The sequence below is a fragment of the Actinophytocola xinjiangensis genome (assembly GCF_001921215.1).
GTDB classification, from domain to species: Bacteria; Actinomycetota; Actinomycetes; order Mycobacteriales; family Pseudonocardiaceae; genus Actinophytocola; species Actinophytocola xinjiangensis.
Genome location: NZ_MSIF01000002.1, coordinates 402390 through 460060, shown reverse-complemented (window position 1 = coordinate 460060; position 57671 = coordinate 402390). Strand labels below are relative to the sequence as shown.

The following is a 57671-nucleotide window of genomic DNA, read 5'->3' as shown; positions in this document are numbered from 1 at the left end:
GTCGATGCCCCAGATCAGCAACGAGTTCGGCGCGTCGCTGGGCATCGCGACGCTCGGTGTGGTCGGCACGCTGATCTACCGCGCGCAGGTCGAACTGCCGGCCGCGGTTCCCGCCGAGGCCGCGGTGGCCGCCGGCGACAGCCTCGTCGGCGCGCTGACCGTGGCCGGCACCCTGCCGCCCGAGGTCGCCGGGCCGCTGGTCGGCGCGGCGTTCCAGGCGTTCAACAGCGGTTTGCAGACCGTGGCCACGACCGCCGCGATCATCCTGGCGGGGCTCGCGGTGCTGGTGGTGGTCAAGCTGCGCCACATCCCGCCGCTGGCCAGGCAGGACGCGGCCCCCGAGCCGGAGTCCACAGAGGACAGCGGAACCGGCGCCGGTCTCGCCGCCGCTGCCTGAGGTTGCGACGAGAAAGTACCGGCGACCGATTCGGTCGCCGGTACTTTCCGTTGTGGACGGTGTCAGCCGTTGAGCAGGTTGTTGCGCTGGGCACGCAGGTCGTCGAAGGAGGACAGGTCGGGGACCGTCCAGCCGTCGAGGTCGTACTCGTCGAGGCACTGCTCGACGAACGCCTTGTAGTCACCGACCTGGCCGGTGGCGATCTGCGCGTTGAGCAGCTCCACCCGGGTGTTCTCGTGATTGCCGGCGTAGTTGCGTTCGTAGAGCTCGTGCCGGCCGCCGAACTCGGTGCCCACCGCGTCCCACAGCAGCTTCATCACCTTGACCCGCTCGACCGAGTCGACCCCGTTCGAGCCGCGCACGTACTTGTCCAGGTACGGGCGCACGTCGGGGTTCTTGAAGTCCTCGGCGCTGGAGTTCAGGTAGATCAGGCCGGAGGCGATGTCCTGCTCGATGATCTCCTTGACCCTCGGGTAGCCGATCTGCATGAACCACCGGTAGGCGAACACGTACTGCGGGTTGGGCAGCACCGCGCCGTTGGTCCACGGCACCGGGTTGCGCGCCGCCGCGTCCGACAGGCCCCAGAACAGGTTGCGCCAGGCCAGGACCTCACCGAGCCGGCTCTGGACGCCCCGGAAGTCGGCGGTACCGGTGATCTCCAGCGCCTTGGCCAGCAGGCCGGCGATGAACTCCAGCTTCACCGCCAGGCGCGTGCAGCCGTGGAAGGTGAACCGCTCTGGGAAGCCGGAGCGGCCGGTGAACAGCTGCACCTTGCCGAGGTGGCCGTAGATGAACACGTTTTCCCACGGCACCAGCACCTTGTCCAGCACCAGGATCGTGTCGTTCTCGTCCAGCCGGGAGGACAGCGGGTAGTCGAACGGGCTGCCCATGACCGCGGCGGTCGCGCTGTAGGAGGGCCGGCAGATCAGCTTCATGCCCGGGGCGTTCATCGGGATGGTGGCGACCAGGGCGAACTTGCGGTCCTTGATCGGCAGCCCGTAGTGGGCGATGAAGTTGTAGTGGGTCAGCGCGGACCCGGTGGCGACCACCTTGGCGCCGCTGACGATCAGCCCCGAGTCGGTCTCCTTCTCGACGTGCACGAACACGTCGCCGACCTTGTCCGGCGGCAGGTTGCGGTCCACCGGCGGGTGCACGATCGCGTGGTTCCAGTACAGGACCTTCTCCTGCGACTCGCGGTACCAGCGCCGGGCGTTGTCCGAGTACGGCTCGTAGAACTCCGCGTTCGCGCCCAGCGTGCCGAGGAACGCGGCCTTGTAGTCGGGGCTGCGGCCCATCCAGCCGTAGCTCATCCGCGACCACGCGGCGATGGCCTGCTGGTCGGCGACGAGGTCCTCAGCGCTGTGCGGGGTGGTGAAGAACCGGTGGGTGTAGCCGTCGCCACCGGAGTCGGTCGGGGCGGTGAGCACGTCGCGGTGCGCGGGATCGTGCAGCGCGTCGTAGAGCCGGGCGACCATCCTGGCGGGGTTGTGGAACGCCGGATGGGCCGTGACGTCCTTGACCCGCTCGCCGTAGAGGAAGATCTCGCGGTCGTCGCGCAGACTCTCGATGTACTCCGCGCCCGTCAGCGGACGGGTGCGTGGCCGCGCGCCGGGCGCGCGGTCAGGGACGTCCCGATGCTCGGTCATCGGATTCTCTCTTCTCTTCGCTTTCGCCGGGCGGATGCCTGTGACTCTCTCTGGAGCGGATCAATCGTCTCACCGGGAACGCGGCGGCGGGTTATCCGCCGTTGCCCAGTATTCGCACGTCACGAGATGCCCTCGGCCTGATCACGGTGCCAGAGTTGAGAAATCTCTCCGGCGCGTTTTCCCGTCCAGCTATTTTCTATGGAGGACATGGTGACCGAGACCGTCATTCCGACGCGGGAGGAACTCGTCGGCCGCGCGGCGAAGCTGGTGCCGCTGCTGGCCAAGCACGCGGCCTGGTCGGAGGAGAACCGCCGGCTGCACGACGACGTCGTCGACGCGCTCGGCGAGGCCGGTGTCTACAAGCTGCGCCGCCCCAAGCGCTACGGCGGCTACGAGGCCGACACCCGCACCCTGACCGAGGTCGCCGCCGAACTGGGTCGCGGCGACGGCTCGGCGGCGTGGGTCGCCTCGGTGTACTGGATCCCCGGCTGGATGGCCTGCCAGTTCCCCGACCACGTCCAGGACGAGGTGTTCTCGACCCCCGACACCCGCATCTGCGGCACCCTGAGCCCCACCGCGATGGCCTCCCAGGTCGACGGTGGCATCAAGGTCACCGGCCGCTGGCAGTTCATCAGCGGCGCGCACCACGCGCACTGGCAGGAGATCATCTCCATCCTGGTGCCCTCCGAGGGCGACCCGTACCCGGTGATGGCCCTGGTCCCGATGTCGGACCTGCTGGTCGTCGACGACTGGCAGACCTCGGGCCTCAAGGGCACCGGCAGCGTCACCACGGTCGCCAAGGACCTGTTCATCCCCCAGGAGCGGGTGCTGCCGCTGCCGGTGGTGCTCAGTGGACAGACCGCGTCGCGGGCCAACGCGGACTCGCCGATCTACCGGCTGCCGCTGCTGCCGGTGGCGGCCGCGTCATCGGTGGGCACCGTGCTGGGCCTCACCCGAGGCGCGCGGGACGCGTTCCTCAAGCGCCTGCCCGACCGCAAGATCACCTACACCGGCTACGAGAGCCAGCGCGAGGCGCCGATCACCCACTTCCAGGTCGCCGAGGCGGTCACCAAGATCGACCAGGCGGAGTTCCACGCCCAGCGCCTGGCGAACCTGGTCGACACCAAGGGCATCGAGGGCTCGGAGTGGAAACTGGAGGAGCGCGCGCGGACCAGGGTCGACCTGGGCACCGTGGTGGGCCTTGGCAAGGAGGCCATCGACATCCTGGCCGGCGCCAGCGGCGGCTCGTCGATCTACCTGGGCGTCCCGATCCAGCGCTTCGCCCGCGACATCCAGGCCATCAACCTGCACGCGCTGATGAACCCGAACACCAACGCCGAGCTGTACGGCCGGGTGCTGTGCGGACTGGAGCCCAACACCCTCTACATCTGACCACCGCACGGGAACGGGCCCTCCGCGAGAAGGGCCCGTTCCCGTGTGCCGCCGGTTGACCTCGCGACGTGCGCACGCCCTGGCACGGACGATGTCGGTGGGTGAGGGCACACTGACGGCATGAGCGCCTCGTCATCCACCCCAGCCGATGCGTCCCCTGCCTCCCCTGTTTGGGTGCAGTCGATGGGCGGACCTCTGATCGTCATCCCCGTCTCCGCGCTGGCCGCATGGCGCGGGTGCACCGAGACCGGGGTCATGGCGGGAGACGCCACTGCTCCGGACGACTACGACCGGGCCTGTGCGCTGGACGATCTGGCAGGTGTGATCCCCGTGGGCGAGAACGGAGCGCGGGCTGTGGTGCTGGCGGACGAGCCGGCCACCAGCTGCTACCTGTCCGAGCACGGCACCTTCCTGCGGTGGCTCACCGCCGACTCCGAGGCCGAGCTGAAGGCCGCGGCAGAGGCTGGCCTCGCGGACCCGGCCACCGAATGGGAGGAGTGCGGCACCTGGGTGTCGGACGGTCCGGCCGTGCTCATGGACTCCGCCGTAGCGGGCTCCGACCTGAACACCGAGTATCCCGGCGGCGGGATGCCCGCCCAGGCGCCGGTCCCGCTGCCTGCCGGGCGCTGGAGGGTTCGAGCCACCGACATCAAGGCAGATGCGGGAAACCGAGTCGGCCTGGTCCAACTCCTGCCCATCGAATTGTCGGCGTCACCGTTCGTCGTCTGACAGCGAAGCCGGAGGCCCGGAGCTGAGTTCGGGCGACCGGCACGCCGAACACAGCAGCGGCCGCGAAGGAACTGTCCCTTCGCGGCCGTGCGGGCTCAGGAGCGGACGACGGCCAGTAGCATGCCGGTCTCCATCATCGGGTTCATCATGTGTTCCAGTACGCCGACGGCCTCGTCGCCGAAGCGGCCGACCAGGTCGTCGTAGTTCTCCTTGGCCGATTCGGCCATGGCGGTGCCGGTGCGGTGGGTGTGCGGGGTGATGTCGGCCAGTTCGAGCAGGGTCAGGCCGGACGCGGACACCAGGTCGCGGTAGCTGTCCAGGGTGTTGATGGGGGTCAGTGCCATGGCCTCCAGGATCTTGGCCAGCTCGGCCTGTTCGGCCGCCGCCAGTTCCTCTCGCTGGAGCAGGTCGGAGATGACGATCGCCCCGCCGGGGCGTACGACCCTGGCGATCTCCCGCAGGGCCGGCACCCGGTCCATGTGGATCAGTGACTCGATGGCGACGGCGGCGTCGAACGAGTCGTCCGGGTAGGGCAGGGCGAGCGCGTCGGCGTGTTCGAACTCGACCTGGCCGGTGAGGCCCTGTTCGGCGGCCCGCCGGTTGGACAGTTCGACCTCGCCGGGGTCGATGGTGATCCCCAGGACCTGCGCGCCGGTGGTCCTCGCGAGCCGGAACGCCGGGGTGCCGATGCCGCAGCCGACGTCGAGCACCCGGCTGCCGGCCGACACCCCGAGCCGCCCGAACAGCTCGTCCTCCATGCGTTCGACGGCCTGCTGGTTGGGGGTGTCGTCATCGTCGTCGTGCCAGTAGCCGACGTGGAAGCTCTCGCTCCAGATGGTCATCAGGACCTGGGTGCCGACGTCGTAGAAACCGGAGACATCCGCCGCGCTGGGCTGGGTGTTGTCCGTGGTCATGTGACCCTCCAAGAAAAGTGGTTACGCGCCCGCGACGGCCGGTACGACCTTGTCGCCGATGATCTCCAGCTGCCGGACGGGGTTCTGGCCGGACACGATGCCGATGGCGGTGTCCACGCCGGCCGCCGACCATTCGAGCAGCTGCTCGGTCAGCTCTCCGGCTCCGGTGCCGTCGTCCTCGACGGCGAACGGGAAGACACAGGTCTTCTCGATCGTGTCGTAGTCGCGGCCCTCCTCGGCGCAGAACTCGCGCAGCAGCGCCAGTTTGTCCGCCAGGTCCGGTCCTGGGTAGACGTTGCAGGCGTCGCCGTGGCGGGCCACCAGGCGCAGCGTCTTGCGGCCGTCGCCGCCGAGCAGGATCGGCGGGTGCGGGCGGGTCAGGCTCTGCGGCACGTTCAGCGGGCGCTCCAGGCGGTAGTGCCGTCCCTCGTAGGGGCGCTCGTCGCCGGCCCACAGCCGCAGGCACACCTGGAGGGTCTCCTCGACCATCTCGAAGCGCCGCGCCAGCGACGGGAACGGGAAGCCCATGCCGGTGGCCTCGTCGGCGTACCAGCCGGCGCCCAGGCCCAGCATGGCCCGGCCGCCGGAGAGCACGTCGAGCGTGGTGACGATCTTGGCCAGCAGCGCGGGCGCCCGGAAGTGCACGCCGGCCACGACCGGGGCGAGCCGGCAGCGCGTGGTCAGGCCGGCGAGCATCCCGAGGGTGGTGAAGCACTCCAGCTCCGGGGCCTGCGGGCCGCCGGCGTGCGGGCCCTGCCAGACGTGGTCGCCGACGCCGATCAGGTCGTAGCCGGCGTCCTCGGCGATCGCGGCGACGTCGGCGACGGTGCGGCCCATGGCGGCCGGCCCACCGTCCCAGACGAACGTTCCGAGCTCGAATCCCACCTTCATGGCGGTTCTCCTATCGGGGTCAGCCGAAGACTCAGCCGAAGACCTCGTCGAGGGCGTCGCCGAGCACCAGGCACAGCTCGTCGGCGTCGGCCTCGGTGGTCACGTAGGCCGGGGCCATGGCCAGGTAGTCGTCGTCGCCGCGGATGATCACGCCACGGCGCAGGCAGGCCTGGGCCACCAGCGCGCCGACGCCCCGGTTGTCCGGGTCGGGGAACTTCGCGCCGATCAGCAGGCCGGTGGTGTGCACGGTGCCCCGGTCGCCGACCAGCTCGCGCACCCTCGGGTGCAGCACGGCGGCCAGGTCGTTGATCTTGCGCTGGAACCCGCCCTCGCGGAAGTGGGTGACCGCGGCCAGGCCGGCGGCGGAGGTCAGCGGGTTGGCGGCATAGGTGTGGCTGGGCGCGAAGGCCCGCGATCCCTTGTGCCCCTGGAGAAGCTCGGAGATGTGCTCGGTGATCAGCAGCGCGGCCATCGGCGAGTAGCCGCCGGACAGGCCCTTGCCGACGCACAGCAGGTCCGGGGTGACGTCGTAGGTCTGGGCGGCGAAGGCGTTGCCGGTGCGGCCGAAACCGGTGACGATCTCGTCGAAGATCAGCAGCACGTTGTGCTTGTCGCAGACCTCGCGCAGGCGGGCCAGGTAGCCGGGCGGCGGCGGGGCCATGGCGTGCAGGTAGCTCAGCGGCTCGACGATCAGCGCGGCGACCGAGTCCGGGCCGGCGGCCTGGATCGTCTGGTCCATCAGCGTCGCGGCCATCTCGGCCGACTCCGACGCCGGGATGCCCATGTCGGCCTCGAGGGCGCCGGGGGTCCAGCTGTGCAGCATGCCGGGGATGCCGGCGCCGAACACGTTCATGCCGGGGTGGCCGCTGACCGACATCGCGCCGAAGGTCGGGCCGTGGTAGCTGACGTGGTGGCTGATGACCCGCTGCTTGCTGGGCGCACCCTTGATGAAGTGGTAGAGCCGGGCGAGCCGGATGGCGGCCTCGATGGCCTCCGAGCCGCCGCTGACCAGCTTGACCGACTTGACGCCATCGGGCGCCAGGTCGACCAGCGCGTCGGCCAGGGCGTAGGCGTTGCGGTTGGTGCCGTGCAGCGGCGGGTTGAACTGGAGCTTGCGCAGCTGCGCGGTCATCGCGTCGATGATCGGCTGGCAGTCGTAGCCGAAGCAGCTGACGAACACGCCGGACATGGCGTCGAGGTAGCTGCGGCCGGCCGCGTCGAACAGCCGCACCCCCTTGCCCGACTCGAACAGGATCGACTCGTCCGAGAGCGGCATTTCCAGGCAGAGCGCCGAGAGATCGGCCGGCCAGGGCGAGTTGGCGTGGGATTGGTCAACCATGGGACCTGTCTCCTCGGTTGTCGCTGCTGTTGGCACTGGCGGGCGGACACCCTGGGTCCCCGCGGGCACACCGAACTCGATGGTGGCACCGGCGCGCGCGGGCGGTCTTCTCCCTGCGTGCGCTGCGCGGAGGGCTTCGCACAGCCGGAGATGTCCTGGCCGGAGAACCGCTCAAGAATTCCAGCCAGGAACAACCGGTCGTGGTCGTGAACTCCTCCGCCGCCCGACTCGCGCCAACGAGCCCGCCGACGGCAGCCACGTGATCGAGGTGGGCGGCCGGGCCCGCCTCCGACAGAGAGGATCGGGGATGACCGCCCAAGCAGCCAGTGCCGGGAAGCGGGAGTGGACCGGCCTGGCGGTCCTGGCCCTGACCGCGATGCTGATCTCGTTCGACCTGTTCGCGTTGCTGTTGGCCCTGCCGCACCTGAGCGCGGACCTCGGCGCGGACGGCATCGAACAGCTGTGGATCATGGACATCTACGGCTTCCTGGTCGGCGGTTTCCTGATCACCATGGGTGGCCTGGGTGACCGGATCGGCCGGCGGCGGCTGCTGCTGGTCGGCGCCGCCGGTTTCGGGGCGGCGTCGGTGCTCGCGGCGTACTCGACGAGCCCGGAGATGCTGATCGCCGCCAGGGCCCTGCTCGGCCTGGCCGGCGCCACGCTGGCCCCCTCGACGCTCGCCCTGATCAGCAACATGTTCCACGACGCGCGCCAACGCGGCCTGGCGATCGGCATCTGGGGCGGGTTCTTCACCGTCGGCGCGATCCTCGGCCCGATCGCCGGCGGCTTCATGCTGACCCACTTCTGGTGGGGTTCGGTGTTCCTGCTGGCGGTGCCGGTGATGGTGGCGCTGCTGGCGTTCGGCCCGACGCTGCTGCCGGAGTACCGCAACCCCGACGCCGGGCGGCTGGACCTGATCAGCGCGGTGATGTCGCTGGCGGCGATCCTGCCGTTGATCTACGGGGTGAAGGAGCTGGCCAAGGTCGGGGTCGAGCCGCTGCCGGTGGTGGCGCTGGCGGTCGGGGTGCTGTTCGCGGTGCTGTTCCTGCGCCGCCAGCGCCGGTTGGCCGACCCGCTGCTTGACCTGACCCTGTTCCGGATCCTGGAGTTCCGGATCGGCCTGCTGAGTCTGCTGTCCTACAGCCTGTTCACCGGCGCGGTGATGCTGTTGATGGCCCAGTGGTACCAGTCGGTCGCCGACCTGACGCCCGTCCAGGCCGGTCTCGCGCTGGTGCCCGGCATGGCGGCGTCCTCCCTCAGTTCGACCGTCGCCCCGATCCTGGCCCGCCGCTTCCGCCCCGCGATGATCATCGGTGTCGGTCTGCTGGTCACGACCGGTGCCCTGGTCTGGTTCACCACCGTCGGGCCGGGGACCTCGCCGGTGGTCCCGATGATCGCCTTCGCCCTGTGGGCGGCCGGTGGCGCGCCGCTCACGGCGCTGGGCATGGGCCTGGTCATCGGCGCCACCCCGCCGGAGAAGGCCGGCTCGGCGTCGGCGATGCCCCAGGTCAGCAATGAGATCGGCGCCGCACTGGGCTTCGCCGTGTTGGGCACGGTGGCCACCGCCGTCTACCGGTCCCAGATGGCCGACACCGTGCCGGCCGGCCTGCCGGCCTCGGCGGTCGAGGCGGCCAACGACAGCGTCGCCGGCGCCGCCGGCCTGGGCGGGGCGTTGCTCGACCCGGCGCGGGCCGCGTTCAGCACCGGCCTTGGCGTGGTGGCCTGGATCGCCGCCGTGGTCATGGCCGGCACCGCGATCATGATCATGGTCAAGCTCCGGGCCGTGCCCCCGCTGGGCGCGGGCGGCACCGAACCGGCCGATTCGCAGGACGAGACACCGGTGACGGACCAGGCCCGCGAGGCCGCCTGACCGGTACGACCCAGTGGAGGTTAGGCATGAGCGAGGTCCAGAGCACCGACTCGATGTTCGAGTTGGCCGAGTCGTCCCAACTCGAGGCGATCATGTCCGAACTGGAGTCGCTGACCAGTCGGAGCTACGGCCAGTACTGCGGCCTGGCCCGCGCGTTGGAGGTCGTCGGCGAGCGCTGGGCCCTGCTGGTGGTCCGTGATCTGCTGGTGCGGTCCCAGACCTACGCCGAGCTCCAACGCGGCCTGCCGAGGCTGCCGGTGGACATCCTGTCGACCCGGCTGCGCGAGCTGGAGTCGGCCGGCGTCGTCAGCCACACCGAGTCCCCCGACGGCCTCGTGTACGCCCTGACCCCCCTTGGCCTGGAGCTCGACGACATCCTGGTCCGCCTGGGCCGCTGGGGCGCGACGCTGCTGGGCGCCCCGTCGGGCGAGGAGATCGTCACCCCGTCCTCCCTGGTGATGGCCCTGCGCACCACCTTCCACCAGGAGATCGCCGCCGGGCTCCACGTCAGCTACGAGATCCACGTCGGCGACATCGTCCTCAACGCCCGGATCGACGACGGCGACCTGGCCGTCGGCACCGGCCCGCTGCCGGACGCGGACCTCGTCATCGAGGCCGGGCTGTCCCTGCGGGCCCTGATGGCCGCGGACATCACCCCCGAGGCGGCCCTGGCGGAGCAACTGGTGACGGTCACCGGAAACAGGGAACTGCTCACCACCTTCGTGGACCTGTTCCGCATCGGCGCCTGAAACCGGACCGAGGGGCAGGGCCAACGCCCTGCCCCTCGGTACCAACGCTCACGCGGCCCGCCGGGCCCCCACCACCACCGGCAGGGTCCGCAACCCACGGATCACCCAGCGATCCCGATACCCGGCGACCCCACCCAGGGCGATCCCCGGGAACCGCCGAACCAGCAACGGCAACGCGGTCCGAACCTCCAACCGCGCCAACGCCGCCCCCAGACAGAAATGCACTCCCCCACCGAAACTCAACGGCTGCCCCTCGGCCCGTTCGGGGTCGAACACGTTGGGAGAACCGAACTGCCCAGGATCCCGATTCCCGGCCGCCAACACCACCACCACCCGGGCACCGGCCGGAACGTCCACCCCGGCGATGGTGACATCTCTGGCCGCCCACCGGCTGGTCACGTGAACCGGCGGCTCGAACCGGGCCACCTCCTCCACGTACCCGTCCACGAAGGACTCGTCGTCGGCCAGGCGCCGCGCGTACTCGGGGCGGGACAGGGCCAGCAGCGCCCCGTCCCCCACCAGGAACGCCGTCGTCTCGAACCCGGCGGTGAGCAGCAACATCATGTTGCCCAGCAGCTCGTCGTAGCTCAGCTCCTCGGGCGAGGTGTCGTGCAGCCCCACCAGGCCGCTGACCAGGTCCCCCGCCGGACAGCCCCGCTTGCGCGAGACCAGGTCGACGAAGTACCCGGCCAGCTCGTCCATCGCCGCGTCCGCCTCGGCCAGCCCCGGCGGGTTGGTGAACCCGTCGGTCGCCACCGCGATCGACGTGGCCAGGTCACGGAACCAGGTGACCCGGTCCCCGTCGAACCCCAGCAGCGCGCTGACCACGGCGATCGGCAGCCGGGTGGCGAACTCGGCCATCAGGTCCACGGGGGACCCGTCACGCCCGAGTTCGGCGACCCGGTCGAACAGCGACGAGATCGTCTCGACGATCACCGGGGTCAGCCGGGCCACCTGCTGGGGCGTGAACTCGGTGTTCATCGTCCCCCGCTGCCGGCCGTGCCGGGGCGGGTTGGTGTAGAGCATCGAGTTGGTGAACGCCCGCACCGACGAGTGTTCCCGCCACCGCGGGTACACCCGGTCGAACGCGGTCCCGTCCTGCACCTGGAGCCGGGGATCGCGCAGGACCTGGGCACACTCGCGGTAGCCGACGGCGACGAACGTGCCGTCCTTCACCGGCACCAGGTTGCCGTGCCCACGCAACGCCTCGTAGTACGGGTACGGGTTGGCCCGTCCCTCGGGCGTGGCCAGCGCCTGGAAGGCCGCGAGCGCGTCCATGTCACGCCGCCCGTAACTCGATGATCGCCGACGGCCCGGCCTCGTACACCGCCGTGCGGCGCAGGCCGGCGCGTTCGGCGAGCGCGGTGAAGTCGGTGACCCCGCGTTCCCTGGCCGCGTAGAGGCACAGCATCCGCAGGTCCATGCCGGTGTGGGTGACCTCGCCGTCGCCGATGGACTCGATGACCAGGACCCGGCCGTCGGGGCCGGCGGCCTCGCCGCAGCGGCGCAGGATCGCCACCGACTCCTCGTCGGGCCAGTCGTGCAGGATCAGCGACAGCAGGTAGGCGTCGGCGCCGGCGGGCAGCGGGTCGAAGAAGCTGCCGGTGACGGCGTCGGCGCGGTCGTCGATGCCGGCCTCGGCGAAGGTCTCCTTGGCGGCGGCCGTCGCGTCGGCCAGGTCGACGACGGTGCCGCGCAGCCCAGGGGTGGCCGTCAGGATCGCGGTGATCAGCGAGCCGTCGCCGCCGCCGATGTCGGTGACGTGCCCCAGCGACGCCCAGTCGAACGCCGTGACGATGTGCGGTGAGCGGCCGGCCATGTCGGCGCCGTGCAGGTCGTGGAAGGACGCGGTGCGCACCGGGGAGGTCGCCATGTCGTCCCAGTAGGGCTGGCCGTAGCGCACCGGGAACGCGGCCTCACCGGTGCGCACGGTGTGCAGCAGTTCCACGAACGACAGCTCGCCCCAGCCCATGCCGTCGATGTCGAACCAGGCCCGCACCCGCGCCGGGTGGTCCTCGCGCAGCGGCTGGCTCAGCGGGGTGAGGTCGTAGCCGCCGTCCTCGGCGCGGGCGAACACGCCGCGTACGGCCAGGTAGCGCAGCAGCCGCTCCAGGGTGCCCTCGTGCGCGTCGCAGACCGGCGCCAGCTCGGCGGCGGTCCGCTTGCCGTCGGCGATGTGGTCGGCCACCCGTAAGGTCGCCGCGACCCGGATCGCCATCGGTGTGCCGAGCCCGGCCATCGACCACAACTTGGCAGCGCTTCCGTCCTCGTCGAAGTACATCGGACCTCCTGGGGTCTGGGAGTGTTGGGGACTGCCGGTCTCAGGCGGCGTCGTCGTGGACGACGCGTTCCTCGGTCCTGGGCGTGAGCTCGTGCACCTCGGAACTGACGTGCCGGGACCGCACCGGCACGAGCACCACCGCCACCGCACCCAGCAGGGCGACCGCGGCGAAGATCTGGAAGTTCACCGCGAAGCCGATGCCCGCCTGGGCGAGGTAGCCGCCGACCAGTGGGCCGGCCATGCCGCCGAGCCGGCCGAACCCGGAGGTCAGGCCGATCGACGTCGCCCTGATGTTCGGCGCGAAGTGCGTCGCGATGTGTCCGAACAGGACGATCTGGGTGCCGATCGTCGCGGCACCGGCGATGAAGATCACCACGTACAGCACGACGATCGGCAGTTTCACGCTGAGCAGGAAGATCGACGCGGTGGCCACCAGGAACGCCGCGGGCGTGACGAACCGTGGCCCGAGCCGGTCCGACAGCGCCGAGCCGACGACCGCGCCGACCACCGCACCGAGGTTGAGCACGAGCAGGAACACCAGCGCCGGGCCCAGCGCGTAGCCGGCCGAGCGCATCAGCTGCGGCAGCCAGGTGTTCAGCCCGTAGGACAGCAGCAGGCCGGCGAAGTTGGCGACCGCGAACAGTGCGAGCGCCACCGCCGCCCGACCGCGCATCGACCGGCCAAGCGCGGCCAGCCGACGCCTGGCCGCCTCGGTCCGGTCGGTGCGCACGAACGCCGGGGACTCCGGCAGCAGCCACAGGGCCAACGGCACCAGGGTCACCAGCGGCAGCGCACCGATGGCGAACATGAACCGGAAACCCAGTGGCTCCAGGAAGATCAGCGCCAGCACGGCGGCGGTCATGCCGCCGACGGCGTAGCCGGAGGTCACCAGCGCGTTGTTCAGGTTGCGCCGGCCGGCCGGGGCGGACTCGATGGTCAGCGCGATCACCGTCGGGGCGATCCCGCCGAGCCCGGCCCCGGCGATGAACCGGAACACGCCGAACAGCTCGGGGTTGGGCGCCACGGCACAGGCGAGCATGGCCGCCGAGAACAGCGTCAGGCAGCCGATGACCGTGCGCCGCCGGCCGACCAGGTCGGTGATCGTGCCGACCACGACGCCACCGATCAGCATGCCCAGCAGCGCGTAGCTGCCGATCAGTCCGATCTCGGCCGGGGTGAGCGCCCATTCGCTGTAGGCGAGCAACTCCGGCACGACCGACCCGTAGACGATGAGGTCGTAACCGTCGAACAGGATGATGAAGAAACACAGTCCCACCACGAGTAACGGACTGCGACCTCTGTCTGAGGTGGATCGGTCGGCCATCGTCGCTCCTCCGCGTCAGGCGGTCCTACGCTCCGAGGTGACGGTGCGCTCCAGCACCAGAACGGGAATCCGCCTGGTGGTCTTGGACTCGTACCGGCCGAGCAACTTGTTGGACGCGACCAGGTCGGCCCACAGCCGAGTACGTTCCTCACCCTCGAGCTCGGTCGCCCGAGCCTCGTAGCGCTCACCGAGGACCTCGACGGTGAGCACCGGGTTGGCCTGGAGGTTGTTGAACCACTGCGGGTGGTAGTCCAGGCCGGCGTTCGTCGCGGCGATCACGACACGGTCGCCGTCGTTGATGTAGGACACCGGGCTGACCCGGTCCTTGCCGGACTTGGCGCCCTTGGTGGTGATCAGTGCGAGCGGCTTGCCCTCGTAGTCCCCGCCGACAACGCCGTTGTTGGCGCGGAACTCCTCGATGATCGGCTTGTTGTACGCAAGGAAGTCGATCTTTCCCATTCGTTACCACCCGGTCCAGGTTGTACGGTCAGTGGATCTTGATCGGATCCACAGACTGGTACATCTGGCCGTACGTCACATCTTCGTCATTGCGTTCCTCACTCGACCGCTCGCAGAGCGTTGCGATCGATCTTCCCCGTCGGGGTCTCGGGAAGCGTGTCCACGAACCGGAACTCCTTGGGACACTTGCGCGCCGAGAGCCTGGCCTTCACGAACTGCCGCAGCTCGTCGCCGTCGACCCCGTTCCTGGCCACGACGAACGCGACCGTCGCCATGAGACCGTCGGCTGATGGCCGGCCGACGACCGCGGCGCTGACCACGTCCGGGTGGGTCGCCAGGCAGTTCTCGATCTCCGACGGCGCGACGTAGAGCCCGCTGACCTTCAACAGGTCGTCGGCCCGGCCACGGTAGTAGAAGTAGCCGTCGGCGTCCCGGGTGAACAGGTCGCTGGTCCGCAGCGTCCCGCGCTCCGGAAAGGACTGTGCGGTCTTCTCCGGCGCCTTCCAGTAGTCGATGGCCACCGGGGCGCCGGTGATCCGCAGGACGCCGACCTCGCCGTCGGGCAGCGGGTGGCCGTTGTCGTCGGTCACCGTGGCCTCGTAGTGCGGGATGACCCGGCCGAGGCTGCCGACCCGGACCTCGCCCGGCCGGTTGCAGATGACCGCGTTGAACGACTCGGTCGACCCGACGCAGTCCAGCAGCTCGACACCGAAGGTGTCCTGCCACCGGCGGTGCAGCTCGGGCGGCAGCTGTTCGCCGGCGGACAGGCACATCCGCACCGAGCTGAGGTCCACTGAGGACGCGTCCGGGTGGGCGAGCATCGCCTTGATCATCGTCGGCACGTTGACCAGCACGGTCGGTCGGTGCCGCTCGGTCAGCTCGAAGATCCGCTCCGGGGTGCTACGCTCGGGGAACAGGATGCCGGAGGCGCCGGCGCCCATCGCGTAGAGCGCGACCACGTCGCGGGCCCAGCCGGAGAACAACTTGGGCACCGGCAGGACGACGTCGTCCGGACCGAGGTCGAGCACGTCCCTGGCGTACCACAGGTAGCTCAGCCACGGGCTGCGGGCGGCGTGCCGGCACGCCTTGGGCTTGCCGGTGCTGCCGGTGGTGAGCTTCCACATCACCACGTCGTCGGCGTTGGTCGGGCTGGGCTCCAGCTCCGTCGACCGACCGTCCACCAGCGCGGCGAAGTCGTGCTCGCCGGAACGCAGCGGCGTGACGGGATCCAGAACGACCATTGTGGACGCTCCGGCCTCGCGCATCGTCGTGACCAGGCTGCCGTCCACGACCACGATGGACGGTTCCAGGTAGTTCACGTGGTAGCGGTGTTCGGCCGGCGTGAGAAAGTTGTACACGTCGACGGTGATCGCGCCGATCCGCTGGGCGGCGTACCAGGTCGCGACGTACTCGATGCCGTCGCGCACCGCGAGCAGCACCCGGTCCCCCCGACCGACCCCCAGTCCGCGCAACGCGTTGCCGACCTGGTTGACCAGCGCGCGCAGCTCCGCGTAGCTGGTCGCCCCGTCCGCGGTGAGCAGCGCGGTGCGCTCACCGGGAATCGGGTCGAGGAACCGCCGCGACAGGTTGTAGTCCGAGTCCTCGAACCACTCGGGTAACTCGACCTGGTCATCTGTTATGACTGACACTGGACACTCCCTTCTCTTCCCCCTCGTCGAGCCAGCGATGGCTGTACATCTCGAACTCCATCGCCTGCCCGTCCATGGCGACGTGCACCTCGGCGACCGCGGCCCGTGCCGCGGCGCGCACCGAGGGCACCGCACAGTTCTCGGCCAGCTCGTGCAGCGTCGCGTAGCACTCGCGCAACTGCCGCTGCTCCCGGCCGGTCAGCTCACCGCTCGTCATGGAAACGCACCGCCTTCGCCTCGAAACGGGGAAGCGCGCCGGCCGCCACCAGCTCGACGCGCGGTTGCAGACCGATCGACTGCTTGATCTCGGCGCCGATGCGCTGGGCCAGGTCGGCCCGCGCGGTGGCCAGGTCCCACGGCTCGACCCGCAGCACCATCACGTCCAGTCCCCGGTCGGCGCGCAGCACGGTCTGGAACTCCCGCACCTCGGCGAAGCCGCGTACCACGTCCTCGACCATCACCGGCGTCACCGAGATGCCGCGGATCTTGCGCATGTCGTCGGCGCGGCCGATGATGCCGCCCTCGTAGAGGTCCCAGGTGCGCCCGCACGGGCACTCGTGCCACGGCCGCCGCACCACGATGTCCTCGGTCCAGTACCGGAAGATCTGCCAGCCCTCCCGGCCGAGGCCGGTCATCACCCGCACGCCGCGTTCCCCGTAACCGACCGGTTGTCTGGTCTCGGGGTGCAGCACCTCCTCGATGGCGGCCGGCTCGATGATGTGGAAGTTGTTCCGGTTGGCCGGGCACTCGAAGGTGAACACGGTCGCCAGTTCGGTCATCCCGGCCACGTCGTACACCCGTGCGCCGAAACCTTCCTCGATCGCCCGGACCGTCGCCTGTGGACGCGGCTCGGCGCCGGTGACCACGACCCGCAGGTTGCCCTCGGTGGCCAGGTCGATGCCCATGTCCTTGGCGGTCTCCAGCAGCCGCAGGGCGTAGGTCGGGGTGCAGCCCATGACCTCGATCTGGTAGTCCACGAGCACCCGCACGCGCGCGGCGGAGTCCATCGACCCGGTCGGCAGGACCGTGCAGCCCAGGCGCATCATGGCGTCCTGAAGCCCCCAGAACCCGATGAACAGGCCGTAGCCGAAGGCGGCGATGCCGCGCATGCCCGAGCGGACGCCGTAGGCGTGCAGCAGGGTGCACCACTGGTCGACCGCCCAGGTCCAGTCGCGGAGCGTGTCGAAGGTCCGCAGTGGAGTGTTGCCGCTGGTACCGCTGGTCTGGTGGAAGCGGATGCCGGCGGCCGGGTCGATCGAGGGCAGCAGGCCGAACGGCGGCGACACCTCCTCGGCGGCCACCAGGTCCTTCTTGGTCACCAACGGAACCCGGGCGGTGTAGTCCTCGAACGAGGAGATGTCCTCGGGTATGCGGTCTGACCAGAACTTCGAGTTTCGCGCCTGCGCCAGGGCCACCTGGAGCTTTCGCCATTGCCAGGCCGAAAGTTCCTCGCGGGGCATGGTCTCGGTTCGCGGGTTCCAGTACGGCTGGCCGCTGGGCAGGTTGCTCATTCACGCCTCCCGGACGGTGGATAAGTTCAGGTCGAAGCGCAGGACACACAGGTCGGTCCGGCCGGCCGCGATCGCGGTGTCCGCGGCGTCGAGCGTGCGCAGCGCGTCGTCGACGATCACGGTGAGGCCGGTCTCGTTGCGCACGGCGTCGGCGGCCTGCAGGACCTGCCCTGGCCGGGGTGGGTCCCCGGCCGTGGGTCGCAACAGCACGACGTCGGTCTCGGACAGTTGCAGGGTCCTCGCCAGCTCGACGAGGGCCTCGGTCGCGGCGACGGTGTCGCAGCCGGCGGACAGGCCGAGCACGGTGCCCACCGGCAGCTCGGCCGGCCAGTGCGCGCGCAGCACGGCCAGCTCACCGGCCGGCGGCAGCGCCAGCAGCGCGCCGACCGGACGGGCCGACAGGTCCAGCAGCGCCAGGTGGTGGCCGGCGGCCCGCGCGGCCGCGAGGCCGGGCTCCAGGCCGGTGGCGGCCACGACCGTTGCGCTGGGCCGGCCGGGGGCCGGCGGCACGTCGAGCAGCAGGCCGACGCCCTCGGTCGGCTCGGTCGCCACGACCCGGTTGGCCAGCTCCAGCCCGCCGATCCTGGCCGGGGCGAACACCGGCGACGGGGCGATGGCGGTCGGCGTGCCGGTGGCCCGGCCGTGGAACCAGGCGTTGAACCGGCGGATGAAGTCCGGGTCGCGCCGGGCGATGTCGGCGAAGGTGATGCGCCACGAGCGGGCGGTCAGCTGGTAGGCGAACTGGATCGGCTCGTAGTCCAGGTAGCGGCCGACGTTGTCGAAGTACCGCTCGGAGAGCAGGGCGGCGTCCTGGAACTGCTCGACCCGGTCCCGGCGGACCTTCTCGTACCTGGCCAGGGCGTCGGGCACGTCGTCGCGCTGGTCGCGCAGCTGGGCGGCCAGGGCGATGGCGTCCTCGATGGCCAGGCGGGTGCCGGAGCCGATCGACCAGTGCGCGGTGTGCGCGGCGTCGCCGATGAGCACGGTGTCGTCGGTGTGCCAGCTGGCGCAGCGCAGGTGGCGGAAGCGGCTCCAGGCCGGGCCACGGCGCATGATCGGCCGGCCGTCGAGGTGGTCGGCGAACACCCGCTCGCAGAACCGCATCGTCTCCTCGACGTCCATCGTGGACATTCCGGAGCTCTGCCAGGTCTCCTCGGAGACGTAGAAGATCAGCGAGCTCCACGACTGGCCGGACGGGTAGACGTAGGCCTGGAACAGGCCCCACTCGGTGTCGACGAAGATGTAGGCGAAGGTCGGCGCGGTGACCTCGACACCGAACCAGCCGTACCAGAACGAGCCCTGCTCGATCGCCGGGCCGAAGTCCTGCTCGTGCGCCGCGCGCACCGTGGAGTTGAGCCCGTCGGCGCCGACGACCAGGTCGGCGCCGGTGTGGTCGGCCGACTCCTGACCGTAGCGCAGTGACACCCCGAGTTCCTCGGCCCGTTCGCGCAGCACGGTGAGCAGCGCGTCCCGGCCGATGCCGTGGAACCGGTTGCCCTCCACCAGGTAGCGCGAGCCCCGGCAGCGGATCTCCACCTTGGTCCAGCTCGTGCCGACCCGCTCGATCCCGGCGAACACCTTAGGATCCACTGAGGACAGTTGGTCGAGTGAGCCCTCGGGGAACACCACAGCCCAGCCCGCGCTCGCGTCCGGCAGATCACGCTCGTACACGCGCACGTCGTCGGCGACCTCATCGTCGCGCAGGCGCGAGGCGAGGAAGAGACCAGCGGGGCCACCACCAACGATGTCGACGCGCATGCCAGCTCCTCGGCGTGAGTTCCAACAGGACTGTCGCGACCAGGGCCGCTTCAGTGCACTGGGATCCTCACACCAGGGTGGCGGGTCGGCATCTTCGGTCGTGCCCTTGTTGGTGACCCCTACCGCCCCCGAACGCACCTCAGGGCCGGCTCAGCACGCTGAGCCGACCCTGAGGGTGGGAAACCGTCGTGTCAGTCGGTGAAGTACTCCTGCAACACCGGCGCGATCGCGTCCACCGCGACCTCGTGGGTCTGGTCGGCCAGACCACGAACCTCGGCCGTGGACAGCAGCTCGCCCAGCGCGGCGGCACCGTTGTGCACCCACTGCTCGCTCGCCCCGCCGTAGAGCACCAGCGTCGGCGCGGACAGCGAGGTCCACCGGTCGGTGGGCAGCGGGTTGCCCGACATCAGGCCGTCCATGATCTCGCCGTCGTAGGGCATGGTGTTGCCGATGGCCTCCATGCCGGCGAAGAACGGCTCGTTGCGCATCTCCTGGACCATCTCGGCCGGCAGGAACACCGTCTCGGTCAGCGCGTAGGCGACCGCGTCACCCTTGCCACCGTCGGCCAGGATCCGCTTCACCTCGGCGAGGTAGTTGTCCGGGCGCGGCGGGTGCGTGTCGTCGACGATGAACGGCGGCTCGTAGATCGCCAGCTTCTTGATCGGCAGCCCGGCGGCGGCCGCGTCCAGCGACAGCACCCCGCCCGAGGACAGACCCAGGACGTAGGCCGAACCGCCGGCCTCCTCGATCACCGCCGCGAGATCCTCGATCTCGCGCTCCTTGGCGTAGGTGTCGCTGTCGCCGCTGCCACCCCGGCCACGGCGCTCGTAGGTGTAGACGGTGTGGTTGCCGGCCAGCTTGCTGCCCAGCTCGACCGACCACGGGTCGATGGCCCGGTAGACGAACAGCCCGTCCACCACGACCAGCGGCGGACCCTGGCCCACCTTCTCGAACGCGATCGTCGTGCCGTCCTTCGACGTCACAGTGCTCATGTGCTGATGGCCCTTCTCAGTTGTCGCCGGACGGCGGGATGTTGTTGTTGACGCGGAACAGGTTGCCGGGGTCGTAGGTCTGCTTGACCGACCGCAGCCGCGCCCAGGTCTGCTCGGAGTACGCCTCCCCGATCCTGGCGGCGCTGTCGTCCTCCAGGAAGTTCACGTACACCCCCGGCACGCCCTTCTGCAGCGTGACGGTGAAGTCGTCGACCCACGCGGCGTGCGTGTCGGCGTTCTCCAGATCCGAGTAGATGGACGCCAGGTTGAGCATGAAGTTGCGGCCACGGTGGCCGTAGGCGGTGGCGTCCTCGGCGACGTCGGCCGCGACCCCGCCACCGAGCGGACGGATCTGCACGGCCGCCATGTCGGCGGTCGAGGCGGCCAGCCGCTCCAGCATGATCTCGGCGTCGGCGAGATCGATGTCGTCCATGAACAGGTTGCGGGCGGCCGCGATCGGCAGCCAGTCGTCCTCTTCCTCCTCGTAGATGTTGGGGAAGGGGATCTGTTCGATCATGTCGGCGTAGGGCTCGGCCAGGTTGCGGAACGGCGCCAGCGCCTGTTCGGCGGCCTCGCCCTCGCCGGCGTAGACGAACATGGTCAGCATGACCGGCGTGCCGACCTTGTCCTCGGGGATGAACGGCATCTCCGGCGCCGCGAACATGTTCACGATGCTGGTCAGCGCGCGCGGCGCCTCCAGCGACAGCTTGGAGTAGCCGGCGATGGTCTCGGGCGTGGCCGGCAGCACCAGCAGTCCCGCGTAGACGGTGCTCAGCTCGTGCAGCCGGTACTTCATCCTGGTCAGCACGCCGAAGTTGCCGCCGCCGCCCCGGATCGCCCAGAACAGGTCGGGATCGTTGTCGGCGTCGACGACGCGCACCTGCCCGTCGGCGGTGACGATCTCGGCCGCCAGCAGGTGGTCGATGGTCAGGCCGTCCCTGCGGTACAGGTAGCCCACGCCGCCGCCGACGGTGATGCCGCCGAGGCCGACGCTGGGCGTGTCGCCGAAGCCCAGGGCCAGGCCGTGCTCGTGGGCGGCCTTGGTGAACTCGCCCGCGGTCAGGCCGGCCCCGGCCCACGCGGTCCGAGACTCCGGGTCGATGTCCAGCTCACGCAGCGACGCCAGGTGCAGCACGATGCCGCCGTTGGTCAACGCCCACGGGCTGTGCCCGCCGCTCTTGACGCCGAACGGCACGCCGCTGTCCCTGGCGATGGCCACGACCCGCGCCACGTCGGCCGCGTCGGCCGGCTGGACGACGACGTCGGGGCGCTGGTCCATCCCACCGAGGTAGACCTTGCACGCCTGCTCGAAGTCAGCGTCTCCCGGCACGAGCACCCGGCCCTCGACCGAGGCGCGCAGCCGGTCGACCGGCGTCGTGCCCTGGTTGTTCTCCGCCATGAAAGATCACCTCTAAGTCGTGATGGCAGCTGTCTGGCAAGGGCGGTCCTCGCCCCCTCACCTACGCGTCGCCCAGACCGGCGGCGAATCGACACCCTCGGCGGAAGTTTCTTCCTTCTCCCCCGCGACGAACGCGAGCCGGATCGTGACACTCGAGCGCGTCCATTCTGTCCCCGGCTGACCGTGGACGCTTCTCCGAACGTGCGCTGACCGGACGCGGCCCGCACCGCCGAAGATGCATTGCCGCAGGCCACGATGCGATTCTGCTCCTGGCCCGGTCTGCCTGTTCCCGTACTTGGGAGGTATCCCGAAAATGAGTTACTCCGCAGCCGACTCCGATGTCGCCGGCCTGGTTCGTTCGTTCACCGCGGCCACCGACGACACCCTGGACGCGGCATATCAGCGGCTTGTCGGCGCGGTGTGGAGCGACGGGAAGCTGACCGATCTCGCGCTCGACGCCGTCCCGGCGGTGATCTCCGCGCTGGACGACGCCGGCCAGGACCGCCAGGGCCACCTCGTCGTCCTCCTCGGCCTGCTCGCCGAGGCGGAGTACCCTCGACTCGACGGCCCGGTGGCCGCCGCGGTGCGCGCCGGCCTCGACCGCTACCTGGACATCGCGCGTGGCGGTGTCAGCGGTCAGCCGCTCACGCTGGCGGTGCTCTACCTGCTGGCCCACTTCCCCGCCGACCAGGACCGGATCCTGGCGGTCACCGACGAGCTGACGCTGTCCCCCGAGGAGCGGACCCGCCTGGTGCGCGGTCTGGCCGAGCTGGACCCGCAGCGCCCCGACCTGGGCAAGGTGTGGCCGGCCCCGTCGGCGTGGAACCTCGACGAGGAGGCCAACGCGCACGCCGAGGCCGCGCTGCGCAGCCTCAGCGCCGAGCAGATCCGGACGAACTGGGAGAACGACACCCGCACCGTCTGGGCCTACGCCGGACACATCGCCTACTGGGCGGTCAACAACGGCCCGCCGGCGGTCGTGCCGACGCCCGAGGACCCCGACTGGACGATCCCGCAGGTGCCGGCGCGTCCGCTGGACTCGGCGTTCGGTGACCGGGCCGGGCTGCTGCGCTGCCCGACCTGCCACGGCCCGATCGAGGTGCACGCCGAGAGCGCCCGCTGTGTCCCGTGCGCGACGACCTACCTGAGCGCCAACGGCATCCTCGACCTGTCGGCCGGGGTGCGCGACGGCCAGGAGGACGACGCGGCGACCGCCGACCTGCTGCAGAAGCTGGCCGAGATGCCCAAGATGGGCCTGTACTACGAGACGTTCCTGCGGCCGAACTACCTGCGTCTGGCCGGCACGAACATCGGCCACGAGATCACCCCGGAGATCGAGGACGCCTACATCGTCGAGCACCTGCGCGACACCGAGGGCCCGGTCGTCGACCTGGCGGCGGGTGCCGGCCGGTGGACCGAGGTCGTCGCCGGTGCCGTTGGCCCCGAGCGCCTGACCGCGGTGGACATGCTGGTGCCGATGCTCAACGTGCTGCGCGGGCGGCTGCCCGAGGTGCCGGCCGTGATGGGCACCGCGCTGAACCTGCCGTTCGCGGACGCGTCGGTGGGCGCGATCAACCTGTGGAACGCCCTGCAGGCCTTCCCGGACGACGCGGCGCAGGCCATCGCCGAGATCGGCCGCTGTCTGCGGCCAGGTGGCGTGCTGACGATGATGACGTTCCGGTGGAGCGACGACCCGGTCGCCCGGTACTTCCAGGCGTCGCACTTCTTCCCGAGCCGGCCGGCGGGTCACCTGCTGTTCGAGATGGAGCAGCTGCACCAGTGGCTGGCCGACGCCGGTCTGGTGGTGCGTGACCTGCGAGCCGACACCGGGACGTTCGTGTTCGTCACCGCGCAACGCTCGAGCTGATCTCCGCCACGACCACGAAGGAGCCACCGTTGAGCACCGACTCCGGCGCGCCGACATCGTCTGACACCGACGAGTTCTACCGGCTCAGCCACAAGGTGATGCTGGACCTGTGGGGGGAGAACTTCCACCAGGGCTACTGGGAGGACGAGGACGACCGGACCCCGATCAAGGAGGCCACCGAGCGGCTGACCGAGCTGATCATCGAGAAGTCCGGTCTGGAGCGGGGTGGCCGGCTGCTCGACATCGGGTGCGGTGTCGGTCTGCCGGCATTCAAGGCCGCGGCGGCCCACCCGGTGGAGATCGTGGGGATCTCGAACAACCAGGACCAGATCGACGACGCCAACCAGCGTTCGGCGGCCCGTGGCCTGGCCGACCGGGTGCGTTTCGAACACGCCGACGCCGCGAGCCTGCCGTTCGCCGACGGCGAGTTCGACGTGGTGTGGATCTTCGAGTCGCTGATGCACATGGACCGCCTCCACGTGCTGCGCGAGTGCCTGCGGGTCCTGCGTCCCGGTGGCCGGATCGTGGTCACCGACCAGTTGCAACTGGGTCCGATGACCGAGGAGAACGAGCGTCTGCTGCGCGCCCACCTCGACGCGATGCACGCCAGCGAGCTGCTCGACGAGCCGGCCTACCGGTCGCTGATCGACGAGTCGGGAATCGAACTGGTGGAGTTCCTGGACCTCAGCCCGCACACCGGCCTCACCGGCATCCGCGTCCTGGAAACGGTCGACGAGCGCACCGACGAGCTGGTGGCGTCCTACGGCGAGGCGGTGCTGCCGATCCTGGACGTGTTCCGCGACCCGGCGGGCCTGGTGCCGGAGCTGGGGTACCTGCTGTTCGTCGGTCAACGTCCCCGCTGAGGGTGACGCGCGTCAGGCCGTGACCTCGTCGGATGGACGCGGCCTGATCGCGCGCTCGACCGAACTGGCATGGATTGTTCTGATCAGGTTGAATGCTCAGACGAACCTGGCTTGCCAAAATCGTGAGGAGCCTTCACCTGATGCGACAGATCTCCGCGTGGCTGTTCTACTCGCTCGATGGCGCGGTGGATTCGCCGGACCAATGGCAATTCGACTACGACGACGAGATGAGCGCGGACCTGAACGCGGGGCAGGAACGCCAGGACGCCATCCTGCTCGGCCGGGGAACCTACGCGGAGTGGGCCGACTACTGGCCGACCGCGCCCCAGGAAATCGGGTTCACGAACTTCATCAACAACACCCCGAAATACGTCGTGTCAACAACTCTCGACACCGTCGACTGGCAGAACACGACCCTGATCAAGGGTGACCTCTCCGAGGTGGCCGCCCTCAAGGAGGGCGACGGCGGCGAGATCGGCGTGTACGGCAGCCCGACGCTGACCCGCTCCCTGCTGACCGAGGGCCTGCTCGACGAGCTGACCCTGCTCGTCCACCCGGTCCTCGCCGGTTCCGGCCACAACCGCCTGTTCCCCCAGGACGCCGAGATGGTCCGCCTGGACCTCACGAGCTCCGTCCAGGGCAACAAGGGAACGATGGTCCTCAAGTACCGGCCCCGCACGCCCTGACACCATGGCCTGACACCATGGCCTGACACCATGGCCTACGTCGACCTGACCACCCGCGCCGGTGGTCAGGTCGACATGCGTCTCACTCCGCTGCGGCCGGACTGGCCGCCCCCACCCACGAGCTGATCCGCCGGGCCGCCGCGAGGCTCGCCCACGACACCAGCTCCATCAGGACCTCGTCCCCGGGGGCCGTGGCCCGGAACGCCTCGACCAGGCCCTCGTCCACCTGGTACGACGACATCGCCACCACCAACGCGAGCCGCCCGGCCGGCTGGTCGGCCGGCGCCAGGCCGGCGACCGCGTCCTGCACCCAGGCACGGCTCAACCCGGGCGCCTGACCGTCCCAACTGGACAGACGATCGGCGACCAGCTCACGGACCGACCTGGGGACCGACCGTGCGCCGGCGTTGTCCACCGCCGCGTAGGCGCGGCCGAACGCGCCGGCGATCGCCTCGTTCTCCCCGGCCCAGGCCAGGTCCGAGGGCCGGGCGACGGCCGGGAGCAGGTCCAGCGATCCGCCCGGTGGCGGACCACCGTCGGCCGGGGGACGCAGTGCGCGGCCGAGTACCTTGCGTGCCTTGGGTTTCGCCGACTCCGGGACGTGGGCCGGGAACGGCGAGTCCCTCAGGAAAACGTTGACGACGCGGTTGTAGTACTGGAACGCCACCGCCACCCCGACCAGTTCCGGCAGCTGCGAGGCCGGGAACGGCGGCGCCACGACACCGGCCGCGGTCGCGCTTCCCCGTGCCCAGGCCACCAGTTCGTCGGTCGGGCCAACGTCGGGGATGGCGTCCAGCGTCATCCCGTGGACATCCGCGCAGTAGGGGCAGCTGTTGGCCAGCGAAACGCCGGTGGCCACCGCCTCCTTCGCCGGCCGGGGAGCCACGCCCTTGGCGACCAGCGTCTCCCGCAGGATCATCCAGGACGCGGCCAACGTGTCCGGGGCCACCGAGTGCATCGCGGTGGGCGGGGCCAGGGTGCCGAACTCGTCCTCCACCTGGCGGTAGACCTCGGCGACCAGACCCCGGGCCCGCCGGGGGCGGACGACCTCGACGTACCGGGTGTCGTGGGTCAGCGACCGGCGTACGGCGAACCGGACCAGTGGGCGGATCATCCACGCTCCTTCGCTCGGGCCACGACCGCGCCGACGACGAAGTCCGGGTACTGCTCGGCGATGGCGTCCACGTCCGGCAGCACGGTGACGTCGTCCAGGCCCGTGGCCTCGAACGTGGCGCGCCAGGCGGCGGGGGTCAGGAAGCCGTGCGTCGGGCGCTTCACCGGGTCGGTCATCACGTCGGTGAAGCTGTCCAGGAAGTCGAAGATGATCTCGGCGTGGATCGGCCGCGCCAGCTTGGTCGGCCGCACGCACTCCGACACCACGACCGCCCCGCCCGGGCGCAGCGCCTTCGCCGCCTCGTTGACCACGAAGTCGAGGTCCGGCGCGACGTGGAAGCAGTTGACCGAGTACACCGCGTCGAAGGTGCCGGGCTCCACACCCTGCGCCTCCCACGACGTCGTCATGTCCAGCCTGGCCGACTCGACCACTGTGGACGGTGAGGCCGCCGCGGTGGCCGCGCGCTCACCGTGCCGGGCGAAGGTCTCGGCGACCTCGGTGAACCGGTAGCGGGTCACCGCCGGCCCCAGCTTGCGCAGCGCCTGGTCGGCCGCACTGCCACAGCCCCCGCCGATCTCCAGGATCTCGAACCGGCCGCCGCCCTCGGGCACCAGCCTCGACAGTGCCTCGGCGCCGACCGCGTTGTTGATCGCGTACAGCAGGTTGTCGTTGGAGAAGTACTTCAGCCACAGCGGTAGCTTCTGCGGCGAGAACAGGATCTCGTCGCCGGTCGCCTTGCCGCTGAAGAACGTCTGGGCCTCGTCGACCAGGGTGCGCAGGATCTCCACGGCCACCGCAGCGCCCGGCTCGCGCGCCTTCAGCTCCTCGGCGACCGCCTCGAACTCCTCGACCGCCGCCGGGCCGGGGAAGTAGCGGCCATCGCCCCGGCTGAAGATCCCGGAGTCGGCGAGGCGCTCGTAGAGGAACTTCAGCGGGACCGTGCGGCGCCACGGGATCGACAGCTCCTTCTTCGCCCGCGCCACGCTCGCCCCGGTCGGCGTGGGCAGCGCGTCGATCGAGTCGAGGATCCGGTACGCGGTGGCGTCGACCAGGCGCGCGAACGCCTCGTTGGCCGCCAGGAACCGGTAGGGGAACAGCTCGCGCACCCGCTCGTCGGCGATGGCGGCCCGCAGCGTGTCGAACTCCGCCACCTTGGGATGCCGCGCCGGTTCGCCGTACAGGTCTTCCGCGAGGTTGCTCATGGTGTTCACCGACTTTCCGTGACGTTGAGCTGGTCAGGCCGCGGAGCGGCCGGCGGCCGCCGGCCAGGCGTGGACGTGCATGGGTAGTCCGCCGCCCAGGCGCAGCGACATCATCGGTTCCGGCTTCACCTGGAAACCGGGCACCGGGTCCAGCCGCAGGTCGCGCATCAGCGTGGAGATGATGAACGTCGCCTCCATCATCCCGAGGTGGTTGCCGACACAGAACCTCGGGCCGGCGCCGAAGGGCAGGTGCGCGTACCTCGGCCGGTCGGTCTGCACGTCCGGGTCGAACCGCTGCGGATCGAACCGGTCGGGCTCCGGCCAGTACCGGGGGTGGCGGTGCAGGGTGTACGGCGAGATCAGCACCTCGGCGCCGGCCGGCACGTGGTAGCCGCCGACCTCGTCGGCGGCCTGCGCCCGCCGGGGCAGGATCCACACCGGAGGGTAGAGGCGCATCGCCTCCTGCAGCACCATGTTCGTGTATCGCAGCTTCGTCAGGTCCTCATAGGACGGACGACGGTCGCCGTAGACGGCCAGCGCCTCCTCGTGCAGCCGCTGGCGCACCTCGGGGTGCTGGCCGACGGCGTGCAGCGTCCAGCCGACGGTGCTCGCCGTGGTCTCGTGACCGGCCAGCAGCAGCGTCACCAGCTCGTCGCGCATCCGCCGGTCGGCGACCCGCTTGTCGGTCTCCTTCGCGGTGGAGGCGATCAGCCGGGTCAGCACGTCGTCGCCGGCCTCGATCGGCTCGGCCTGGCGCTGGGCGACCAGGATCTCCACGATCCGCTCCAGGTCCGCGCGCGCCGCCCGGAAGGCCCGCTGGCCCTTGAGCGGCAGCCACTGCGGGACCATGCCGAGGGTCTCCATCTCGAACATGGCCTGGTCCTGCACGGCCTCGAACGAGTGGCCGACCGACTCGAACGCGCCGAGGTCGGCGTCGAGCAGGGTCGCGCCGAGCACCCCGAGGGTGAGCGCGGTGACCTCGTCGAGCACGTCGACCCGCCGGCCGGTGTGCGCGCGCAGCCGGTCGACCAGGCCAAGGGCCTCGTCGATGATCACGTCGGCCTGGGCGGCGATCCGCTTGTGCTGGAACACCGGCTGCACGGTGCGCCGCTGTTCCTTCCACAGCGCGCCCTCACTGGTCAGCAGGCCGTCGCCGAGGGCGCGCTTGGCCTCGGTGTAGCCGATTCCCTTGTGGTAGTTGGCCGCGTTGTCCGCCAGGACGTGCTTGGCGTGGTCGGGGTGGTTGAAGATGTAGAGCTTCTTCGGGCCGATCGCCACCCGGACCGCGTCGCCGTACTCGCGGACCGCCCCGCTCATCAGGCCGAGGCGGTCCGCGCGTAGCTGGCGGAGGATCCCCGGGGCCGCCCAGGCGGGCGGTCCCGGGGGAACCCTGCGGCTGGTCTCGGTCACGCCGCGGCCGGGCGGGCCGCCGGCCCACCGGTCTCGGAGCCACCGTCGCCGATCACCGCGACCGGCGGTGTCGCCTTCTCCGCCTCGGCCTTCGCCTGCTGTTCCGCGGCGAACTGGGCGCGGGACTTGTCGACGAAGTGCAGGCCCCACAGGAACATGCCGCGGATCAGACAGACGATCGCCGTGGCGAAGAACAGGCCGTAGGCGATGTGCGCGACCATGAAGATCCCGTAGAAGGTCGCCACGCCCGCGCCGAACAGGAACTGTGCCCACGGCTTGGACGGGGTGGTTCCCGGGTCGGTCACCATGTAGTTGGTGTACAGGATGAACGCGACACCGGTCATCACGCCCAGGGCACCCGGGATCGACGTGCCGAACAGCCAGCCCCGGACGAACGCCTGGAGCACGAAGAAGCTCAGCCAGCCGAAGATCAGCCACATCCGGCCGGTCAGCTTGGCGTTGAGCATCGTTCCGGTCGTGATGATGATCGCGACGATGAGCCAGTCCACCACGTCGTTGACGTGCTCGGTGAAGTGGTACGGCGGTGCGATGCTGCCCCACGGGAACAGGATCAGCACCATCAGGATCCCGAGGTTGGACGGGTTCATGTAGTGGCGCAGGTTGCCGCGCACCGGGGCGCGCAGGATCCACTTGGCGGCCACGGCCAGGGTGACGGCGAACATCATCACCCAGATGCGGTCGTTGACGTAGATCAGCATGTTCAGCGCGAGGCTGGTGATGTGCGCCGGGAACAGGAACTCCATGACGCCCTTGAACCCGTTGCCCGCGTAGCGGGGGTCGCGCCCCTCGACCCGCGCGCCGATCTTCTCCAGGACCAGCTCGACGGTGTAGCCGGTGGCCACCGCGACGAAAGGCCAGATCCAGGGCTGCTCGAACCCGAGGACGATGTACCCGACGATGTTGAAGATGGTGATCGAGATGGCGAACCTGCGTAGCGCTTTGACCACCTTGGGGTTCTTCGGCGGCCCACCGGCGGGCGGTTTGCCACCGCCGGTCTTCGCTTCCTGGACAACCATTTCCCTACTCACCTCTCCCTGACCTGGTCGCCAAGCACGAGCGAGTGCCGGCCCTGGCTGAGCTTGAGCTTCTCCTCGTGCACCTGGCCGTCACGGTCGCGCCAGCACACCATGACCTCGACGGGTCCCTGTGCGTCACCGAGGCCGATGTTCACCTCGCTGCTGCGCCGCCCGGCGTGGCCGCTGCCACCGTCGACGCGCTGGATGTAGGTCTTGCCGTCCGAGGTGGTCACCTTGACCTGGGCGCCGGTGACCGGCGAGCCGGGGGCCGGCGCACTGCCGACGATCCCGTCCTGCTCGTGGGTCAGGGTCAGGTTCAGGTGGCCGCCCGGGTCGGGCGCCTCGTTGCTGTAGAAGATCGGCTCGCCGTACTGGCGGGCCACCGCCATGTCGATCAGGCCGTCGCCGTCGGCGTCACCGGTGGCGATACCGCGCGTGGGGATCGGCACGGCCAGACCCAGCTCGGGGGCGAGGTCGGTGTAGCGGCCGTCGGGACCCTTGACGTAGAAGCGCATGGTCTCGCTGCCGGCGATGTCGTCACCGGCGTTGGCGTTGGGCCAGAAGAAGGGGCTGGCGACCAGGCCGTCGTTGGCCATGGCCAGTTCCTGCAGCTGGGGCCAGCGGTTGGTGGCGCCCCGGATGAACCCGTTGGTCTGGGCGATCTGCTGCTCGCCGGTGTTGGCGAAGTCGGCGATCTTGAGGTCCCAGGCCCAGCCGGACCACGCGGTGCCGTTGGCCCCGCTCTGGTCCTTGAACGGCGCCTCGCCGTCCTGGAGCTGGTTGCGCAGGTCCTTCTGGTCCTCGGCGACGTTGGTGTAGAAGAAGTTGCTCTCGACGATGCCCCACGAGACGGTCAGGTTCGACACGAACGCGTCGTAGAGGCCGTCGTGGTTGAAGTCACCGAAGTCGACACCCATGCCCTTGAAGGAGTCGGCACCGATCCGCTTGGACTTCGGCGTGCCGGGGGTGCGGGTGGTGGTGACGTTCTCGAACTGGATCGCCCCGGGCGTGGACTTGTTGTACAGCAACCGGTCCGGGCCGAAGTCGTTGGCGATGTACAGCTCGGGCAGCAGGTCGCCGTCGAGGTCGTTGGCGCTCACGCCCAGTGCCCAGCCGCCACGGGCCTCCTCGGGGAGGGCTTCCTTGGGCTGGAGCTTGAAGGTGGCCTCCGGGTCGTTGCCGGCCTTGGCGCCGGCGCACAGCAGGATGTGACCGCCGCCGCCGTTCTGGGCGTTGGACAGCGAGTGGTTCATCGTCACGCCGCCGTCGAGCGAGGCGTCGAGGATGGGGCTGTCCGGGAAGTAGTTGCCGATGAAGATGTCGTCGTGACCGTCGCCGTCGAAGTCACCGACGGTGGCCGCGTTGCTGTTCCACTGCGGTCCGTTGTAGACACCCTGGGCGTCGGAGTGCGTGCCGGGCACCGCCTCGACCGCCTTGTAGGCCGCCGGGGACAGCGTGCCGTGGTCGGCCCTGGCCAGGTAGATGACCGGGGTACGGCCCCACATGTAGACCAGCAGGTCCATCCGGCCGTCCTCGTTGAGGTCGGCCGGCACGCAGCCCATCGGCGCCATCACGTCGTTGACCGGCAGCGGGTCCGGGGTCAGCTCGAAGGGCTTGTACCGGTGGTCGTTCTTGCCGGGCGTCGGCGTGATGATCAGCTGGTCGGTCCGGGGATCGACCAGGCACAGGTCGTTGGGCAGGCCGTCGCCGTCCAGGTCGTTCATCGCGACCGAGGCGCCGACCGAGGAGATCCAGGCGTCGATGTGCTTGTAGGCCTGGTTCACCTCCCGGATCGACTGCTGTTTGTCCGACGCCGGCAGCGCCACGCTGTGGCCGACGAACGAGTACTCGCTCGCCAGGTCGTTCTTCTCCTCGGCCGAGGTCTCGGGCAGCGCGACCGCGAAATAGAAACCGACGACGACCACGAGCGCGATGACACCGGTCAGCTGCCTGCGCAGCAAGCCACGTACCGCGTTCATGTGTTGACACCTCCATGGGAAAACTCGTTGGCGAGTCGTTGCCGCCAGATCTCGTAGGCCGGCTGGTCGCCCTCGACCCGGTTGTCCGGCCGGTTCTCACCGGTGACCCTGGCCAGTTCCTCCGGAGTCGTTCCACAGAGGAGCTTGGCGGCCAGTGCCGAATGGGGGGGCACGATGCCCGCGCGTACCCTGGCGAACGCGGCGAACGCGCTGCCCTGCGCCAGGTTGCCCCGGTGTTCGCCCGCCCGCCGCCGGATCGCCAGCAGCTCGGACTCCTCGACCCCGCCCGCGTAGGTCGCGGCCAGGCCGGCGCCGGCGTAGAGGTCGCCGCGGCGCTCGGGGGCGAAGCCGTCGATCAGGTCGGCGACCCGCTCGGGGTCGGTGCCGGCGATGAACCACATCGCGCGGCCGATGCCCTGGTCGATGGCGTTGTTGGCGAAGTGCCCGTGCCGCCCGCCCGGCCAGGGGAACCCGGGGTCCCGGTACTGGGCCTCGACGTAGCGCGCGGTGTGGAAGTAGGCCTGGTGGAACCCGTAGCCGTCGAGCACCAGCGGTACCAGGACCTGGTCGTCCAACCGGGCCGGCTTGGGCCAGCGGAACCGGGGCAGGCGGGCCATGGCCCAGCCGATCCCCACGTAGATCAGCTCGCGGTAGGTGTCGCCGACCGGGGTCGCCAGGAGGCGGGCGACGTTGTCCGAGCGGCCGAAGGGCAGACCGTCGAGGATCGCCAGGCCCATTCCGGCGCCCTCGTAGGCGAATCCACGCAGCCAGTCGGGGACCTCGTCGAGTCGGCGCTCCAGATCATCCGGACCGCGTGACTCCACCGCCTGACCGTAGCCCTCGACGAACGTCTTTCCGACCGTCTCCAGCCTTTCCTTGGCCGCTGGCGACTTCTTGTGGAATCCGCGCTTGGCGAGACTCGTCTCGGCGACGTCGGGTGTCAGTATACGGCGCCGTAGTGCGCGCCAGGAAATGGTCAACTCAATCCCCGTCCGCTCTTTGAAACGGCTTTCATGTTTCCTCGAAATGGTCACACAATGCCCAGGCCGCGCACGACTCCACGCTTGCCGGATTCCGCCCGCTCGAAATGCGATCGAATTCTGCCGCGCCACAGTTCGTAGAGCGGGACGTCGCCGTCGGCCGGCGCGGTGGCGTCGGCCTCGGTGCGGTCGGCGATGGCCACCGCCTCGTCCACCGACAGGCCGGCGAGCACCTCGGTGGCCAGCGCCGAGTGCGCCGGTACGTGCCCGGCGAAGGTGCGCGCCTTGATCGCGAAGACCACGCCGACGCCCAGCTGGGGGCGGTGTTCACCGGCGTCGGCCCGCACTCGGGCCAGGCCCTCGGCGCTGGCGCCGCCGGCGAAGGTCGCGGCCAGGCCCACCCCGCTCCACAGGTCGGGGCGACGCCCTTCGGGGAAGCGGTTGACCGCCTCGGTGACCTCGGCGGCGTTGGCGCCGTGGATGAACCACAGTGCCCGCCCGATGCCCTGGTCGACCGCACGCGGGAAGTACTCCGGCGAGCCCTCCCAGGGATAGGGTGCTGGCACGCGCTGCTCGTCGACGTAGCGGCGGGTGTTGAAGTAGGCCAGGTCGAAGCCGTACCCGTCGACGGCGAGCCAGGTCATCGTCGGGTAGTACGGCGAGCCGGACAGGTCCGGGATGATCGAGCGCCACAGCGGCCGGGGCAGTCGCGCCATGGCGAAGCCGATGCCGATGTAGGTGAGGAACACGTGCGGTGCGCCGGGGCCCAGCAGCAGCTCACGGGTGCGTTTGCCGCTGCCGCCGGCCATCGAGTCGCGCACGGCGAAGGCCATCGCGGCGCCCTCGTAGGCGAACCCGCGCTGCTCGGGAACCACCAGGTCCAGCCGCCGGCGCACGTCCCACAGGTCGCGCGCGGCGATCCCCCACTCGAAGCCGCAGATGACCGACTGGGGGATGGCCTCCAGGTGCTCGGCCGAGGGCGAGGACGCCCCGGGGAACCCGCGCTCGGCGAACGTGACCGAGGAGAGTTTGGGCGCCAGAACGTACTGGCGCAGTGATCCGATAAGAGATGGCATCCGTTCCTCCACCGCCGTGGGACAAATGCCAGAGTCCGGTCAGTCGAGGTCACGGCGCATCTCTGCGAGTGCGCCCGCCGGTAGGCGACAACCCGTTTACCGCTCGACCGCACGGTCGGAGAAGCGAAGCAGCGGACGGCACACTAGAAGAACTGGTTCGCCGCAACTCTGGTGCACAGTTGGGTGGTTAGCCATAAGCGCATGTCGCGGACTGTCCCAGTTCTCCGAAAGTAGGCGGTTAGATTGAGCACCGAGCGGATCGCGATTGTTGGTTTGGGGTTGCGTTATCCCGACGCTACGGGTTCTGAGGATTTGTGGGAGAATGTTCTGGCAGGGCGACGTGCGTTCAGGCGGTTGCCCGATGTGCGGATGAACCGGGATGACTACTGGTCCGCCGACCCCGCCGCGCCGGACCGGTTCTACTCCGGTATGGCGGCTGTGTTGCGTGACTGGGAGTTCGACCGCGCCAAGTTCCGGATCGCCGGATCCACCTTCCGCGGCACCGACCTCACCCACTGGCTGGCACTGGACGTCGCGGCGACCGCCCTGGAGGACGCCGGTTTCCCCGGCGGCGAGGGCCTGCCCCGCAAGGGTGTCGGCGTCGTGCTGGGCAACAGCCTCACCGGTGAGTTCTCCCGGGCGAACCTGATGCGCCTGCGCTGGCCCTACGTCCGCCGCACCGTCGGCGCCGCCCTGCTGGGCAAGGGCTGGTCGGACTCGGAGGTCGAGGGGTTCCTGCGCGACCTCGAACCGGTCTACAAGGCCCCGTTCCCCGCCATCGACGAGGACACCCTGGCCGGTGGCCTGGCGAACACGATCGCCGGGCGGATCTGCAACCACTTCGACTTCGGCGGCGGCGGGTTCACCGTCGACGGCGCCTGCTCCTCCTCGCTGCTGGCCATCGTGACCGGCGCCAAGGCCCTGGTCGACGGTGACCTCGACGTCGCCGTCGCCGGCGGTGTCGACCTGTCGATCGACCCGTTCGAGGTCATCGGCTTCGCCAAGACCGGCGCGCTGGCCACCGGCGAGATGAAGATCTACGACGCCGACTCCAACGGCTTCTGGCCCGGCGAGGGCTCGGGGGTCGTGGTGCTCATGCGCGAGGAGGACGCGATCGCGCGCAACCTGCGCATCTACGCCACCATCACCGGCTGGGGCATGTCCTCGGACGGCAAGGGCGGCATCACCCGCCCCGAGTCCGAGGGCCACCAGCTGGCGATCAGCCGCGCCTACGACCGCGCCGGCTACGGCGTGGACACCGTGTCCTACTTCGAGGGCCACGGCACCGGCACCGCCGTCGGTGACGCCACCGAGATCCACGCCATCGGCACCGCCCGGCACAACGCCGACCCCACCGCCCGCCCGGCCGCGCTGTCGAGCATCAAGGGCAACATCGGCCACACCAAGGCCGCGGCCGGTATCGCCGGACTGATCAAGGCCACGCTGGCCATCCACCACCAGATCATCCCGCCGGCCACCGGGCACCACACCGCGCACCCGACGCTGTCGGAAGTCCCGCTCTACATCCCGGACACCGCCGGGCTGTGGCCGGCCGACATGCCGGTGCGCGCCGGTGTGTCGGCCATGGGCTTCGGGGGCATCAACACCCACATCGCCCTGGAGCAGCCGCCGAACACCCCGCGGGCCACGACGCTGCCGGCCAGCGCCACCAGCCTGGTCACCACCCGCCAGGACACCGAGCTGCTGCTGTTCACCACCGCCACCCCCGAGGACCTGCGCGACAAGCTCACCCAGCTGGTCACCCTGACCCCGCAGCTGTCCTACGCGGAGATCGCCGACCTGGCCACCACCCTGGCCCAGGAGCGGCCCACCGGTGCGCCCGGCTGGACCAGGGCGGCGATCGTGACCTCCAGCCCGGAGGACGCCACCGCCAAGATCGAGCGCCTGCTCGCGGCGCTGGAGACCGGCGAGAACCTGTTCAGCCCCGGCGCCTACCTGAACGTGCCGCGGCCGGACGCCCCCGCACCCAAGATCGCCTTCCTGTTCCCTGGCCAGGGCACCAGCACCAACCCGCGCACCGGCGGCGCGCTGCGCCAGCGTTTTCCCGCGACCGACGCGATCTACACCCAGGCCGGCTTCCCGGCCGTCACCGACGGCACCACCGACACCCGCGACTTCACCGCCACCGAGGTCGCCCAGCCGCGGATCGTCGCCGGCTCGCTGGCCGCGCTGCACGTGCTGGACCAGCTGGGGATCCGCGCCTCGGCCGCGATCGGGCACAGCCTCGGCGAGATCTCGGCGCTGGCCTGGGCCGGTGCGCTGACCCCCGAGCAGGCCGTCACGCTGGCCACCACCCGGGGCGCGACCATGGCCAACGCCAGCCACACCGGCGGTGCCATGGCGAGCCTGACCACCACCCCGGAGATCGCCCAGCAGCTGATCGACGCCACCACGACCGACGGCAGCGTCGTCATCGCCGCCTACAACGGCCCGCACAACACGATCATCGCCGGGCCGACGGCCACCGTGGACGCGATCGCCACCGACGCCCGTGACCAGGGGGTCACCACGACGCGGCTGAACACCAGCCACGCCTTCCACTCGCCCCAGGTCGAGCCGGCGGCCACGCACCTGCGTGAGCACCTGGCCGCCGACAACCCGTTCGGCACGCCAACCGGGACGGTCATCTCCACGGTCACCGGCCAGGTGCTGGACGCGGGTACCGACCTGACCGAGCACCTCACCACCCAGGTCACCCACCCGGTCCGGTACCACCAGGCCGCCACCCAGCTGGCCGACGACGTGGTCCTGGCGATCGAGCTTGGCCCCGGCGCGACGCTGACCGGGCTCACCCACCACACCAACCCGAACCTGCACACCCTGCCCACCGACACCGACAACCCCACGCTCACCCCGCTGCTCAACGCCGTCGCCGCCGCGCACACCGTCGGCGCCGACGTGGACACCAAGGCGCTGTTGGCCGACCGTCCGCAGCGGACGCTGGACATCAGCGTGGCGCCCAACTTCCTCACCAACCCGTGTGAGACCGCGCCGGAGCTGGACATCGAGCAGCTGGCCGCGCTGACCGAGTCCACGACGGACGCCTCGGCGGGCACCGAGACCGGTGGCGAGGAGGAGAGCGACCGTCCGTCCACACTGGACCTTCTGCGCAAGTTGGCCGCCGAGCGGGTCGAGCTGCCGCTGGACACGGTCACGGCCAACACCCACCCGCTGGACGACCTGCACCTGAGCTCGATCACCGTCGGCCAGATCGTCAACGACGTCACCCGCGAGCTGGGCCTGCCGACCCTGGAGCTGACGACCAGCTTCGCCACCGTCACCCTCGGCGAGCTGGCCGAGATCATCGACGAGGCGGCCGAGTCCGAGCAGGGCGGCGGCAGCCGGGGAACGGCCGAGGCCACCGGTGTCGCCCCGTGGGTGCGGCCGTTCTCGGTGGACTACGTGCCGGCACGCGAGCCGAGGGTCACCATCGGCGCCGGGCCGGAGGGCTCGTGGGAGGTCCACGCCTCCCCCGGTCACCCGCTGGCCGAGCGGCTGCGGGCGGCGCTGTCCGAGGCCGGCATCGGCGACGGCATCCTGCTGTGCCTGCCGGCCAACGGTGAGGAGCACGTCGGGCTGTTCCTGGCGGCCGGCAAGGCGGCCGTCGCCGCTCCCGAGGGCACCCGGTTCGTCGTGGTGCAGCAGAAGTACGGCGCGTCGGGCCTGGCCCGCACCGCGTTCCTGGAGTCCGGCGGCGCGCCGACGACCATCGTCTCGCTGCCCGACGTCGCCCCGGCCACCCCGGCCGAGGCGGACGAGGCGGTGCGCCGGGTGCTCGTCGAGGCCGCCGCGACCACGAAGTTCAGCGAGGTGCGCTACGACGAGCAGGGCCAGCGCCTGGTCCCGCTGCTGACCGTGCTCCAGCCGCCGGCCCAGCCCAGCACCGCGACCCCGCTGGACGCCACGGACGTGCTGCTGGTGACCGGTGGCGGCAAGGGCATCACCGCCGAGTGCGCGCTGGTCATGGCGCTGGACTCGGGCGCCAAGCTCGCGCTGATCGGCCGGGACGAGGCGCACGCGGACGAGGAACTGGTGGAGAACCTGGCCAGGATGGCGGCCGCGGGCATCGAGTACCAGTACGAGCGCGCGGACGTCACCGACCCGACGCAGGTCGCCGAGGCCATCGCCCGGTTCCAGGCCAACCTGGGCACGGTCACCGCCGTCATGCACGGCGCCGGCCGCAACGTGCCCAGCGCGCTGCCCAACCTGACCGAGGAGGAGTTCCACCAGACCCTGGCGCCCAAGATCGCCGGCCTGCGGACCATCCTCGACGGCCTTGACCAGGACCGGATCAAGCTGCTGGTCACCTTCGGCAGCATCATCGGCCGGGGCGGGCTCAACGGCGAGGCGCACTACTCGACGGCCAACGACTGGATGTCCGAGCTCACCGCCGACTTCCAGGCCGCGCACCCGAACGCGCGGGCGCTGGCCCTGGAGTGGTCGGTCTGGTCCGGTGCCGGCATGGGCGAGAAGCTGGGCGTGGTGCAGATGCTGCTGCGCGACGGCATCACGCCGATCTCCCTGGAGAACGGCCTGAGCGTGCTGCGCCAGGTCCTCGCCGACCCGAACGCCGGCCCGATCCTGACGGTCAGCGGCCGGATGGGCGGGCTGCCGACGCTGCCGCTGGACACCGGCCAGGAGCTGCCGCTGACCCGGTTCGTCGACCGGATCCTGGCGCACTACCCGGACGTGGAGCTGATCACCGAGGTCGAGCTGTCGCCGGGCAGTGACCCGTACCTGTCCGACCACCAGCTCGACGGGGACCTGCTGTTCCCGGCGGTGCTCGGCATGGAGGCGATGACCCAGGTCGCCTCGGCGGTGACCGGCCGGACCGGCTCGCCGCTGCTGGAGGACGTGGAGTTCCTGCGGCCGATCGTGGTGCGGCCGGGCCACTCGACGGTGATCCGGCTGGCCGCGCTGGTCAAGGACGAGGAGACGGTCGCGGTGACGATCCGCGCGGAGGACACCGGCTTCGGCGCCGACCACTTCCGCACGACCCTGCGCCTGCCGCGTCCCGAGCTGGCCGACCAGGGCCTGACCAGGGAGGCGACCGAGCTGACCACCGTCCCGGTGGACCCGATCACCGACCTGTACGGCTCGGTCCTGTTCCAGGGCAAGCGTTTCCAGCGGCTGCTCAGCTACCGCCGGGCCAGTGCCCGGCACGCGGTGGCGGAGCTGGCGACGACGACGCCCGCGCCGTGGTTCGCGCCGTACCTGCCGCCGGACCTGACGCTGGCCGACCCGGGCACCCGCGACGCGGTGATGCACGCGATCCAGTGCTGTGTCCCGGACGCCACCCTGCTGCCGCAGGGCGTGGAGCGGCTGCACCTGTCCGCGCGGGCCGACCAGGCGACCGAGTACGTGATCATGGACGCCCGGGAGCGGGTCCAGGACGGCGACAGCTACACCTACGACATCGACGTCCTCAACCCGGACGGTCAGGTCATCGAGCAGTGGCAGGGCCTGACCCTGCGCGCCGTGCGCAAGGGCGACGGCAGCGGGCCGTGGACCCCCGCCATGCTCACCGGCCACCTGGAGCGCGCCCTGGAGACCACCCTGGGCGGCACCCGCGCGGTCGTCGTCGAGCCGGGCGGTGAGCACCGCGAGCAGGTCGAGCGGGCCGTCGGCCGGGCGGTCGGCGGACCGGCGACCGTCCAGTTCGGACCGGACGGCGGCGCGACGGCCGAGGGCGTCACGATCTCCTCGGCCCACGGCGCCGGCGTCAGCCTGGTCGTGGCCGGCGAGCAGTGGTCGGCGTGTGACGTGGCCCCGGTGGCGCGGCGCACGGCGCGGGAGTGGACCGACCTGGTGGGACAGTCCGTTCTCGACCAGCTGTCCGCCGACGAGGACGGTGACGTCGCCGGCTCCCGGGTGACCAGCGCGCTGGCCTGCGTGCCCGATGGCGCGGAGCTGACCGTGGAGCGGGTCGAGCCCTACGGCTGGGTCGTGTTCGCGGCCGGAGACGTCCGGGTGGCCACCTGGGTCACCACCCTCAACGACGAGCCGGAGCCGGTGGTGTTCGCGGTCGCGAGGAAGGAGAGCTGAGTAGGGCATGAGTGACTACTACGAGATCCGCCACACCGTCGGCTTCGAGGAGACCAACTTCGTCGGCAACGTCTACTACGTGAACTACCTGCGCTGGCAGGGACACTGCCGAGAGACCTTCCTGCGCGAGGTGGCCCCGGACGTGCTCGCCGAGATCATGCACGACGACCTGAAGTTGTTCACCCTCAAGGCCGAGTGCGAGTTCTTCGCCGAGATCACCGCCTTCGACGACCTGTCCATCCGGATGAGACTCGACGAGCTCACCCAGACCCAGATCCAGTTCGTCTTCGACTACTACCTGCTCAGGAACGACCACGAGAGCCTGGTCGCCCGAGGACGACAACGCATCGCCTGCATGCGGGGACCCAACAACGAAACCGTCCCCGCCCGCGTCCCGGCCCAACTGCGCGACGCGCTGGCACCGTTCAACAGCGAGCAACCGGCCCGCCGGGTGTCCGCCAACCCCTGACCCACCCGGGAACCAACGGGCCTGTCCGCCACCCGGCGGGCGGGCCCGTTTCCCTGTGGTCGGGAGAAGTCGAGCATCACCTCGGCCACGTGCGATCTCGCCCGGCCAGTCGGCTCGACCGGCCGGAGAGCCCGACGCCCCCGGCACGGCGCCGGCCGCGCCGGTCCGGCCACGGGTCGACCCGGTTGGTCACCCCGCCACGTCCTCCCAGCACGAACGGGCCGGCCTCCCCGGCACGACGACAGACCCCCCGAGGTCCCGGTTCAGCCGGCGTTGCGGAGGGCCTGCAGGGTGTGGGCGAGTTCACGAGCTTCGTCGTGGCGGGGGTAGCGCCGTGTCTGGGCTTGCAATGGCGCGAGCGCTTCAAGCAGTCGGGGTGATGTGATGCTGCGGGCGGCGTCGAGGGCATGCATGCCGATGGTGGTGCCGGTGGCAGGGTCGCCGTCGGCGAGGTGGCAGGTGGCAAGCCATGCCTGGTTGAAGGCGCGTTGCCGTCCACGGCCGCCGTTGTCCTGGTCGAAGGTCCGGGCGAGGCGGGTGATGGCCTGCTCGCGATGCTCACTGTCCGTCAGTCCGAGATGACTGTGCACCCGCGCGGCAGCCGTGTTGAGCGCGACCTCGTCGAACATGTGGGTGAACTCGGGATGCGCGTCGTCCTGGCCAGTGTGGGCGTACTCGTCCTCGGCGCGGCGCAGTGCGGTTATAGCCTGTCGGCCGTCCCCCAGATGTGCGTAGGCGACCGCTTCGTTGGCCAGCAGGAACGCGACCGGTGTGGTCAAGCGGGAGTCCTGGGCGGCGATCTGCCCGAGCTGGAACAGCTTGAGCGCCTCGACAGGGTCACCGTTGTCCAGCGGCACCCGGCCGAGGTAGTAGAGAACGATCGCAGAGTGCGCCGGCTGCCCGGCCTGTTGGGTGTCCTGTAGTGCCTGGGTGAGGTACTGGCGGGCTTCTCTGGCCAGGCCGAGGTCGTGGGCGGTCCAGCCGGCGAGGGTCCTCGCCTCGGCGACCGCGGAGAGCAGGTCAGGTCGGACCTGGTCGGTGTAGTCGGCAGTGAGCAGGGACTGGGCCCAGTGGGTGTGGGCGAGGATTGCGTCGCGGCAGGACCCGGCTCCGTGGGCGGCGTCGTGGGTGCGCAGGGCGCGGGTGAACGCCCGGAGCTGGGTGACTTCGGCCTCGCCGATCCGCTGCGGTACGGGCGTCTCGCGCGGGGCGATAGCGATCTGATTCAGTTCGGCTGCGGTGAGGGTGGCACCCATGACGATCTTGCTGACCAGGCCGAGGAAGGTTCGGCGTTCCATCCAGGCATCCTCCGGGTGCGCTGTCGTGCTGTTGGCGAGCCGTTGCGTCGTGTCGGTGTAGGCGAGGCCCATGTAGCCGCGAGGGATCCCGAGGCCGTCGGCGATGCGGGCGAGCAGGTCGTATGCCTGGACCTGCCGGCCCTGGGCGATGTCGGAGATCTCGGACTGGTTCTGCCCGGTCAGCGCGGCGATCTGGCGTTGAGACACGCCGACGGCGCCGAGTAACCGGTAGACCTCGCTGACATCGCGCCGTGCGAGCGCGACCCGCATCTGCGGGCGGTCCCACAGGTGCGGGTCGAACGATTGGTCTGCGGGTAGGACGTTCACGGTGTCCCTCCACGGCTGAGCCGAGATCACCGTAGCGCTGTAACCGCCCCGGCGCAGAGAGCTGATCGGTCAAGCCGATCGGCGGAGCCGATCGAGATCGGTAACCAAGCCGAACGGGCCGCCTTCTCTCGCCGCAGACCAGCCCCGAGCGACAGTTGAAGCACGGAGCGTAACCAACCAAGGGAGGGAAACTCATGACCACAGCAGTGAAGGTCCGGCCGGACGAGGCGACGACGCGGCGGGACCCGAAGAGTTTCGTGGCACCGGAGGTGTGGGAACGGGAGATCAAGCTCCTGGTCCGTGACTACCCCTTCGACACCGTGATGGCCAACCGGCTGTTCGGGCAGGCCATCGCCTACCTGATCACCGCGATGGAGAAGCATGGCCAGCAGCTGGAGATCGGCTGCGGTGAGCTGGTGGACATCGCCGTGCATGCGTTCATCCTTGACACCCGCAACTACCGGGAGTTCTGCCACCAGTACTTCGGCGGACAGTTCCTGGAGCACATCCCCGAGATCGACCGCAAATACGACGGGTCCGTGCAGCGCACCGCCGAGGTCATCGAGGCCAACGGATTCGAGATCGACTGGCCACTGTGGGAGAAGGACTTCGCCAAGTGCACTCCCTGCCACCCCGGAAGCAACTGCCATTGACCATCTCCACCTGTAGTTGGCAGGTCGCACGAGGAGTCCACAATGGATCACCTCGTGCGACCTGCCCGTTGACGCGCCTACGAGGACTGCCTCCCCGTGATCGCGGCCGTCCAGCGATAGCGTGACCGGGTTTCTGACCCCCGTCACCTCGCGAGGCGCCGCTCATGCCCGTCATCACTGACCCGATCGGCTACTGGGACCACTACGCGACCGGCGTCCAGGACGAGACCCCCGAGGAAGCGTTGAAGAACGCGTTCGGCTGGACCCAGTACGACGGCCACGGCCCCGGCGACGAAATACTCGGCAACGCCCTCCGCACGATGGAGCTCGGCAGCGGCTGCGGCAATGCCGTCGCCGCCCTGGCCACCAAGGGCATCGACGCCACCGGTATCGACATCTCCCCAGCGCAGACGACCACCGCGCGCAACCGATGGCGGCACCTGCCCAACGCCCACTACCTCGCCGGCGACGTCCTCGACTACCTCACCGGCACCGACCAGCAGTGGGACGCGATGTACTCGATCTGGGGCGCCCTGTGGTTCACCGACCCCCACGCCATCCTGCCTGCCGTGCGTGACCGGCTCACGCCCAGCGGGAAGCTCGTCTTCTCCCACGCCCCGGCCGTGCCAGGCAGTTACGGCATTCAGGGCATGTACGGCAACGGCTTCACCGGCCGCCAAACCTGGATCTACCGCTGGGCCTACGAACCCGACACCTGGTCCGACCTGCTCCACCAGCACGGCTTCGTCGACGTCAACGCCCGCGTCGAGTCCGCACCCGAACCCGACAACGTCGGAACACTCATCGTCGAAGCCCGACGACCTGCCTAACCCGAACACGGCCACTGAGCCGATCTCCCCGCGCCGCAGCCGGGCCCCCAGCGAATCTGCTCATCTCGGCACATGTCGGCTCGACCGGCCGGAGAGCCCCGGCGCCCCCGGCACGGCGCCGGCCGCGCCGGTCCGGCCACGGGGTCGACCCGGTCGATCACCCGGCCATGTCCTCCCAGCACGAACGGGCCGGCCTCACCGGCACGGCGACAGACCCCGAGCCTCTCGCCCGGGTCGCGGTGGTGTCAGCAGCACCTGCATCCGCAGATGCAGCTGCGTTCGGAATCTGGTTCGAGGAGTTTCCATAGGGGGATGTGGTCGCCGTGGTTGGCGGTGAGCCGACTCGCCAGCGACACGAGGCCGCGTTCACGCTCACGCGACCGAGTTGGTGTAAGGCCTGCTCCTGGTGCCGGAGCACGCCCGCACGGTGCTCACCCATGACCACCTCGAGGAGGTCGATGGCAGCACCCGAGATGCCGGCCCAATGCCGTGAAGAACGTCGCCTTCAGGTCCTGAGAAACACGATCCCCGCGACTCCCTGAAGTCCAGGGTGTCGCGGGGATCGCTGGAACCCGAGGCTGGGCCTTCGGTGACCGGACAGGTCAGTCGTCGGAGCCGGGGACGGGGAGCTGGTGCTTGGCGGGGCTGTTCTGGTAGGCGGCCAGGCGCCACTGGCCTTCGACGCGCAGGACGAACCACGAGGCGCGGATCGCCTGGGCGTCGGAGACCTCGGTCTCGCCGGCGGCCATGACGCCGCCGCTGGTGATCAGCAGGGCGACGTCGGGGCCGAAGAACCGCATGCTGATCGGCTTGCCGGTGACCTGGGTGCCCTTGTACTGGTTCTCGAAGGCGTCCTTGGCGAACACCCGGATGTCCTCACGGCCCTGCTTGTAGATGCCGGGCAGGATCAGCGTGCCCTGCTCGATGAACAGGTCGGCGAACCCGTCCGCGTCGGCGTAGGCCCAGGACGCCAGCATCTGCTGGGTCAGGGCGGCGACCGAGGCCTGGTCGGCCGGTTTCGCGTCGGTGGGGTAGGTGGTCATCTGATTTCCTTTCGCGGCGGCGGCGGTGTTGCGGGACGGTCGACCAGGTACGGCCGGCCGGCCGCCAGGTCCCCGACATCTGTGTCTTCCTCGGCCAGCAGGTGGCCGGTGACGGCGGCCAGGTCGCGCGCGACCCGGTGGACCGAGGAGCCCGGTCCGCTGATCGCGGCGAGCAGGTGCACCGTGTCGCCGGCGAGCCGGCAGATCTCGTCGACGGCGTCGGGCGCCGGCACCGCCCCGGAGTCCACGGTGGACGCCAGGTCGTTGGCGGCGCGTTCGGCCGAGGACAGCGCGGTGAACGCGTGGCCGGCCTGGACGTGCGAGAGCAGCGCCGGCACCGCCGGACCGCCGGCGAACGACGGCCCGTGGTCGGTGACCAGCTCCTCCAGGTACCAGTCCCGCGCGTCCTTGGCCAGCCCGACGACCAGCCCCACCCAGGACGCCGCCCGCACCCCGGCCAGCGACCCGGCCGGCAGCGGCGACAGCCGGTGCGCCGGAACGAACACCGCCTCGGCGACCACCCCCGCCGCCCCGGCGCCGGTGAGGTCGGTGACGTCCGCTCCGTCGACCACCCGCAGGTCGGCCACCGGCACCAACGCCACCGACGGCCGCCCACCGGCGACCGTCACGACGGCCTGCCACCGCGCGTGCAGCACCCCGGGCACCGAGGCCCACCGGCCGTCGAGCACCCAGCCGCCCGGCACCGGCCGGGAACGCGCCGACACCGGGCCGCACACCACCACGTCCGGCCGGGCGAAGACCTCCGCGCGGGCACCGGATCCGGCGGCCAGCCAGGTCGGCACCCAGGTCGCACACGCCAGGAACGCCGCCGGACCGCTGGCCCGGCCCAGTTCGACCGCGACCCCGACCAACGTCTCGGTGTCCCGGTCGAACCCGCCGTACGCGCGCGGCGCCCGCAGCCGGAACACGCCGGCCCCGGCCAGCACGCGGATCGTCTCCTCGGACAGCCGCCGACGGTGCGGCGACCACGCCGGCAGCCCGCGCAGCACGCCCACCAGCCCGGCGGCCCGACCGGCCAGCGCCGAGCGCGACGGTAAGTCGGCCAGGTGCATCGCGACCACCGTCAGGGCAGCTCGATCGACAGGCCGTGACGGAACTCGTCACGCGGGTCGTAGCGCAGCTTGACCTGACGCAGCCGGGGATAGTTGTCCTTGTAGTACAACGTGGACCACGCCACCCCGGAGGTGTTCCACGCCGGGTCGGCGAGGTCGACGTCCGGGTAGTTGATGTACGACCCGTCGCTGCGCTCACCGGGCACCGGCACCCCGCCGGTCTCGGCGTAGACGTCGCGGTAGAACTCCCGCAGCCGGGTGATGTGCGCGTCGTCCTCGCTCTCGTCGCCCCACACGGCCATCAACGCCGCCTTGAGCACCGAGTCGCGCTGCGCGGTGGCCGTCTCGCCCGGGTCGACGGTGTTCACCTGGCCGCCGTAGCCGATGAGGATCAGCTGGTTCTTCTCGCCGTCCTCGCGGGTCAGGTGCTCCCAGCAGGTCGCGATCTGCGGGTCGGTGTAGCCCTTGCGCAGGTACGCGGCCTTGATCTTGACGCGGCGGATGTCCGGCGTGCCGGGGTCGCCCCAGTTCGGGTAGGAGGCGAAGTACAGCCACGGCTTGACCGACTGCACCCTGGTCCCCTCGATGCCCACGCCCTCGCTGACCGCGTCGAAGTAGGCGTTGAGCAGGTCCTCCGCGCCCGGCACGTCGTCGTCGACCATCGCCTGGACCAGCAGCGCGCCGCCGGAGCGGTGCGAGGCGTAGAACGAGGCGGAGTGCTGGGCGTGGATCGAACCGGGCGCGCTGTTGGCCTCGAACCAGTCGCCGACGTTGCGCAGCAGGGTGGTGAAACCCTCCTCGGTCATCGACTCCCACGGCCACAGACAGAACCCGATCCGCCAGCGGCTCGGCGCCCGGGGCAACAACTCGGCCGGATCGGTGGCGGTGGTACCGGGCGAACGCACCCAGTACCGGGTCACCACGCCGAAGTTGCCGCCGCCACCGCCGGTGTGCGCCCACCACAGGTCGCGGTGCGGGTCGTCGGGCTCGCGGGTGGCGACCACGGCACGCGCGGTCCCGTCCGCGTCGACGACCACGACCTCCACCGCGTACAGGTAGTCCACGACCGCGCCCAGGCGGCGGGACAGCGGTCCGTAGCCGCCGCCGGCGAAGTGCCCGCCGACGCCGACCTCGGAGCACTCGCCGCCGGGGATCGTCACGTTCCAGCCCTTGAACAGCACCCGGTAGACGTGCCCGAGCGTCGCCCCCGGCTCGATGGCGAACGCGCCGCGCGACTGGTCGAAGTAGACCGAGGTCATCTCCGACATGTCGAGCAGCACGCCGCCGTCGGCCGCGGTGAACCCCTCGAAGCCGTGCCCGCCGCTGCGCACCGTGACCCGCAGGCCGCTGGCGACCGCGTCGCCGACCACGGCCACCACCTGCTCGGTGGTGGTCACCACGCTCACCCGGTCGGGCTTGGCGACGAACCGGTGGTTGGCCCCGCGCAGCATGCTCTCGTAGCGCGAGTCACCGGCCTCGATGGTGGCTGGCCCGAACCCCGGCGCGCCTGCCGTGTCACTCATGGGTCTCCTCGCCCTTCAGATCCGCAGGGGTCCGTGCTGGTCGAGAACCGTGTCCTTGAGCACCTGGTCGAACTCGTCGGCCATGACGCGCATGGTGGTCTCGGTGAACTTGTGCGTGTTGTAGCCGAGGTAGGCGTGGATCTCGCCGGTCGGCGCCACGTCCAACTGCCACAGCGCGCCGTCGGGGATCTCCGTGCCGACCTGCTGGGACCGCCGGCGGGGAACCCCGCGCAGCTCCAGGTCACCGACCCGCTCACCCTCCAGCGTGAAGGGCAGCTGCATCGGCTGGAACGCCATCAGCGCGTCGTTGTCGGTGGCGACCGAGGACATCAGCTCGGGTGCCACGCTCAGCAGCACCAGGAACGGGATCTCCTTGGAGTACGCCTCGATGCAGCTCGTCCTGGTCCTGGCGAGCACGTCCTGGAACGTCTCGCAGCCGGCCAGGTCGGTGCGCAGCGGGATGAAGTTGGTGAAGTTGCCGACCGTGTCCTGGAACCTGGCCTGCTTGCGGTTGGAGCCGATGGTGGCCACCGTGATGTCGGTGATCCCGGTCCGCCGGGCCACCAGCACGTTGTAGGCGGCCAGCAGCACCATGAACTTGGTCGCGCGGTTCTCCCGGGCGACCGTGGTCAGCGCGTCGGAGATCTCGCTGGCCACCGGGTAGCGCAGCACCGAGGTGCTCACCGGCCGGTTCGCCGAACGCGGGTAGTCCATCTTCGTGGCGACCATCGTCGCGCCGGCCAGCTTGTTCTTCCAGTACTCCAGGTGCGCGGCCGGCAGGGCCTCCTCGGGCTCGGTGCGCTGCCAGACCGCGAAGTCGCGGTACTGGGTGGGCACCGGGGTCGCCGGGACGTCGTGGCCGGTGCGCCGGGCGTAGCCGCTGGCCAGGTCGTTGGCCATGACCTGCATCGACCAGCCGTCGACCGCGGCGTGGTGGGCGATCAGCACCAGCACCGAGTCCTGGTCGTCGAACCGGCCGAGCACCGCGCGGACCAGGGGCAGCGGCTCGATGCCGAACCGCTGTCCCTCCAGCTCGATCACCAGCTCCTCGGAGCGCCGGTCCCGGTCCCCGTCCGCGACCCCCGACAGGTCCACCTCGGACACCTCGGCCGGGCTCGGCGGCGCGACCTGCTGGTAGAGGTCCTCGCCGTCCTGGACGATCCGGGTGCGCAGCACCTCGTGCCGCGCCACGACCTCGTCCAGCGAGGCCGCCAGGATCGCGGTGTCGACGCTGCCGCCGACCCGCCACGCCCAGGTGATGTTGTGGTGGGGCCCGAACGGTCCGCTGTTCGGGTCACCCGAGTCGAACACGCACAGCATCTGCTGGGCGAAGGAGACCGGATAACGCTCCGAGTCGCTCATCGTTGTCGTACCTCTCGGATCGCGGTTTGTCAGCGCAGATCGATGCCGGCCTGGCGGACGGCGTCGAGGAACACGCCCCGCGAGAGCGCGGAGGCGATGGTCTCCAGGTCGTCGGCCATGAACCGGTCGTGCTCCAGGGTGGGCACCAGCGACCGGATGGCGTCGTAGGTCGCCCGGCCGGCCGGGCTGAGCCCGTCCAGACGCCCGGAGACGTCGACGGCCTGGGCGGCGGCCAGGTACTCCACGGCCAGGATGTAGTTGTTGTTGCCCAGCACCCGGCGGGCGTTGCGCGCGCCGATCAGGCCCATGCTGACCACGTCCTGGTTGTCCCCGTTGGACGGCACGCTCTGCGTGCTGGCCGGGCCGATCGTCCGGTTCTCGGCGATCAGCGCGGTCGCCGGGTACTGCGCGCCGGCGAAGCCGCTGTTGAGGCCGGGCTCACCGGTGGAGACCAGGAACTCGGGCAGGCCCGAGAGGTTGCGGTTGAGCAGCCGGTTGGTGCGCCGCTCGGAGAACACGCCCAGCTGGGTCAGCGCGATGGTGGTGTAGTCCATCACGAACGCGACCGGCTGGCCGTGGAAGTTCGCGCCGTGGAAGACTTCCTTGCCCTCGAAGAACAACGGGTTGTCGTTCGAGGAGTTGATCTCGGTCTCCACCACGTTCGTCGCGTGGTACAGGGTGTCGCGCACCGCGCCGACGACCTGGGGGATGGCGCGCAGCGTGTAGGCCTTCTGGATCCAGACGTCGGTGCGCGAGACGTCACCGTCCTGCTGCTCCTTGGCCTGGCGGCGCAGGTCGGCGTGCTCGACGGCCAGGCCGCTGTCCTTGAGCAGCACGCGCATGTTGGCCGCGGTGTCGATCTGGCCCTTGTGCGGGCGGGCGATCTCGTGGCCCTCGGCCTGGAACGGGCTGGTGGAGCCGAGCATGGTCTCCACGACCAGCGCCGTGACGATCTCCGCCTGGCGGACCTGGTTGATCGCCCGGCCCAGCACCAGCGAGCCGAGACCGGTCATGCCGGAGGTCCCGTTGATCAGCGACAGGCCTTCCTTGAACCGCAGCTGCAGCGGCTCGATGCCGTGCTCGGCGAGCACCGGGCCGGTGGGCACCTGCTTGCCGTCGCGCAGCACGTAGCCCTCGCCGATGAGCGTGGAGGCGATGTGCGCCAGCGGGCCGAGGTCACCGCTCGCGCCCAGCGAGCCGATCTCCGGGATGGCCGGGGTGATGCCCAGGTTCAGGTAGAGCGCGATGCGCTGGAGCAGCTCGGGCCGCACGGCCGAGTAGCCCTTGGACAGCGCGTTGAGCCGCGCGGCCAGGATGGCGCGGGCCTCGTCCTCGGAGAACAGCGGGCCGACGCAGGCGCTGTGGCTGCGCACCAGGTTCGTCTGCAGTTCGACCTCTTTGGACGTTCCGACGAGCATGTAGATCATCTCGCCGTAGCCGGTCGTCACGCCGTAGACGGGGACGCCCTGCCAGATGGTGTCCTCGAACTGCTTCCTGCTCACCGTCGCGCGGTCCAAGGTGGACTCGCTGAGCGTCACGGGGGTCCGGTCCTCGGCGACCCGTCGGATGCTGTCGATATCCAGCTTTTCGCCATCGAAGTCAACGGAAGCATCGTTCTCAAGCAGAGTCACGTCTTCACCCCGTCAAGGTGTCCGTAGTGGCATTCGGGGAATCAATTCGCGGCGGCTTCACCACCGGAATCGATCGTGCCTTCCCCGCCCCCACCTGGGCTTCTCTACGCGTGCGCAGTCACTAAGCACAGCAGGAGTTGATGCCGAAATCGACACCGGAGATGATCCACACACACATTGCGCGGCTGATCACCCGTCGCTTTCGGCACAAAAGAAGGACCGCCATGGAACCGTTCCAGATCAACATTCCCCAGGTTCAGTTGGACGATCTTCGCCAGCGGCTGGCGAACACCCGGTGGCCGGCCGAGTTGTCCGGTTTCGGTTGGGAGCGCGGTGTTCCGCTCGCCTACCTGCAGGAGCTGGCCGAGTACTGGCGCACGAGCTTCGACTGGCGGGCCGTCGAGGAGGAGTTCAACCGCTACCCGCAGTTCACCACCGAGATCGACGGCGAGCGGATCCACTTCCTGCACGTCCGCTCACCCGAACCCGACGCCACCCCGCTGCTGCTCTCGCACGGCTGGCCCGGCGGGTTCCTGGAGTTCGCCGACGTCATCGGCCCGCTGACCAACCCGGCCGCGCACGGCGGCGACCCCGCCGACGCGTTCCACCTGGTCATCCCGTCCATCCCCGGCTACGGCTTCTCCACGCTGGGCAGCGTCGGCTGGAGCGTGCCCAGGGTCGCCGGCGCCTGGGCGCAGCTGATGGCCCAACTGGGCTACGACCGCTACGTCGCCCAGGGCGGCGACGCCGGCTCGGTGATCTCGCAGGTGCTCGGCCTGATGGACCCCGAGCACGTCCAGGCCATCCACATCAACATGCTGATGACCTTCCCGTCGGGCGACCCGGCCGAGATGGTCGACCTGTCCGAGACCGACGTCGCCCGCCTGCAGCACCTGGGCGCCTTCGACGCCGACGGCTCGGGCTACATGAAGATCCAGCTGACCCGCCCGCAGACGCTGGGCTACGGCCTGACCGACTCCCCCGTCGGCCAACTGGCCTGGATCGTGGAGAAGTTCCAGGCGTGGACCGACGCCTCGGCCAAGGTCCCCGAGGACGCCATCGACCGCGACCGCATCCTCGCGCTGGTCACCCTGTACTGGCTGACCGCCACCGGCGGCACCTCGGCGCACTTCTACTACGACGGCGCCGAGGACATCAAGCGCGCGGTCACCGGCGCGTCGCCGCCGCCGCAGTCGGTCCCGGTCGGCGTCGCGGTGTTCCCGGCCGACCTGTTCCTGCCGCTGCGCCGCCTGGCCGACCGCGACATCCCGACCATCACCCACTGGACCGAGTTCGAGCGGGGCGGCCACTTCGCCGCCATGGAGGTCCCGGAGCTGCTGGTCAAGGACATCCGCGCGTTCGTCCGCTCGCTCTGACCGCGTCCGGCTCAGCTGTCGGTCACACCCTGACCGCCGAGCCGGAACCGGACGGTTCCCTCGACCGTGTCGTCGACGTCCAACGTCGCCTCCTCGACGATCTCCGCCGTGAGCGAGTCCAGCAGCACCGAAGCGCCGCTGGTCTCCTCGGTCACCACCAGGTCGGTCTCGTCGGGCACCGGGGCGTAGGACATGGCGACACGGTCGTCGGCTTTCGCCTCCAGGCGCAGGCCACCGCCCTGGCCCTCGACCAGCCGGTTGATGGCCAGGCCCGCCTCCGGGGTGATCCGCAGCATCGGCCGTCTCCTCTCGCGTCGCGTGGTCGGGGCCTACCCGCCCCGGCCGCCCGCGAAACGACTCAGCCGCCCAGCGCGCCGCGCAGCGAGCGGTAGAGCAGCGACGCGTCACCGAGGCGGTGGCGCAGCTGACGTTCCAGGCCACCGATCGGGATCAGGTTCTGCGGGGCGCGCGGGTCCTTGTGCGGGGTGCTGGCCATCCCCGGCAGCACCCGCGCGGTGATGTCGGCCAGCGCCACCGCCTCGTCGGTGGTCAGCTCCGCCGAGCACTCCAGGCGCACGGTCGCCGACCAGGGCGCGGCGGACGCGCCGGGCAGCCGCAGGTACCACGACAGCCGGTGCCAGGTCGTGCCCATGCCGAACACCGGGCTGCGCTGGCCCGGCTCCAGCGCCGCGACCACCGCGGCCTGGTCCGGTCCGAGGTAGGACTTCTGGTGGGTCTTGACGTAGCCGACCGTCCTGGCCAGGTGGGTCCGCCCGCGCAGCGGACCGTCCACCACCAGCAGGTCGTCCTCGACGTCGCTGGTCGAGCGCCACGAGTTCGCGAGCTCCACCTCCAGGGCGGCCAGCCGGCCCTGCACACCCAGGGTGAGCTTGTCCAGCCCGCCGGGGGTCTGGCGGAAGGTGTAGCGCGCGTGGCGGGTCTCGATGTCCCCGCCGGTCGCCGCGTACAGGCTCCGGTCGACCGCCACGTCCACGAGCTGGGCGGCGCCGTCGCAGCGGACCAGGCCGGCGGCGAGCGAGGCCACCACACCCGGCTGCGGCTCGGGATCGTCGCCGTGCACCCAGATCCGCGCGTCGATGCGGCGCACGCCGTCGAGGAACAGGATCGAGCCGGGCAGCGCTCCGCCGGCCGGGGTCACCGGGCGCCACCGCACGGCCGGGGTCTCCAGGTCGAGGTCGAGGGTGGCGGTGGACTCCCGGCCGTCCAGCTCGTCACCCCTGGCCACGCCGTAGCCGGGGTCCCACGGGTCCACGGTGTAGGTCGTGGACGTCAGCAGCGCCGTCATGGCCTCACCATCACACCTCGACCCGCCGCAGTCGCGACGACGCGCCGTCGCGGGTGACGGCGAACTGCACCGGGACCCGTTCGGCCAGCGCCGGCACGTGCGTCACGATCCCCACCATCCGGTCGGTCTCCTGGGCGAGCCGCTCCAGGGTGGCCGCCACGGTGTCCAGGGTGGCCTCGTCGAGCGTGCCGAAACCCTCGTCGAGGAACATCGAGTTGAGGTCGCGCTTGCCGCCGGAGAGGCCAACGACCTGGTGGGACAGTGCCAACGCGAGCGCCAGCGAGGCCTGGAAGGTCTCCCCGCCGGAGAGCGTGTTGACCGGGCGGCGGGTGCCGGCGTCGTTGTGGTCGAGCACCACCAGCTCGTTGCGTTCGGCGCGGACCAGCTCGTACTGGCCGCCGGAGAGCTGCAACAGGATCTCCGACGCCTCGGTCACCAGCGAGTCCAACGCCTCCGCGCACAGCCACGCCTCGAAACCGTTGGACTTCAACAGGTTCCCCAGCATCCGGGCGACCTGCTCCTCCTCCCGGAAGCGCTCCACCTCCTCGGCGAGCGCGGCCGACCGGGAGCGGCGGGCCACCAGGTCGTCGAGGTCGCGGCGGGCCTCGGCCTGGTGCGCGGCCAGCAGCACGTCCGGTTTGCCGTCGCGGGGCAGCACGATGCCGTGCGCGTCCAGCGTCTCGGTCAGCGCCGAGCGCACCGCGCTGCCCTCGGTGCGCAGCTCGTCCTCGGCCCGTTCCAGCTCGGTGACCCGCCCGGACAGCTCCGCGCGCTGGGTCCGCGCCCAGTCGAGCAGGCCCTGCCAGCCGGCGGCCAGGTCGGTGCCCTCCACCGGCGGCACGCCGAGCGCGACGAACTGGTCGCGGCTGGCGCGCAGCGCCGACCAGGCGGCCCGCTCCTCCTCGACCAGCGCGGTGCGCCGGCGGGTGGCGTCCTCCTCGGCGCGCCGGGCCGAGCGGACCGCGGCGCGGGCCCGTTCGAGAGCCGCGTCGGCCGCCTCCCGGCGGGTCAGCGCCTCGTCGACCTCGGCCGGGGGCGGCGCGTCGCGCAGTTCGGCGGCCAGGTCCTGCGCCTGGCGGTGCGCGGCGGTGAGTTCCGCGCGGGCCGACGCGGTGGCCTTGCTGGCCTCGGCGTGGGCCCGGCGCCGGGCGCTGACCTGGGCTTTCGCCGTTCTCACCGCGTCGCGGGCGGTGTCAACGTCGGCCGGAACCTCGTGGTGGGGCAGGTCGGTGACCTGCTGGCGGCACACCGGGCACGGTTCGCCTTCGGCGAGGTCGGCGGCCAGGGCGACCGCGCGGTGCGCCCGGTCGGCCTCGGCGCTGGTGGTCTCGGCGTCGGCCAGCGCGCGTTCGGCGGCGGCGAACCCGGCGGCGGCGGTGTCCTCGGCGGACTCGGCGGCGGTGGCGTCGGTCTCCAGGCGTTCGAGCCGGCCGGTGAGGGTGGCCGAGCGGGTGTGGGCGGCGCGCCACCGTTGCAGGGCGGCGGGGTCGGGCAGGCCGGTGCGGGTGGCCTCGGCCTCCGCCTCGACCTTCTCGGCGGCGACCCGTTCCTCGGCGCGGCGGGCGATCTCCTCGTCGGCCAGCGTCAGCCGGGCGGCCAGGTCGACGACGTCGCCGGGCTGGCGCAGCTCGCCCAGTGCCCGGTCCTGGTCGCGGACCCTCAGGGCGACGGTGTTCGCCTCGGTCCACTTCGTGCGCAGCTCGGCCATCCGGTCCACCGCTTCCTCCACGGTGGACTCCAGGTCGGCGAGTTCGCGGACCTTGCGGCTGGCGGCGGCGACCACGTCGTCGGTGACCGTGCCCAGTTCACCGAGCCGTTTCTGGGCCATCTCCAGCTTGCCGGTGGCGACCTTGGCGCGCTCCCGCGCCCGCTGCCCGGCGTTCTCGTAGACCGCGTAGGCCAGCAGCTGGATCAGCAGGTCCTGCCGGTCACCGGGTTTGGCGTGCAGGAACTCGGCGAACCGGCCCTGGGGCAGCACGACACACTGGGTGAACTGCTCGTAGCCGATGCCCAGCAGCTCCCCGACCGCGCCGGTGACCTTGTCGCCCTCGGCGACCGACTCGGCGACCGCCTCCAGGATCGTGGTCAGCTCGGCGTCGGGCGCCACGGCGTCGTCGAGCCGGTCCAGCCGCGCCTCCTTGGTCTGCACGGTGCCCTGCGCGGAGCGGCGCAGCAGCCGCACCGCCGCGTACCGGCCGCCGGCGGCCTCGAACACCAGGCACACCCGGCCCTCGTTGACCGACGGCGCGAGCGCGTTGCGGATGGCGTCCTTCTTGCCCCAGCGGGGAACCGTGCCGTAGAGCGCGAAGCACAGCGCGTCGATGACCGTCGACTTGCCGGCCCCGGTCGGTCCGGTGAGGACGAAGAAGTCCACATCGGACAGGTGGACGTCGGTGACCTCGCGGTAGCTGCCGAAGCCCTCGAACATCAGCCGCAGCGGGCGCATCAGGCCTCCTCCAGCAGTTCGGCGAACATGGCGCCGAGACGGGGGTCGTCGATCTCCCGTTCGGACAGGAAGTCGGCGAACAGGTCGGTCGGTGAGCGGCCGATCCGCGAGCGGGTGACCCTGGTGTCCGCGCGGGCACGGAACTTCTCGTCGATCTGCACGTCGAGCGTGTTCGGCAGCTTGTCCCGGACCTGGTCGGCGAGCCCGGCACTGGCCTTCTGGGTGAGGATGACCCGCAGGTAGGCCTCGCCGGCCTGCTCCCCGGCGGCGACGACCTCGTCGAGGGTGCCGCGCAGCGTGCGCAGCGGCCGCCCGCCGACCAGCGGCACCGGGCGGATCTGGGCGCGGCTGTCCGGGGTGGCGTGCACGACCAGCGCGACCGGCTCGTTGGCCTCCTCGCCGAAGTCCAGCGCGATCGGCGACCCGGAGTAGGCGATCGGGCAGGGGCCGTCGATCTGCTGGTAGCGGTGCAGGTGGCCCAGCGCGGCGTAGTGGGTGGTGACCGGGAAGGTGTCCGGCGGGATCTCGTAGCCGAGCAGGGTCTGCACGGCGCGTTCGCCGCCGCCCCAGCGGCCACCGAGCAGGGTGGCGTGGGTGGTGGCGACGTTGACGGTGTCGGGCGTGAAACCCTGGCACAGCACCGAGATGATGGCTCGCACGCGGTTGGCGTAGTCCTGGTTGTGCCGCGACGGGTCGTGCAGCAGCACCTCGGCGGCGCGCACCGCGTAGCGGTGGGACAGGAACGGCAGCGCGGCGACGACGGCCCGCTCCCCGGAGCGGGTGTCGATGGTGGTGGTGCCGCCCCGGTCGGGGCGCTGCGGCGTGCCGATGACGTGCAGGCCGAGTTCGCCCAGTACCGGCCGGTACACCTCGTGCACCAGCCGCGAGCTGTCATGGTTGCCGGCCAGCACGACGACGTGCCGCCCTTCGGCGCGCAGTGCCATGAGCGTGTGCATGACCAGGCCCTGGGCCTGCGGACTCGGCGCGGAGGTCTCGAACAGGTCCCCGGCGACGACGACCAGGTCGACGTCCTCCTCCTGCGCGACGCGCACCAGGTGACGCAGGACGGTTTTCTGCTCGTCGATGCGCGGCTGGTTCTTCAGCACCTTGCCGACGTGCCAGTCGGCGGTGTGCAGGATCTTCATGTGCCTCCTCAGAACGGGGGCGGGTCGTCGTCGGTGTCGATCCCGGCGAACGGGTCGTCGGGGGTGGCGGGGCCGGTGTCGACGCCGTTCCAGGTGCCCTTCTCCGACGAGCGGGTGGCCCACGCGGGGAAGGGGAACTCGATGGCCAGCGGCACCGGGATGTCGGGCTGGGAGACGAACATGGTGCCCGGCTTGGCGATCGTCGCGCGCTGCCGCTGGGCGGGTGGCAGGTAGCCGTACTCGGGCCGCGACGCCTCGGCGGGGTCCAGCCGCCCGGCGACCCGGATGGAGCAGTTGGCGACGATGCGCCGCTCGACCTCGCTGGCGGTCTGCTGCGCGCCGATGAGGATGACCCCCAGCGACCGCCCGCGCTCGGCGACGTCGAGCAGGATCTGCTTGATGGGGCTGTCCCCGTCCCGGGGCGCGTACTTGTTCAACTCGTCCAGCACGATGAACATGAGCGGGCGGGCGGTGCCCTGCTCCTCCTTGCGCCGGAACTCCTGGCGCAGCGAGACACCGACGACGAACCGCTGCGCCCGGTCGGGAAGGTTGTGCAGGTCGACCACGGTGACCTGGGCCTGCGAGGTGGTCAGCGACCGGTCGCCCCGGTCCTTGAGATCGGCCCGGATGATCGTCGACAGCGGGCGCACGGCCGACCGCAGCCGCCGCAGGAACGCGTTGACACTGCCGGTGGAGGTCGAGCCGGCGACCCAGTCCCGCCGCGTGTCCTCGTCGAGCAGCTCGTCCTCGATCAGCCCGACGAGCTGGTCGAAGCTGCGCAGCTGCCCCCCACGCCCCGGGTCGACGCCGGAGATGCTGACCGCCCCGTCGGCCCCGACCCTGGTGTGGTCCCGGCGCAGCCGGGCCGCCACCTGCCCGATGAGCATCGTGTACTGGCTGCGCTCGTCCTCCCCGTCGGCGAAGACGAACGGCATCAGCTCCTGCTCACAGAACTCCGCGAGCGTCCAGTAGAAGGGAGAGACCGCCTTGTCGCGGGCGCGGACGTCGGGCGTCCCGCTGGGATCCCCCGGCCGGGGCGGCGCGAACACCTGGACGTTGCGGAACGAGGTGGCCGGCAGGCCCAGCAGCCCGTACCGCGCCCGGAACTCCTCGGTCAACCGGGAGTTGCCGTAGTCGAGGAACAGCAGGTCCTCACCCTTGACGCTGAAGATGAGGGCCTTGGTGTTGTGGGCCTCCCCGTGCAACACCCCCGAGTTGAAGATCGAGTGCAGCAGAAAGGTCGCGAACGAGGTCTTGGTGGCGATCCCGGAAACCCCCGAGATCGACACGTGACCACCGCGCGTGCCGTCCACGAACTCGAAGTTGAGATAAACCGGTTGCCCGTCCCGCCCCAGTCCCACCGGCAACTTCGCGTCCGCCATGGTGTCGAAGTAGAGGGCGGAGTCCCGCTCCGCTCCGGTGGCCCGCCGCACCGCCGCCCCGGGCCGGGGCGGCACGTACACCTCGGGCTCGACGCGGGTGACCGTGACCTCCGCCACCTCACTGACCTCGGCCGGCAACGCCCCCTGCTGGATGAGAAAAACATCGGAGGCGAACCGCGCCCCCTCATGCCCCGCCTCCACGTTGGTCACCACACCGGCGATCCGCA

Annotated in this window: 45 protein-coding genes (2 of these 45 cut by a window edge); 13 read left to right on the top strand and 32 right to left on the bottom strand. The window is 70.6% G+C overall.

What is annotated here, in order from left to right; all coding sequences use genetic code 11:
* Positions 1-397: the 3' portion of an MFS transporter gene (locus BLA60_RS06835; RefSeq protein ID WP_075131868.1), read on the top strand. The gene continues 1193 nt to the left of window position 1, outside the view; 397 of the gene's 1590 nt are visible here — the last part of the coding sequence; the start codon falls outside the window, past its left edge; its stop codon occupies positions 395-397.
* 62 nt (positions 398-459) lie between these two features.
* On the opposite strand, the gene BLA60_RS06830 is transcribed toward BLA60_RS06835, so the two are convergent.
* Positions 460-2043 (bottom strand): 4-hydroxyphenylacetate 3-hydroxylase family protein, encoded by a 1584-nt coding sequence (locus BLA60_RS06830; protein ID WP_084734706.1) that lies wholly within the window; start codon positions 2041-2043, stop codon positions 460-462.
* 207 nt (positions 2044-2250) lie between these two features.
* On the opposite strand from BLA60_RS06830, the gene BLA60_RS06825 reads away from it, so the two are divergent.
* Both BLA60_RS06825 and BLA60_RS06820 read left to right on the top strand, forming a co-directional pair.
* A complete protein-coding gene (locus BLA60_RS06825; RefSeq protein ID WP_075131867.1) occupies positions 2251-3435 on the top strand; it encodes an acyl-CoA dehydrogenase family protein in 1185 nt (394 codons plus the stop codon).
* 120 nt (positions 3436-3555) lie between these two features.
* Positions 3556-4164 carry an Imm21 family immunity protein gene (locus tag BLA60_RS06820; protein WP_075131866.1) on the top strand — a complete coding sequence of 203 codons (609 nt, stop codon included), beginning with the start codon at positions 3556-3558 and terminating at the stop codon, positions 4162-4164.
* Between the two features lie 95 nt (positions 4165-4259).
* Here BLA60_RS06820 and BLA60_RS06815 read toward each other — a convergent pair whose 3' ends face one another.
* From BLA60_RS06815 to BLA60_RS06805, 3 genes are read right to left on the bottom strand one after another with little or no spacing between them, the layout of a single operon-like run.
* Entirely contained in the window at positions 4260-5078 is an 819-nt protein-coding gene (locus BLA60_RS06815) for an SAM-dependent methyltransferase (RefSeq protein ID WP_075131865.1), read from the bottom strand.
* A gap of 21 nt (positions 5079-5099) precedes the next feature.
* Complete coding sequence (locus BLA60_RS06810; protein WP_075131864.1) at positions 5100-5969, bottom strand: LLM class F420-dependent oxidoreductase; 870 nt, start codon at positions 5967-5969, stop codon at positions 5100-5102.
* A 31-nt stretch (positions 5970-6000) separates the two neighbouring features.
* Positions 6001-7308, bottom strand: coding sequence for an aminotransferase family protein (locus BLA60_RS06805; RefSeq protein WP_075131863.1), 1308 nt, complete (start codon positions 7306-7308; stop codon positions 6001-6003).
* A gap of 307 nt (positions 7309-7615) precedes the next feature.
* On the opposite strand from BLA60_RS06805, the gene BLA60_RS06800 reads away from it, so the two are divergent.
* Positions 7616-9178 carry an MFS transporter gene (locus BLA60_RS06800; protein WP_075131862.1) on the top strand — a complete coding sequence of 521 codons (1563 nt, stop codon included), beginning with the start codon at positions 7616-7618 and terminating at the stop codon, positions 9176-9178.
* 26 nt (positions 9179-9204) lie between these two features.
* The gene (locus BLA60_RS06795; protein ID WP_245811849.1) at positions 9205-9927 is read left to right on the top strand and encodes a winged helix-turn-helix transcriptional regulator; all 723 of its coding nucleotides are present in this window, start codon (positions 9205-9207) and stop codon (positions 9925-9927) included.
* 48 nt (positions 9928-9975) lie between these two features.
* On the opposite strand, the gene BLA60_RS06790 is transcribed toward BLA60_RS06795, so the two are convergent.
* The 10 genes from BLA60_RS06790 to BLA60_RS06750 form a co-directional block, all read right to left on the bottom strand.
* The gene (locus BLA60_RS06790) at positions 9976-11205 is read right to left on the bottom strand and encodes a cytochrome P450 (protein ID WP_075131861.1); all 1230 of its coding nucleotides are present in this window, start codon (positions 11203-11205) and stop codon (positions 9976-9978) included.
* 1 nt (position 11206) lies between these two features.
* The gene (locus tag BLA60_RS06785) at positions 11207-12208 is read right to left on the bottom strand and encodes a methyltransferase (protein WP_075131860.1); all 1002 of its coding nucleotides are present in this window, start codon (positions 12206-12208) and stop codon (positions 11207-11209) included.
* A gap of 40 nt (positions 12209-12248) precedes the next feature.
* Positions 12249-13484 (bottom strand): MFS transporter, encoded by a 1236-nt coding sequence (locus tag BLA60_RS06780; protein ID WP_084734738.1) that lies wholly within the window; start codon positions 13482-13484, stop codon positions 12249-12251.
* 63 nt (positions 13485-13547) lie between these two features.
* Positions 13548-13991, bottom strand: coding sequence for a nitroreductase/quinone reductase family protein (locus BLA60_RS06775; protein WP_075131858.1), 444 nt, complete (start codon positions 13989-13991; stop codon positions 13548-13550).
* A 98-nt stretch (positions 13992-14089) separates the two neighbouring features.
* On the bottom strand, positions 14090-15640 hold the full coding sequence (locus tag BLA60_RS06770; protein ID WP_245811848.1) for a benzoate-CoA ligase family protein: 1551 nt from the start codon (positions 15638-15640) through the stop codon (positions 14090-14092).
* Positions 15621-15857 carry a DUF6052 family protein gene (locus BLA60_RS43045; protein WP_154814176.1) on the bottom strand — a complete coding sequence of 79 codons (237 nt, stop codon included), beginning with the start codon at positions 15855-15857 and terminating at the stop codon, positions 15621-15623. The genes BLA60_RS06770 and BLA60_RS43045 overlap by 20 nt, the downstream gene beginning before the upstream one ends.
* Complete coding sequence (locus BLA60_RS06765) at positions 15844-17151, bottom strand: phenylacetate--CoA ligase family protein (protein WP_075131857.1); 1308 nt, start codon at positions 17149-17151, stop codon at positions 15844-15846. Before BLA60_RS06765 ends, BLA60_RS43045 begins: the two co-directional genes overlap by 14 nt.
* Positions 17152-18909, bottom strand: a complete 1758-nt coding sequence (locus BLA60_RS06760) for an FAD-dependent monooxygenase (RefSeq protein ID WP_075131856.1) — start codon at positions 18907-18909, stop codon at positions 17152-17154. It abuts the gene before it with no gap.
* 191 nt (positions 18910-19100) lie between these two features.
* Positions 19101-19901 (bottom strand): alpha/beta fold hydrolase, encoded by an 801-nt coding sequence (locus tag BLA60_RS06755; protein WP_075131855.1) that lies wholly within the window; start codon positions 19899-19901, stop codon positions 19101-19103.
* Positions 19902-19917: 16 nt separating this feature from the next.
* Entirely contained in the window at positions 19918-21300 is a 1383-nt protein-coding gene (locus BLA60_RS06750; protein ID WP_075131854.1) for an FAD-binding oxidoreductase, read from the bottom strand.
* A gap of 313 nt (positions 21301-21613) precedes the next feature.
* Between BLA60_RS06750 and BLA60_RS06745 the strand changes: the two genes are divergently transcribed.
* The 3 genes from BLA60_RS06745 (at position 21614) to BLA60_RS06735 (ending at position 24716) form a co-directional block, all read left to right on the top strand.
* Positions 21614-23167 (top strand): class I SAM-dependent methyltransferase, encoded by a 1554-nt coding sequence (locus tag BLA60_RS06745; protein ID WP_075131853.1) that lies wholly within the window; start codon positions 21614-21616, stop codon positions 23165-23167.
* Between the two features lie 29 nt (positions 23168-23196).
* Positions 23197-24030 (top strand): SAM-dependent methyltransferase, encoded by an 834-nt coding sequence (locus tag BLA60_RS06740; RefSeq protein ID WP_075131852.1) that lies wholly within the window; start codon positions 23197-23199, stop codon positions 24028-24030.
* 140 nt (positions 24031-24170) lie between these two features.
* Positions 24171-24716 (top strand): dihydrofolate reductase family protein, encoded by a 546-nt coding sequence (locus BLA60_RS06735; protein WP_075131851.1) that lies wholly within the window; start codon positions 24171-24173, stop codon positions 24714-24716.
* An 82-nt stretch (positions 24717-24798) separates the two neighbouring features.
* Here BLA60_RS06735 and BLA60_RS06730 read toward each other — a convergent pair whose 3' ends face one another.
* Genes BLA60_RS06730 through BLA60_RS06700 form a run of 7 tightly spaced genes read right to left on the bottom strand, consistent with a single transcriptional unit; the run spans position 24799 to position 33514 of the window.
* Positions 24799-25830, bottom strand: coding sequence for a carboxymuconolactone decarboxylase family protein (locus tag BLA60_RS06730; RefSeq protein ID WP_075131850.1), 1032 nt, complete (start codon positions 25828-25830; stop codon positions 24799-24801).
* Positions 25827-27032: a class I SAM-dependent methyltransferase gene (locus BLA60_RS06725; protein ID WP_075132104.1), complete on the bottom strand. Its 1206-nt coding sequence runs from the start codon at positions 27030-27032 to the stop codon at positions 25827-25829. The genes BLA60_RS06730 and BLA60_RS06725 overlap by 4 nt, the downstream gene beginning before the upstream one ends.
* Before the next feature lie 33 nt (positions 27033-27065).
* Positions 27066-28442, bottom strand: coding sequence for a cytochrome P450 (locus BLA60_RS06720; protein ID WP_075131849.1), 1377 nt, complete (start codon positions 28440-28442; stop codon positions 27066-27068).
* A complete protein-coding gene (locus BLA60_RS06715; RefSeq protein WP_075131848.1) occupies positions 28439-29479 on the bottom strand; it encodes an enediyne biosynthesis protein in 1041 nt (346 codons plus the stop codon). Before BLA60_RS06715 ends, BLA60_RS06720 begins: the two co-directional genes overlap by 4 nt.
* A gap of 8 nt (positions 29480-29487) precedes the next feature.
* A complete protein-coding gene (locus tag BLA60_RS06710; protein ID WP_075131847.1) occupies positions 29488-31458 on the bottom strand; it encodes a CRTAC1 family protein in 1971 nt (656 codons plus the stop codon).
* A complete protein-coding gene (locus tag BLA60_RS06705) occupies positions 31455-32438 on the bottom strand; it encodes a DUF1702 family protein (protein WP_075131846.1) in 984 nt (327 codons plus the stop codon). Before BLA60_RS06705 ends, BLA60_RS06710 begins: the two co-directional genes overlap by 4 nt.
* A 50-nt stretch (positions 32439-32488) precedes the next feature.
* A complete protein-coding gene (locus tag BLA60_RS06700) occupies positions 32489-33514 on the bottom strand; it encodes a DUF1702 family protein (protein WP_075131845.1) in 1026 nt (341 codons plus the stop codon).
* A 243-nt stretch (positions 33515-33757) separates the two neighbouring features.
* Here BLA60_RS06700 and BLA60_RS06695 point away from each other — a divergent pair, with 243 nt between their 5' ends.
* Positions 33758-39580 (top strand): type I polyketide synthase, encoded by a 5823-nt coding sequence (locus tag BLA60_RS06695; RefSeq protein WP_075131844.1) that lies wholly within the window; start codon positions 33758-33760, stop codon positions 39578-39580.
* A 7-nt stretch (positions 39581-39587) separates the two neighbouring features.
* Entirely contained in the window at positions 39588-40049 is a 462-nt protein-coding gene (locus BLA60_RS06690) for an acyl-CoA thioesterase (protein WP_075131843.1), read from the top strand.
* Positions 40050-40312: 263 nt separating this feature from the next.
* Here BLA60_RS06690 and BLA60_RS06685 read toward each other — a convergent pair whose 3' ends face one another.
* The gene (locus tag BLA60_RS06685; protein ID WP_075132103.1) at positions 40313-41674 is read right to left on the bottom strand and encodes an NsdA family TPR-like regulatory protein; all 1362 of its coding nucleotides are present in this window, start codon (positions 41672-41674) and stop codon (positions 40313-40315) included.
* 194 nt (positions 41675-41868) lie between these two features.
* Here BLA60_RS06685 and BLA60_RS06680 point away from each other — a divergent pair, with 194 nt between their 5' ends.
* Together BLA60_RS06680 and BLA60_RS06675 are read left to right on the top strand one after the other, a co-directional pair.
* On the top strand, positions 41869-42327 hold the full coding sequence (locus tag BLA60_RS06680; protein ID WP_075131842.1) for a glycine-rich domain-containing protein: 459 nt from the start codon (positions 41869-41871) through the stop codon (positions 42325-42327).
* A gap of 164 nt (positions 42328-42491) precedes the next feature.
* On the top strand, positions 42492-43157 hold the full coding sequence (locus BLA60_RS06675) for a class I SAM-dependent methyltransferase (protein WP_075131841.1): 666 nt from the start codon (positions 42492-42494) through the stop codon (positions 43155-43157).
* Positions 43158-43759: 602 nt separating this feature from the next.
* On the opposite strand, the gene BLA60_RS06670 is transcribed toward BLA60_RS06675, so the two are convergent.
* From BLA60_RS06670 to cmdF, 5 genes are read right to left on the bottom strand one after another with little or no spacing between them, the layout of a single operon-like run.
* Positions 43760-44200 (bottom strand): SgcJ/EcaC family oxidoreductase, encoded by a 441-nt coding sequence (locus BLA60_RS06670; RefSeq protein ID WP_075131840.1) that lies wholly within the window; start codon positions 44198-44200, stop codon positions 43760-43762.
* A complete protein-coding gene (locus BLA60_RS06665) occupies positions 44197-45273 on the bottom strand; it encodes an acyl-CoA dehydrogenase family protein (protein ID WP_154814174.1) in 1077 nt (358 codons plus the stop codon). The genes BLA60_RS06670 and BLA60_RS06665 overlap by 4 nt, the downstream gene beginning before the upstream one ends.
* Positions 45274-45284: 11 nt before the next feature.
* The gene (locus tag BLA60_RS06660; protein ID WP_075131838.1) at positions 45285-46796 is read right to left on the bottom strand and encodes an FAD-binding oxidoreductase; all 1512 of its coding nucleotides are present in this window, start codon (positions 46794-46796) and stop codon (positions 45285-45287) included.
* Between the two features lie 15 nt (positions 46797-46811).
* On the bottom strand, positions 46812-48158 hold the full coding sequence (locus BLA60_RS06655; RefSeq protein WP_075131837.1) for a condensation domain-containing protein: 1347 nt from the start codon (positions 48156-48158) through the stop codon (positions 46812-46814).
* A 29-nt stretch (positions 48159-48187) separates the two neighbouring features.
* A complete protein-coding gene (gene cmdF / locus BLA60_RS06650) occupies positions 48188-49789 on the bottom strand; it encodes a tyrosine 2,3-aminomutase (RefSeq protein WP_075131836.1) in 1602 nt (533 codons plus the stop codon).
* Between the two features lie 224 nt (positions 49790-50013).
* Here cmdF and BLA60_RS06645 point away from each other — a divergent pair, with 224 nt between their 5' ends.
* Entirely contained in the window at positions 50014-51165 is a 1152-nt protein-coding gene (locus BLA60_RS06645) for an epoxide hydrolase family protein (protein WP_075131835.1), read from the top strand.
* 11 nt (positions 51166-51176) lie between these two features.
* Here BLA60_RS06645 and BLA60_RS06640 read toward each other — a convergent pair whose 3' ends face one another.
* From BLA60_RS06640 to BLA60_RS06620, 5 genes are all read right to left on the bottom strand, one after another.
* On the bottom strand, positions 51177-51461 hold the full coding sequence (locus BLA60_RS06640) for a hypothetical protein (RefSeq protein WP_075131834.1): 285 nt from the start codon (positions 51459-51461) through the stop codon (positions 51177-51179).
* A 62-nt stretch (positions 51462-51523) separates the two neighbouring features.
* A complete protein-coding gene (locus tag BLA60_RS06635; RefSeq protein ID WP_075131833.1) occupies positions 51524-52471 on the bottom strand; it encodes a hypothetical protein in 948 nt (315 codons plus the stop codon).
* A gap of 10 nt (positions 52472-52481) precedes the next feature.
* A complete protein-coding gene (locus tag BLA60_RS06630; RefSeq protein WP_075131832.1) occupies positions 52482-54917 on the bottom strand; it encodes an AAA family ATPase in 2436 nt (811 codons plus the stop codon).
* On the bottom strand, positions 54917-56062 hold the full coding sequence (locus tag BLA60_RS06625) for an exonuclease SbcCD subunit D (protein ID WP_075131831.1): 1146 nt from the start codon (positions 56060-56062) through the stop codon (positions 54917-54919). Before BLA60_RS06625 ends, BLA60_RS06630 begins: the two co-directional genes overlap by 1 nt.
* Before the next feature lie 8 nt (positions 56063-56070).
* Positions 56071-57671, bottom strand: the 3' portion of a protein-coding gene (locus BLA60_RS06620) for an ATP-binding protein (protein ID WP_075131830.1). It continues 187 nt past the right edge of the window; 1601 of the gene's 1788 nt are visible here — the last part of the coding sequence; its start codon lies beyond the right edge, outside the window; it ends in the stop codon at positions 56071-56073.

Coding starts and splice junctions, on each gene's coding strand:
- BLA60_RS06830 (WP_084734706.1), bottom strand. CDS start 2,043: ATGACCGAGCATCGGGACGTCCCTGACCGCGCGCCCGGCGCGCGGCCA.
- BLA60_RS06825 (WP_075131867.1), top strand. CDS start 2,251: ATGGTGACCGAGACCGTCATTCCGACGCGGGAGGAACTCGTCGGCCGC.
- BLA60_RS06820 (WP_075131866.1), top strand. CDS start 3,556: ATGAGCGCCTCGTCATCCACCCCAGCCGATGCGTCCCCTGCCTCCCCT.
- BLA60_RS06815 (WP_075131865.1), bottom strand. CDS start 5,078: ATGACCACGGACAACACCCAGCCCAGCGCGGCGGATGTCTCCGGTTTC.
- BLA60_RS06810 (WP_075131864.1), bottom strand. CDS start 5,969: ATGAAGGTGGGATTCGAGCTCGGAACGTTCGTCTGGGACGGTGGGCCG.
- BLA60_RS06805 (WP_075131863.1), bottom strand. CDS start 7,308: ATGGTTGACCAATCCCACGCCAACTCGCCCTGGCCGGCCGATCTCTCG.
- BLA60_RS06800 (WP_075131862.1), top strand. CDS start 7,616: ATGACCGCCCAAGCAGCCAGTGCCGGGAAGCGGGAGTGGACCGGCCTG.
- BLA60_RS06795 (WP_245811849.1), top strand. CDS start 9,205: ATGAGCGAGGTCCAGAGCACCGACTCGATGTTCGAGTTGGCCGAGTCG.
- BLA60_RS06790 (WP_075131861.1), bottom strand. CDS start 11,205: ATGGACGCGCTCGCGGCCTTCCAGGCGCTGGCCACGCCCGAGGGACGG.
- BLA60_RS06785 (WP_075131860.1), bottom strand. CDS start 12,208: ATGTACTTCGACGAGGACGGAAGCGCTGCCAAGTTGTGGTCGATGGCC.
- BLA60_RS06775 (WP_075131858.1), bottom strand. CDS start 13,991: ATGGGAAAGATCGACTTCCTTGCGTACAACAAGCCGATCATCGAGGAG.
- BLA60_RS43045 (WP_154814176.1), bottom strand. CDS start 15,857: ATGACGAGCGGTGAGCTGACCGGCCGGGAGCAGCGGCAGTTGCGCGAG.
- BLA60_RS06765 (WP_075131857.1), bottom strand. CDS start 17,151: ATGAGCAACCTGCCCAGCGGCCAGCCGTACTGGAACCCGCGAACCGAG.
- BLA60_RS06760 (WP_075131856.1), bottom strand. CDS start 18,909: ATGCGCGTCGACATCGTTGGTGGTGGCCCCGCTGGTCTCTTCCTCGCC.
- BLA60_RS06755 (WP_075131855.1), bottom strand. CDS start 19,901: ATGAGCACTGTGACGTCGAAGGACGGCACGACGATCGCGTTCGAGAAG.
- BLA60_RS06750 (WP_075131854.1), bottom strand. CDS start 21,300: ATGGCGGAGAACAACCAGGGCACGACGCCGGTCGACCGGCTGCGCGCC.
- BLA60_RS06745 (WP_075131853.1), top strand. CDS start 21,614: ATGAGTTACTCCGCAGCCGACTCCGATGTCGCCGGCCTGGTTCGTTCG.
- BLA60_RS06735 (WP_075131851.1), top strand. CDS start 24,171: ATGCGACAGATCTCCGCGTGGCTGTTCTACTCGCTCGATGGCGCGGTG.
- BLA60_RS06730 (WP_075131850.1), bottom strand. CDS start 25,830: ATGATCCGCCCACTGGTCCGGTTCGCCGTACGCCGGTCGCTGACCCAC.
- BLA60_RS06725 (WP_075132104.1), bottom strand. CDS start 27,032: ATGAGCAACCTCGCGGAAGACCTGTACGGCGAACCGGCGCGGCATCCC.
- BLA60_RS06715 (WP_075131848.1), bottom strand. CDS start 29,479: ATGGTTGTCCAGGAAGCGAAGACCGGCGGTGGCAAACCGCCCGCCGGT.
- BLA60_RS06710 (WP_075131847.1), bottom strand. CDS start 31,458: ATGAACGCGGTACGTGGCTTGCTGCGCAGGCAGCTGACCGGTGTCATC.
- BLA60_RS06700 (WP_075131845.1), bottom strand. CDS start 33,514: ATGCCATCTCTTATCGGATCACTGCGCCAGTACGTTCTGGCGCCCAAA.
- BLA60_RS06690 (WP_075131843.1), top strand. CDS start 39,588: ATGAGTGACTACTACGAGATCCGCCACACCGTCGGCTTCGAGGAGACC.
- BLA60_RS06680 (WP_075131842.1), top strand. CDS start 41,869: ATGACCACAGCAGTGAAGGTCCGGCCGGACGAGGCGACGACGCGGCGG.
- BLA60_RS06675 (WP_075131841.1), top strand. CDS start 42,492: ATGCCCGTCATCACTGACCCGATCGGCTACTGGGACCACTACGCGACC.
- BLA60_RS06670 (WP_075131840.1), bottom strand. CDS start 44,200: ATGACCACCTACCCCACCGACGCGAAACCGGCCGACCAGGCCTCGGTC.
- BLA60_RS06665 (WP_154814174.1), bottom strand. CDS start 45,273: ATGCACCTGGCCGACTTACCGTCGCGCTCGGCGCTGGCCGGTCGGGCC.
- BLA60_RS06660 (WP_075131838.1), bottom strand. CDS start 46,796: ATGAGTGACACGGCAGGCGCGCCGGGGTTCGGGCCAGCCACCATCGAG.
- BLA60_RS06655 (WP_075131837.1), bottom strand. CDS start 48,158: ATGAGCGACTCGGAGCGTTATCCGGTCTCCTTCGCCCAGCAGATGCTG.
- BLA60_RS06645 (WP_075131835.1), top strand. CDS start 50,014: ATGGAACCGTTCCAGATCAACATTCCCCAGGTTCAGTTGGACGATCTT.
- BLA60_RS06640 (WP_075131834.1), bottom strand. CDS start 51,461: ATGCTGCGGATCACCCCGGAGGCGGGCCTGGCCATCAACCGGCTGGTC.
- BLA60_RS06635 (WP_075131833.1), bottom strand. CDS start 52,471: ATGACGGCGCTGCTGACGTCCACGACCTACACCGTGGACCCGTGGGAC.
- BLA60_RS06630 (WP_075131832.1), bottom strand. CDS start 54,917: ATGCGCCCGCTGCGGCTGATGTTCGAGGGCTTCGGCAGCTACCGCGAG.
- BLA60_RS06625 (WP_075131831.1), bottom strand. CDS start 56,062: ATGAAGATCCTGCACACCGCCGACTGGCACGTCGGCAAGGTGCTGAAG.